This window comes from Agrobacterium tumefaciens (genome assembly GCA_025560025.1).
Classification (GTDB): Bacteria; Pseudomonadota; Alphaproteobacteria; order Rhizobiales; family Rhizobiaceae; genus Agrobacterium.
The window spans coordinates 799,213-856,883 of sequence record CP048485.1; the positions used below are offsets into that span (position 1 = coordinate 799,213).

Below are 57,671 nucleotides of genomic sequence, written 5' to 3' on the forward strand. Positions count from 1 at the left end.
CCCCGGAAAATGGACGACCTCATATCACCGTCGGCGACAAATCGGTCTTACATAAATTTGTGAACGGGGCAAACGGGCAATCTTCCATGAAAAGGTTGAAAGCTTCGCCGCATAACGAATAAAGTCAGACGAATCTTCCGCGAAAGACGGAAGTTGGGCTGGGGTGAAGCTGGGGGAAATAGGCGGGCATGGCCGCATGACATTGAAGAAATACATCTGGCCCGTCGTTGGTCTGGCGACAATCGGTTTTTCAGCCTGGCTGCTCTATCATGAGCTGCGCGGCCTCTCGCTTGATGACCTGTGGGAAAGCCTGATGGCAATTCGCGCGCGGGACTGGGTGTGTTCCGGCCTCTCGACGCTGGTGGCCTATGCCGCTCTTGCCGGTTACGACCGTATTGCGCTCCAGCATCTCGGCCGCAAGGTGAACTGGTTCTTCATCACGCTCACCTCTTTCACCACCTATGCGCTTTCCCACAATGTCGGTGCCTCAGTCTTTTCCGGTGCCGTGGTGCGATATCGCGCCTATACGTCCAAGGGGCTGAGCGTCGGGGAAGTTGGCGTGCTCGTCGCCCTTTGCTCTTTCACCTTCACCATCGGCACGATCATGCTTATCGGCATGGTGCTGGTCTATGAGCCTGACATTACCGAGCGCTTTACCGGTATCCTGCCCGTGGAGGCATCGACGACAACCGGTATCCTGCTGCTTGTCGTTGTCGGTCTTTATGTGCTCGGCAGTCTCCTGAAGCTGAAACCGCTGAAAATCCGCTCGTTTTTCCTGCCCTATCCCGCGCCCAGACTGGTGGCGCAACAGCTGGTCATCGGTCCGATCGAGCTGATCGGCGCGGCAGGCATCATCTATTTCGCCCTGCCGGAGGCGGGAAATCCGGGTTTCATGATCATCCTCGGCATATTCCTGATTTCATTCTCGGCGGCGCTGATTTCGCACGCGCCGGGTGGGCTCGGCGTGCTGGAGCTGGTCTTCGTCACCGGCCTGCCGGATATGAACCCGGCGGACGTGATTGCGGCGCTGCTGGTATTCCGGCTGTTCTACCTCATCATTCCCTTCATCATGGCCCTGTTCGTGATCCTGTTCTTCGAGCGATCACAGCTTGCGCAGGCGCAGAAACGGGAAGGGCTGAGGTAGTCTCAATCCTCCTCAGGTTTTTCTTCGCCGCGCAGCCAGAAGGCGCGGTGCGAAGCGTACCGGTCCTGCGCCATCACCGTTTTCAGGAATGGCAGCAGCGTGTGCAGCTCGTCCTTCAGCGTATAGGGCGGGTTGACGATGATGAGGCCGGAACCGCTTAAGCCATCCAGCCGGTCGCTTTTCACGGAAAGCTCGGCGCACAGCATCTTCGGAATCTCGAAGGATTGCAGCCGCTCGTGAAAATCCTTGATCGGCGCACCCTTTTTTAGCGGATACCACAGGCAATAGGTGCCGGTGGAAAAACGCCGATAGGCCTTGTTCAGGCCATCCGCGAGCCGCTGATATTCGTTCTCCAGCTCGAACGGCGGATCGACGAGGATAAGGCCGCGCTTCTCCTTCGGCGGCAGATGCGCGCCGAGCGACAGCCATCCATCCAGTTCGGTGACGCGCACCTGATAATCGCCCTCGAACAGGCGGGACAGGGCGCGTGCATCGTCCGGATGCAGTTCCATGGCCGAAAGCCGGTCCTGCGGGCGAAACAGCATGCGCGCGAGTTTCGGCGAACCCGGGTAGAACTGCACGCCGCCATCCGGATTGAGCTCCCTGACGGCGGAAAGATAGGGTTCCAGCAATTCGGCGATGGGAGCGGGCAGATCGGCCTCCATCAGCTTGCCGATACCGGTCTGCCATTCGCCCGTCTTTTGCGCCTCTTCCGAGGACAGGTCGTAAAGGCCGATGCCGGCATGGGTATCCAGCACGCGAAACGCCTTGTCCTTGTTCTGCAGGTAGCGAACGAGGCGCGCGAGAATAGCGTGCTTGAGAACATCCGCGAAATTGCCGGCGTGGTAGATGTGGCGGTAGTTCATGGATCTGTCTCGCTTGCCGATGGTGATGATGAATATTCTTGATGGACGTCACTTCGGCCTTTTTGCCGCATCGCTGATGCAATATAGAAAAGAGATGAACGTTGCGACCCCGATTTCCGCTAAAAACGCCACTCCGAAGGCCGAAACCCGCATCGGCCACACGGTCTGCCCGCACGACTGTCCGAGCGCCTGCGCGCTGGAAGTCGATATCAATGCCGAAGGCCGCATCGGCCGTGTGCGCGGCGCCAATGCCAATACGTACACCGCCGGCGTCATCTGCGCCAAGGTGGCGCGTTACTCCGAACGTATCTATCATCCCGGCCGTCTGCTGACCCCGAAGCGCCGCAAGGGCGCAAAGGGGGCGGGCGACTGGCAGGAGGTTTCCTGGGAAGCGGCGCTGGACGAGATCGCCGATGCCTTCGTCAAGGCTGAAGCCCGGCACGGCGCGGAGGCCATCTGGCCCTATTTCTACGCCGGAACCATGGGGCAGGTGCAGCGCGATTCCATCGAGCGCCTGCGCCATGCCAAGAAATATTCCGGCTTTTTCGGGTCGATCTGCACCAACATGGCCTGGACCGGTTATGTCATGGGCACGGGCGCGCTGCGCGGTCCCGATCCGCGCGAGATCGCCAAAGCCGATGTCGTCGTCATCTGGGGCACCAACGCGGTCGCCACCCAGGTCAATGTCATGACCCATGCGGTCAAGGCCCGCAAGGAACGCGGCGCGAAGATCGTCGTCGTCGATATCTACGACAATCCGACCATGAAACAGGCGGATATGCGCATCGTCGTGCGTCCGGGCACGGATGCCGCGCTCGCCTGCGCCATCATGCACATCGCCTTCCGCGACGGTTATGCCGACCGCGACTACATGGCGTGGTTTGCGGACGATCCGGCCGGGTTGGAGGCGCATCTGAAGACAAAGACGCCGCAATGGGCGTCTGAAATCACCGGTCTCTCCGTCGAGGAGATCGAGGATTTCGCAAGGCTCGTCGGCACGACAAAAAAGACCTTCTTCCGTCTGGGTTACGGTTTTGCCCGCCAGCGTAACGGTGCCGTCGCCATGCATGCTGCGCTGTCTATCGCGACGGTTCTCGGCTCCTGGCAATATGAGGGCGGCGGCGCCTTTCATAACAATGGTGATATCTTCCGGCTCAACAAGGCGGAGCTGATGGGCACGGCCTATGCCGACCCTGGCGTGCGCCAGCTCGACCAGTCGCAGATCGGCCGCGTGCTGACGGGTGATGCGCAAGCGCTGCGTCATGGCGGCCCGGTGACGGCGCTGCTCATCCAGAATACCAATCCCGTCAATGTCGCACCCGAGCAGCGGCTGGTGAAGCAGGGTTTCCTGCGCGACGATCTTTTCGTTGCCGTGCATGAGCAGTTCATGACGGAGACGGCTGAAGTTGCCGATATCGTGCTGCCCGCCACCATGTTCCTCGAACATGACGATATCTACCGCGCCGGCGGCCAGAACCACATTCTGCTCGGCCCCAAACTGGTGGAGCCGCCCGAAACGGTGCGCACCAATCTCTTCGTTATCGAAGAACTGGCGAAACGTCTCGGCATCGACCATATGCCGGGCTTCGGCCTTTCGGCCCGCGACCATGTCGACCGCATGTTGAAAGTCAGCGGCTGGGGCGATTTCGACACGCTGGCGGAAGAAAAATGGATCGATGCGCAGCCCTCTTTCGAGGTGGCGCATTATCTCGAGGGTTTCGGTTATGGCGACGGAAAATTCCGCTTCAGCCCCGAATGGGCGACAGGGCCGTCTCCCAACCGGCCGCCGAAAAATATCGGCGTGATGGGCCCCGTTTCGCAATTCCCAAAATTCCCGGATCAGGTGGACGTCATCGAAACGGCCGATCAGGATCATCCTTTCCGGCTGGCGACATCGCCAGCGCGCAACTTCCTGAACTCCACTTTCGCGGAAACGAAAACCTCCGTGCAGAAGGAAGGCCGTCCGGAACTGATGATCTGTCCCGAGGACGCCAGCCGCAACGATATTGCCGACGGTGACGTCGTGCGCATCGGCAATGGCCGCGGTGAAGTACGCCTCCATGCAAAAATCGTGGAGGGCGCCAGATCCGGCGTTCTGGTCGCTGAAGGGCTGTGGCCCAACAAGGCGCATCTGGACGGGGAGGGCATCAACGTGCTGACCGGCGCCGATGCCGTTGCCCCCTATGGCGGCGCGGCTTTCCACGACAACAAGGTGTGGCTGCGCCGGGAAGATCAGACCAGCGAGACTTGATATTGCGCCGCAACAGGGGCAGGTTCAGATAATTGCACGACAGGCAGGGACATATCCGGTGACACAGACGCAAGCGAAGAACATTCCGGCCGATACGGATGCGGGCAGAATTCGGCTGGTGGAAAAAGAAACCGTCTGGAAGGGCTTCGTGCATATGCAGAAGCTCGTTTTCGACCAGCGCATGCCGGATGGCAAAACGATCCGCATCGTGCGTGAAGTTCACGACCACGGCAGTGCCGCCGCCATCCTGCTTTACGATCAAAAACGCGACAGTGTGGTGATGGTGCGCCAGTTCCGCCCCGCCGCCTTCGTGAATGGCGATCAGAGCTTCATGATTGAAGTGCCGGCGGGACTTCTCGACGACGACAACGCCGCCGACGCCATTCGCCGCGAGGCGATGGAAGAATCCGGCTATGCGGTCGAGAAAGTCGACTACCTCTTCGACATGTATGCAAGCCCCGGAACGCTGACGGAAAAGGTCAGCCTCTTCGTCGCCCGCATCGATCTCGACGTACAGGCCGGCGAGGGCGGTGGTCTGGAAACCGAAGGCGAGGATCTGGAAGTTCTGACCTACGGGCTGGACGAAGCCTTTGCGATGATCGCATCGGGTGAAATCACCGATTCCAAGACGATTATTTTGCTGCAATGGGCGATGTTGAATCGCACCCGGCTTTGACTTCGGTTTGATATGCGTGAGGGTCGCAGCACTCGCGACGAAATCGGCTACTTGCGACCCTTGTTTTTCCAGGCATTGATCCGATCCAGGGCCGCTTGTTTTCGTTGCGCCCGTTCTGCCCTTATTGCGGCGATGAGAACTCGCCGGGCTTGGAGATCATTTGCCTTTACAAGCTGCACCACAACCTCGTTTGTATTTCTCGACGATAGGCGAGGAGCAGGCTTGGTCAAGTAAGCTTATGGGGGCGGGTGTCGCTGTCGGCTCAAAACCTTCCCTTGATGCCAGCCCCCACGAAAATCGACTGCAAGTCACCGCCGCCGGCATTTTTCTCCGATGACAGGTTTCCAGCGCCTGCGCCGCTATAGTGAGTGTCTCCGCGACCGAGGCTGGTGTAGTCATACGCGCCGTCGAGATAGATCGAGGCGTTCTCCGTCAGGTCATAGGCAACGCCCGCCTTTACCCCGAACATGCCGGCAACGTCGAATTTGTCGGTGAAGCGCATGTCGCGCATCCAGTGGTCGTCCGTGGCCTTGGCATAGACCATTGCGCCACCCTCCACACCGGCATTGAGCGACCAGTTGCCGAACCTTTGGCCGCCCGTCAGGTTGCCGTAGAAAACCGGGATTTGCTGGCGGTATGTGATCCCTTTCTCACCGTCGTTGAATTTGATGCTCAAATCCCTTCGCGAGAAAAGACTGTAAACGGCGCTGCCGCCATAGGCCGACCATTGCACATCCGTATAGCGAAAACCGACACCGGCGCTGAGATATTGCTGCGGATCGTCCAGCAACATGCGATTGAGTTCGAGGCTTCCCGAAAAATAATGGTCGAGCCGCGTATCGTCATGCTGGGAACGGTGGCTCCAATTGTCCTTGGAGCTATCTCTGGAAAAAGGCCAAACCCAGTCATAGTCGGTCATATAGCCGTCGCCTTCGAACCCGACGCGGCCTTCAGCCTTCACACGCCAGCCGGGCGCAAGCTCAAGCCCGAGCGAGCCTCGCAGCGCCATGGCGTTTTTGGTTTCCCATTCGAGTTCGCTTAGCTTGCTACCGCCGATATGGACGGTTTCCGTCGCTTTGAGATTGAGAACACCGGCATCGAGCGAAGCAGTGATGCCACCCTGTTCAGCGGCAAGCGGCAGGCTTGTGCCCATCAGCAAGAGGGCCGAAAGCGGCAGGGGAAATCTCAAAAACAGCATAATCGCTCCTGAATGACCGGAGGGCCTGAAATATGGGCCGTTGCGGGCATTAAAGGTGATTATGGTAAATGATTGGTTTATTTTGCCGAAAATACCATTTCAGGCATTTTTGTACTTTAGAAATACCTCTATCAAGACGCAGAAATCAGATTGGTATATTCAGATTTACTTGCGCCATCCGTAATGACGGCTCTGCCGCCCTCCATCCGCACCTTGCCTTCCGCAAGCCGCTTCAGGGCCAGCGGATAAAGCTGGTGCTCGACGGTCAGGATCCGAGCCGCGAGTGTGTCTGCCGTATCGCCGGACATGACCGGCACCGCGCCCTGTGCAATCGTCGGGCCTTCATCCATGCCTTCGGTGACGAAATGCACGGTGCAGCCGGAAATCTTCATGCCACTGTCGATGGCGCGCTGGTGGGTGTGCAGGCCGGGGAAAAGCGGCAGCAGGGAAGGGTGGATATTGATGATACGACCTTCATAGGGAGCGATGAAGTCTCCCGAGATCAGCCGCATGTAACCGGCAAGACAGATGATGTCAGGTGCAATCTCGCCAAGCGCAGCCAGGATGGCGCCCTCATGCTCGGCCTTGCTGGCATAGGTCTTGCGCTCGAAGACCAGCGTGGGAATGCCCAGCTCCCGTGCCTTTTCCAATCCGCCCGCCGAGGCCTTGTCCGATATCACGCAGACGATTTCCGCCGGGAAATCCACCGCCTGACAGGCCTTGGCCAGCGACACCATGTTGGAGCCGCCGCCGGAGATGAAAACGACGACACGTGCGCGGCTGGACGGGAGCGCGGCACTCATCATAGGCTGAGAGCGCCCTTGTAGATCGTGCCGTGCGCGCCCTCTTCGCGGGCCACCATGCGGCCGAGCGGGAAAACGGTCTCGCCTTCCGCTGTTAGGGCGTTCGTGACCTTCTCGGCATTTTCAGCCGAAACGACCACGATCATGCCGACGCCGCAATTGAAGGTTCGCAGCATTTCCTTGGCTTCGACGCCGCCGGTTTTTGCCAGCCACGAAAAGACGGCCGGAACCTTGATCGCGTCGAGATCGATTTCAGCTGCGAGATGCTTGGGCAGAACGCGCGGAATATTCTCCGGGAAACCGCCGCCGGTAATATGCGCCAGTGCCTTCAGCGCGCCGGTCTCGCGGATCGCCTTCAAAAGCGGCTTCACATAGATGCGGGTCGGCGTCAGCAGCGCTTCGCCGAGCTTCTTGCCGTCGGCGAAGGGGGCAGGGGCGTCCCAGGCGAGGCCGGAGATGGATACGATCTTGCGCACCAGCGAGAAACCGTTCGAGTGCACGCCGGAGGATGAAAGCCCGAGAATGACGTCGCCTTCGGAAATATCACCGGCCGGCAGAAGCTGGCCGCGTTCGGCAGCACCCACGGCAAAGCCTGCGAGATCGTAGTCGCCGTCGGAATACATGCCGGGCATTTCAGCGGTTTCGCCGCCGATCAGCGCACAGCCGGATTCGCGGCAGCCGGCGGCAATGCCGGAAACGATCGCCGCACCCTGGTCGGGGTCGAGCTTGCCGGTGGCGAAATAATCGAGGAAGAACAGCGGCTCCGCGCCCTGGACGACGAGATCGTTGACGCACATGGCGACGAGATCGATGCCGACGGTGTCATGATAGTCAGCATCGATGGCGATCTTCAGCTTGGTGCCGACGCCGTCATTGGCGGCCACCAGAACCGGATCGGTGAAGCCCGCGGCTTTCAAATCGAACAGGCCGCCGAAGCCGCCGATTTCGCCATCCGCACCGGGACGCCGCGTTGAACGCACCGCCGGTTTGATCTTTTCGACCATCAGGTTGCCGGCGTCGATATCCACACCTGCGTCACTATAGGTAAGACCGTTCTTGCCCGACTGGCTCATGGCTCTCGTCTCCGCTGGTTCCTTTGGCGTCGCCATTCGCACGGCACGGGGCCTGATGCAAGGGTTTGCGTGGCAAAAGCTCCGGTTTTTAACGGCTTTGCGAAGGTTTGACATTTTACCTGCCTCGGGTTTCTGGACCGGGAATGGTCCGTGCAGGCTTGAAAACGGGCCCTCGATGCACCTGTCCGGCGCCTGCCTGCCAGACGCTGCCGGATTGCCGGTCTTGACCATGTGCACATGCGCATCCTATCTCCATCATGGGCGGTTAAGGGACGGCGACAAGAGGATGAACGGATGCAACCCCATGTGAGTGGTACGAACCTGCGCCGACAGGTGTTTTTCTGGATCGGCGTGCTTGCCGTCTTTATCCTTTTCCTGATGGTCTTCAGCTCCATTCTCCTGCCTTTCGTGGCGGGCATGGCGCTTGCCTATTTTCTCGATCCGGTCGCCGACTGGCTGGAACGGCGCGGCCTTAGCCGGTTGATGGCAACCGTCGTCATCCTCGTTTCCTTCGTGCTGATCTTCGCGCTGTCGCTCATCATCATCATTCCGGTGATTGCCGCCCAGGCGTCGGAATTCATCACCCGCATCCCGCAATATATATCGTCCCTGCAGCAGCTGATCGCGGGTGCGGATACCAACCTCCTGCCTGATTGGGTGAGCAGCCAGATCAACTCGGTGAAGGAGAATTTTTCAAAGCTCCTGACGGAGGGCGCCGGCTTTATCGGCACCCTGCTGACGCAGATATGGAATTCCGGCAAATCGCTGGTCGACGTCGTGTCGCTGCTGGTCGTCACGCCCGTCGTCGCTTTCTATCTGCTGCTCGACTGGGACAGGATGATCGACAAGGTCGACAGCTGGATACCGCGCGACTACGTGCATACCGTCCGCCAGATCGCCCGCGACATGGACAATACGATTGCCGGTTTCGTGCGCGGGCAGGGGTCGCTCTGCCTTATCCTCGGCGTTTATTATGCTGTCGGCCTGTCGCTGGTGGGCCTCAATTTCGGCCTGCTGATCGGCCTTTTCTCCGGCCTCATCAGCTTTATCCCCTATATTGGTTCGATGGTCGGCCTCATCCTCGCCGTCGGCGTCGCCATCGTGCAGTTCTGGCCGGACTATATTTATGTCTTTCTGACGCTTGCCGTGTTCTTCTCCGGCCAGTTCATCGAGGGCAACATCCTCCAGCCGAAGCTCGTTGGCAAAAGCGTCGGCCTGCATCCGGTGTGGCTGATGTTTGCCCTGTTCGCTTTCGGCGCGCTTTTCGGCTTTGTCGGCCTTCTGGTTGCGGTGCCGGCCGCGGCGGCCGTCGGCGTGCTTGTCCGCTTCGCCTTGTCGCGGTATCTTGAAAGCGATCTTTACCACGGACACGCCGCCAACCTTCCGTGGGAGGCCAACCCTGCCTTGGAAGAAAGGGAAACGTCCTCCACCAAGGCGGACGGTCAGGGCTGACGATGACTGACCAGATCAAAACCGACAACGCCCGGTCGAAGGCCGAGCAGCTGCCGCTCGTATTCTCGCACCAGGCCGCCTCCGGCAGGGAAGACCTTCTCGTATCCGCTTCGCTCGAGGCTGCGGTCAGCCTCGTTGATGAATGGCCGAATTGGCCATCGCCCGTGGTTGTGCTCGCCGGGCCGCCGGGTTCGGGGAAGTCGCATCTCGCCAATATCTGGAAAAACATCAGCGGCGCCGTGGAAATCCACCCGCAGGCCGGTGCGGATGCCGCGCGAGCGGCCGAGAGCGCACCGGTGCTTTTCGAAGATGCCGATCGCCGCGGTTTCGACGACACCGAACTCTTCCACGTCATCAACAGCGTGCGCCAGCACGGCAAGACGCTTCTGATGACCAGCCGGCAATGGCCGGCCGCATGGCCGGTGACGCTGCCGGATCTGCGCTCGCGTCTCAAAGCCGTAACCGTGGTGGAGACCGGCGAGCCGGATGAGGGACTTCTGGCGCAGGTGCTGATGAAACTCTTTGCCGACCGTCAGCTTTACATGGATGACAAACTCATAGGTTACATCGTCAATAGAATGGAGCGTTCGCTCGATACGGCGCAGACGATCGTGGACCGGATCGACAGGCTGGCGCTCTCGCGTGGGACAAGGATTACCCGTCCGCTGGCGGCGGAAGTTCTCAACGCGATGGAGAGTGCAGCGGTGGGCGAGGGGCTGGACGGCGATTGACTGTCACAGTTCCGTCGTCAAACTGTTATACGGGCAAGAAGGACGATCACGCGATGCAGCAGGATCACGGGACGGAATTAGGTCAGGGGATGGAACAGGGCATGGACGCAGTAGCGCAGGACAATTTGGACAAGGTTCAGCCGGTGATCGAGGGCGAGAACCTCTGGGACAGCCCCGCCCGTTTCATCAACCGCGAATTCTCCTGGCTGCAGTTCAACCGCCGTGTTCTGGAAGAAACGCTGAATACGGATCACCCGCTTCTGGAGCGGCTGCGTTTTCTCTCCATCTCCGCCGCCAATCTTGACGAGTTCTTCATGGTTCGTGTCGCCGGCCTTGAAGGGCAGGTGCGCCAGAAGATCACGGTCAAGACGCCCGATGGCAAGACGCCGGCCGAGCAGCTGGAAGACATTCTGAAGGAAATCGACAATCTGCAGATGGAGCAGCAGGCCTCGCTTGCCGTTCTGCAGCAATATCTCGCCAAGGAAGACATCTTCGTCGTGCGCCCTGCGGCACTTTCCGATGCGGATCGGACCTGGCTGGGCACGGAATTCGAGGAACGCATTTTCCCGGTGCTGACGCCGCTGTCCATCGACCCTGCGCACCCGTTCCCGTTCATTCCGAACCTCGGCTTCTCCATGGGCCTGCAGCTCGACAGCGTCAATGGCCGCGAGCCGATGACCGCGCTTCTGCGCCTGCCGCCGGCGCTCGACCGTTTCGTGCGTCTGCCGGATGACAGGAACGCCATCCGCTACATCACGCTTGAAGATGTGGTGGGCCTGTTCATTCACCGGCTTTATCCCGGCTATACGGTGCGTGGTTTCGGCACCTTCCGCATCATCCGCGACAGCGATATCGAAGTGGAGGAAGAGGCGGAAGATCTGGTCCGTTTCTTTGAAAGCGCCCTGAAGCGCCGTCGCCGCGGCTCCGTTATCCGCATCGAGACTGACAGCGAAATGCCGCAGTCGCTGCGCCAGTTCGTGGTGCACGAACTTGGCGTGCCGGATAATCGCGTCGCCGTTCTGCCCGGCCTTCTCGCACTCAACACCATTTCGGAAATCGTGCGGGCGCCGCGCGACGACCTGAAATTCGAACCCTACAACGCCCGTTTCCCCGAGCGCGTGCGCGAACATGCCGGCGATTGCCTCGCCGCCATCCGCGAAAAGGACATGGTGGTTCACCACCCCTATGAAAGCTTCGACGTGGTTGTGCAGTTCCTGCTGCAGGCCGCACGCGACCCCGACGTGCTTGCCATCAAGCAGACGCTTTATCGCACCTCCAATGACAGCCCGATCGTTCGCGCGCTGATCGACGCGGCCGAAGCGGGTAAGTCCGTCACCGCGCTGGTGGAGCTGAAGGCACGTTTCGATGAAGAAGCCAATATCCGCTGGGCGCGCGACCTGGAGCGAGCCGGCGTGCAGGTGGTGTTCGGCTTCATCGAACTGAAGACCCATGCCAAGATGTCGATGGTGGTGCGCCGCGAAGACGGCAAGCTCCGGACCTATTGCCACCTCGGCACCGGCAACTATCACCCGATCACGGCCAAGATTTATACCGACCTTTCCTTCTTCACCTGCAACCCGAAGATCGCCCATGACATGGCGAATATCTTCAACTTCATCACCGGTTATGGCGAACCGGAAGAAGGCATGAAGCTCGCGATTTCGCCCTATACGCTGCGCTCGCGCATCGTGAAGCACATCAATGAAGAGATCGAACACGCCAAGCGCGGCGCGCCTGCGGCGATCTGGATGAAGATGAATTCGCTGGTCGATCCTGAAATCATCGATTCCCTTTACCGTGCCAGTGCAGCCGGTGTGGAAATCGATCTTGTGGTGCGCGGCATCTGCTGCCTGCGTCCGCAGGTGCCGGGCCTGTCGGACAATATCCGCGTTAAATCGATCGTCGGCCGCTTCCTGGAGCACAGCCGCATCTTCTGCTTCGGTAATGGTTTCGGCCTGCCTTCCGACAAGGCGCTGGTCTATATCGGCTCCGCCGACATGATGCCGCGCAACCTCGATCGCCGTGTGGAAACGCTGGTGCCGCTCACCAACCCCACCGTGCACGAGCAGGTTCTTTCACAGATTATGCTGGGCAATCTCATTGACAACCAGCAGAGCTACGAGATACTTGCGGACGGAACGTCGAGGCGCATCGAGGTGCGTAAAGGCGAAGAACCGTTCAACGCGCAGCACTATTTCATGACCAATCCCAGCCTTTCCGGACGTGGTGAAGCCTTGAAATCCAGTGCGCCCAAATTGATTGCCGGGTTGATTTCGTCCCGCAAGAAACAGGCTGAATGACTCGATCAGAAGCACAGGGGCGGCTGACCGGCCTTGCCCCCGTTTCCGTCATAGATATTGGTTCGAACTCCGTTCGTCTCGTCGTATATGAAGGCCTCTCCCGCGCGCCCGCCGTGCTGTTCAACGAAAAGGTCCTTTGCGGTCTCGGCAAGGGGCTGGCGCTGACGGGCCGCATGCATGAGGAAGGTGTTGGCCGGGCATTGATGGCCCTACGGCGCTTCCATGCGCTTTCCGAACAGGCGCAGGCGCAGCAGCTCTACGTGCTGGCAACGGCGGCAGCGCGTGAAGCGGAAAACGGGCCGGATTTCATCCGCGAAGCCGAAGCGATCCTCGGTTGCGAGATCGAGGTGCTGTCAGGCGAGAAGGAAGCGCTTTATTCCGCCTATGGCGTTATCAGCGGTTTCCACGAGCCGGATGGCATTGCCGGCGACCTGGGCGGTGGTTCGCTTGAACTCATCGACATCAAGGGCAAAAGCTGCGGCGAGGGCATCACCCTGCCGCTCGGCGGCCTGCGACTGTCGGAGCAATCGGACGGCTCGCTGGAAAAAGCCGCGACCATTGCCAGAAAACACGTCAAATCCTTCGCAAAACTTCTGTCCGCGGGCGAGGGGCGTACCTTTTATGCCGTGGGCGGCACATGGCGAAATATCGCCAAGCTGCACATGGAAATCACCGGCTATCCGCTGCACATGATGCAGGGTTACGAATTGCCGCTGGAAGAAATGCTGAATTTTCTGGAAGAGGTTATCGTCTCCAGGGACAGCAAGGACCCGGCCTGGCAGGCGGTATCCAAGAACCGCCGTTCGCTGCTGCCCTTCGGCGCCATCGCCATGCGTGAAGTTCTGAAGGTCATGAAACCGGCAAAGATCGCCTTCTCGGCGCAGGGCGTGCGCGAAGGTTATCTCTATTCGCTCCTGACGGAGACCGAGCGGGATTCCGATCCGCTGCTGGTCACCGCCGACGAACTTGCCATTCTGCGCGCCCGTTCGCCTGAACATGCACGTGAACTGGCGGACTGGAGCGGCCGCACTTTCCCGGTCTTCGGTATCGAAGAGACGGAAGAGGAAAGCCGTTACCGGCAGGCGGCCTGCCTTCTGGCCGATATCAGCTGGCGCGCCCATCCAGACTATCGTGGCCTGCAGGCATTGAACATCATCGCCCATTCCTCCTTCGTGGCGATCACCCATCCGGGCCGCGCCTATATCGCGCTTGCCAATTATTACCGTTTCGAGGGGCTGAACGACAACGGCACCACCCAACCGCTCGCAGCCATGGCTGGCGATCGCCTGCTGGAGCTGGGGAAACTTCTCGGCGGCCTGCTGCGCGTTGTCTACCTCTTCTCGGCCTCGATGCCTGGCGTCGTCGACCACCTGAAATTCCGCAAATCCACCAATCCGGATGTGGATCTGGAATTCGTCGTGCCGCATGATTATTGCGATTTCGCCGGCGAGCGACTGGATGGCCGCCTGCAGCAATTGGCGAAGCTGACGGGCAAGCGGCTGGCGTTCGTATTTGAGTAGCGAACGGATGTGCGTCTTTTTAGTATTTTATTCGGTGGTATAGGTTTCTAAATAGGCTGCGCCGTGAATCCAAAAAATGCTTGAGGACCACGCTGGGTGGAAAACGTCATCAAATTTGAGTATTCGTAGTTCATGCTCAAGTTCATAGAACTTCGACTCGGTGAAGATTGGGTCGCTGATCCAAATGCGCCAGAGCCTCAGGTTTCAGTTGCGGGCTCCTCGGTGAATGTCTGTTTCCGCTCGTATAGGCTCGTGCAAGACAAGAAAACCTCGGGGTTTTTGAGGGTTTTGAATCTATTTTCAAAAGCAGATCCGAAGTTTGATGAGACACATGGCACTTTAAGCTTCATTGATTGCAGCCGATGGCGCAGGGACGACACCAACGATCATGAATGGTATAAGGTAGACGGTCGTGGTCGCTATAGTGGCATAGCACCGCATTGGGGTAAGTTCTATGAGTTGGTTGGCCACGACCCGATCCGTGATGCCGTACCTTGGGAAACAATACGGGCAGACACCACTAACTCTCGCCACTTCCTCTATTATTTTCGCGACGAAACGCTTGAGTTTATGGCCGACGGCTGGTCGTTCAGCCCCAATTTTGGGGGTTAATTCCGCGTCTTACGACGCCGATTGGCACCGTAGAAAATTTGAAGACCGGAGGCTCTTGGGCAAATGTTTCACCAATATCTAACCGGAAGAAAATCCCGTAGTCGTATGGCGCACGGTGTTACTCACCAATATCCTATGGATGATGTCGATAATCGCTGCGGGTGCTTCGATTGGTTGGCCTCATTGTTGGCGATTTCCTGAGCTCGCCTGCTCAGCTTTTGAAGCTGTTCATTTAATATCTACCTTCGAAGTTATCGTTAGATGCGTCTCGAAGTGTGTGTCAGGCCCAGCGCTCGCAAAAGGCTTCAATATCGCTTGATTGAAAGTCGGTAAGCCGCGCGATGATCGTCTCGAACGGCCAGTCCCACCAGGCGATTGAAGTGAGCGTCTCCGCGATGCGCCGTGAAAATCGCTCGCGAATGATTTTTGCGGGAACGCCACCGACGATCGTGTAGGCCGGCACGTCCTTGGTGACGACAGCGCCGGCTGCCAGCACGGCGCCGTTCCCAATTTTCACGCCCGGCAACACAATGACCCCGTGACCAATCCACACATCGTGACCGATGATGGCGCGGTCCTGTTTGCGCTGATCGAAAAAGGCGTCGTCGCGGACAGCATCTGTTGCGTAATATTCCGGGCAGTAGCTGAAACGATGCATGGACGGTCTGTCCATCGGATGGTTTGGCGCTCCTATCCTCACGTCCGCAGCGATGGCGCAGAATTTTCCAATGGTCGCATCTCCAACCATGCAGCGGGGGCCAAGATAGGAGTAATCTCCGAGTTCCACATTGTGCAGGGAGGTATCCGCCAGAATTTCGCAACATCTTCCGATAGTTGCATCTCTGATGCTCGCGGTGGGATGGATGACGGTTTGTGCGATTTTTGGACGGTTGATTTTTGCGGTCGAATCCATTCCAGCCTCCGGATTTGCGCCTGCTTAGCCGGGGATGATGAAGGCTCTGTGACGTGAGACTGCCAGATAAGCCCGACCTTGCCGAGCTACTGCGTCTCGCCCGAAACTATGCTTTCAGGCAGAAGGGCAGCGCGTTCAGCCGCCTGAAACATCCGCAGCAGCGTCTTTCTTTTTCCAGTAGTGGTCGGATATGTTTTGAGCGTTCCTGATGAGGTGGGCTGCAACTTCGGGGTCCCCGCCCTGGAATGTTTCCCTGTTGGCGCCGCATAACAACAGGAAAAGCTGCTGATGTGCGACGGCGGCAAAATACTCATAGGCGGGCGGCTGTATTTCTGAGCCAATGCTCTGGAGTTCCTCGGCGGCCTGTTTGCTGGCGCGCTCAAGTGCTGCGTCAATTGCAGCCACCATAGCCTCTTCTGTCCGTTCCAATATATTCTGTGCCTGCCGCTCGGCGGGCGTCAGGACAGGACAGCTATCATTCATCGGACATATCTCCTCGCTGCGTCTCGTTTTGCGAGCTGATACTATCGCATGGATTGTGTCCGCTTTGCGGGGAAAGCCTCTAATAAGGCGTTCAAACCGCAACAAACTGTAGGCGACCGGCATCGATGTGTGAGCGTCAGCCGTGTCCCAGCGCCTTCCTGATGCAGGCGCTGAGATAGGCATATTGAAGCGGCGTGATCCTCGCCATCGCCTCGGTGCGGGTGGCTGGCCTGTCCTGATAACCGACGGGGACATCGAACTGGGCAAAGGTGAAATCCCAGCGAATGTCCTCGATGATATTGTAAAAATGGTCCGCGCCGCTGACGGCGGTTTTGGCGAGTTCGCCACCGAAAATATCCTGAACCACCAGCGCTGTGACGCCGCCCTGTCCCCTGGCGGGGTTTTCGCGCGACCAGAGGCTGCTGGTCTCGCCCGACCAGCTTTTCCTTAGGGCATAATAAAGTCGTTCGGCATGGTCCTGCATGTAAATCTTCCCTGTTTCGGAACCTGGTTCCGGGTCAGGCATGGTCAGAGGAGAAACGGAGCGCCGCGCAGCCTGGGAAGGCTGTGGGACGCTCCGACCGTTGAATTCGCACCAGGTGCGGACGGTGCCGGAATGGATTCCGGCGCCTTTTTTACTTCGCGTCGAGCAGGTCCTTGACCTCAAGCAGGACGAACTCGTTGTCATCGGCCTTGTCCAGCGCACGGCCGGCGGAGAAGGGCAGGTTGTTGTCGTTGCCGACGATGATATGCGTGGCGTCAACGCGATCGACATTCTCGATGGTGACGAAAGGCATGTCGTAGAAACCGTTGCTGCCGCCCTGACGCTTCTTGTTATCAGGATCGGAGATTTTCAGCAGATCGATATAGCCGATCTTGCGCGCGGCCTTGCCGACATTGGCGTCATTGAACTCGATCTTGTAGATGCGCTTGACCTTGGAGGGCACGGCAAAGCAGTTTGCTTCCGGCTTCTTCGGGTCGGCGCAGGCCTTGTCGGCGGTGCCGGCGCCATTGTCACGCTCGATCACCAGCGCCGTGCTGTCGTCCAGCATGTTGAAGTCGCCGATGGCTTCGCCGCCTTGGGCCAGCGGGTAAAGCCAGGTGCGGCCGGTCCATTCCTTCTTGGCGGTGTCGAGTTCGATGATGCGCAGTGCGGTCGAACCGTCTTCGGTTTTCTCCACCTGGCCGTCGGCGGTGTAGAGCGGGCCTTCGAGAAGGCCATAGAGCCTGGAGCCATCCTTGGAGAGCGCCATGCCTTCATAACCGCCTGAACGCTTCAGGTTGAAGGCCGGCATTTTCTGTGTCGGGTTGCCGGGCAGTGCCAGGGTCGGATGATCCGGGGACTTCACCTCGATGTCGCCGGCCTTGGTGGTGATGACGTCGGTCAACTTGCCGTCGCGGGTGAATTTCAGGATGTAAGGCCCGAATTCCTCGCCCACCCAGAAACCATCGGCAACCGGCTGAATGGATTCGACGTCGAAATCCGCACCCGTCAGGTAACGCTTGCTCGAGCCTTCCAGAACGATCGGGAAGGGCGCCTTCATATCAGGGTCGGAGAGGAAAACGGTTTCAAGCGCATTGACCTTGCCGGCGTCCCAGTCGAATTTCAGATGGTGAAGCATCAGCATGGCGTCGCTGGAATTGAGCTTGGAACCGAAACCATTGTCGGAAAGGCTCCAGAAGCTGCCATCGGCCATGGCCTTGATGCCGGAAAAGCCCTGCATCGGCTGGCCGTTGAACGGCATGGAAAGGCCGGTGAGGCGCACACCGTCCTTGCCAGGCACGGTGCCGAGACCTTCGGCGCGCTTGCGGTCGGCCGTCGTGAACTTGGCGGAGGTCTTGAGGTGCTCCGGCGCATCGGCGGGTGCTGCGATGATGGTATTGGCCGGCAGAATGGCGTGGGAGACCAGCTTTGCCGGAAACTCCTTCTCAGCCGCATGCGAAGCGGTGGCGAGCGCAAGAAGAGCGCAGGATGCGAAAAGAACGTGCTTCATGATGGAGACCCCTCATTTCCTGTTGAAGACAGGATTGAGGCGATATGGTCGTCGCATGACAGGCAGGTGATTGTCGTTTGAAGCTTTGATGAATTTTGATGACGATGCCCTAAAAAGCCAGTATCGCCCCGCGTCTTGGCTTAAGCAGCAGGGGCCTGATACTGGCTGAGCGTACACACGCCGAGCGTCTGGCCGCGGCCCTTGACCGCGTGTTCGCCGAGATATTCGCTGCGCACGCCCTTGGGAAGCACCAGCTGATGCGCAAGATCGGCGGAAATCAGCACGGGGTGTCCCAGCATCTTGCTCAGCGATTCGAGTCGCGAGGTCGTGTTCACCGTATCGCCGAAATAGGTGATCTTGTGATGGTCAACGCCGATTTCGGCGGTGATGACCGGTCCGCCATGGATGGCGAAGCGCAGGCGCGGCACTTCGCCGAAGCGGGCAAGCCACATGTCGCGATTGCTTTCTATGGTCGCCTGGACGTCGAAAACGCAGCGCACGCAGGCCGCTCGCCTTATCGCCATGTGATAGGGCCAGGTGATGATGGCGGCGTCGCCGATATAGTCGTCGATGACGCCGCCGTGTTTTCTGACTGGCGCGGCATAGCTTGCGAAGATTTCACCGAGAAACTCCTGCGCCTTCAGGTCGCCATGGGTTTCGGCGAAGGAGGTGGAGCCGACGAGATCGATGAAGATGAAGACCCGGTCTTCGCTCACCGGGCGTCTGTAGCGCCCGAGAATGAGGTCGATGAAGATATCGCGGCCCAGAAGCTCGCGCACCCGCATGATGAAAACGATGATGCCGCAGACGATGAGGGTAAAGACGAGGGTCTGCACCTCGGCGTGCACCGCCCGCTTCCAGGTGCCGGGAAATATCCCGCTCAGCCACAGGATCGTGCCGCCGAGCCCGAAACCGCAAAAGACGAGAATGGCATAGATGATGAGGCCAACGGCGATATAGGCCGGTGTCGGCAAAGCACTGACCTGCCGCGACAGGCCGGGCATGATGTAACCGCGCTCGAAAGCAAGGATGGGCGTGCAGGCGAACAGCGCATAGGTAGCACCGATCAGCGCGCCGCCGCCATATTCCAGAAGCGCATAGGCCACGCCGCTGCCGGCCACGGCAACGAAGAGCACCACGTAATCCAGAATGGGCAGCAATTTTCTCATATCGGTTCTTGATCTCGGGAAGGGAAGCCCGCCGTTCCCGCCGGGCGAAGCTTCTGTTCAGGTCATATGCGACATTAATGCGGAAAATGCGCTGCAAAAAGTGACCTTTCGGTAAGGTCACATGAAGGATTGGAAAGGTTGTTGCCCTGTTGCCGCAAAACGGGTGCTGATATCGCGCTACGTCTAATAGGATGTTCTGTAATAGACTGTTTCAAGCGGGGATTGCGGTCGGTCGTCCGGCGAGTGGTTCGACCATTTGACCGGAAAGGCGGCAAAGCGCAGCCGGTTGCCCTCTATCCATGCCCGGTCGAACAGGGTTTCTCCTCTGCCGGCGAAAGTGATTGCCGCGCAGGTTTTGCCGTCGACATCGAAAGGAATATTCTCTTTCCAGCCGCTCAGGCCACAACCGGTGCCTTTCGGGTCGCCATTATAATGGTCGACGACAGCGGGGTCGTTCGGCGTCAAGGTGATCGAGGTGACGGTATGGGCAAACAGCAGGCTGTCATGGTCTTTCAGCCCGCCATCCAGCGCGCCTTCGTAACGCACCTGTACAGTGGGCTGCTGGCAGCTGTTGCGGGCGTAAATCTGCGAGACGGCATGCATGCTTTCGCCGCGTATCGTGATGCGCGTAACGATGCCGTGCCGGTCATTCTTGCCGATCTTCAGACAGTCGGTCGTCCATTCTCCCTGAAGATCGACCTTGCCATCGTCGGCGTGGGTGCTTGCGGGGGCAGGGAGGATGCCTGCGACCGCCACGGAGGCGGCCACCAGAAGCGTGCTGGCAGGTTTCATGGCAATACCCTCAAAGCGCAACTATCGGCACAGAGATGGAATGCGATGCGGGCGAAATTACGGTCCGGCGTGCGGGCGATTACGGCTCGCTCGCTGCCACCTCAACCGCCTCGACCTTCTTGCCGGCGAAACGCAGCGCCACTTCGCCGTTGATGAGTTTCAGCGCCACATCACCGAAGAGTTCCCGCCGCCAGCCGGTCAATGCGGCCACGCTCGCCTTCTCGCCCTCCGAGGCGATCTTGTCCAGATCCTCGCTATTGGCGATGACCTTGGCGGCGACGCCATGCTTGTCGGCGGTCAGCTTCAGGAGGACCTTCAGCAGTTCCACGGCAGCACCCGAGCCTTCCGGCGCATGGCTGTGACGCGGTGCCTTCGGCATGTCTTCCTTGGGAAGCGCCAGCGCCGCATTCACGGTTTCGATGATGGCCGTGCCGGAAGCGGAACGCTCCCAGCCCTTCGGGATGGTGCGAAGCCGCGACAGGGCCTCGGCGTCTTTCGGCTGCTGCTGGGCGATTTCGAAGATCGCATCGTCCTTCAGCACGCGTGAACGCGGCACGTTGCGCGACCGCGCCTCACGCTCGCGCCAGGCGGCGACGAATTTGAGGATCGCAAGTTCCGTCGGCTTGCGCAGACGCGATTTCAGCCGCAGCCACGCATCGTCGGGATGCATGTCGTAGGTATCGCGCGATTCCAGAATATCCATCTCTTCTGTCAACCACAGCGAGCGGCCTTCGCGCTCCAGCTGCGCCTTCAGCGCCAGATAGACATCGCGCAGATGGGTCACGTCGGCCAGCGCGTAATCCAGCTGCTTGTCGGTCAGCGGGCGGCGGCTCCAGTCGGTGAAACGCGAGGATTTGTCGATCTGCACATTCTTGATCTTCTGCACTAGCTGATCGTAGGAGATCGAATCGCCGAAACCGCAGACCATGGCGGCGACCTGGGTGTCGAAGATCGGATGCGGAATAAGCCCGCCGAGATGGTAGATGATTTCGATATCCTGGCGCGCGGCGTGGAAAACCTTCACGACGGCAGGATTGGCCATGAGCTCGAAAAGCGGGGTCAGGTCGAGACCCTTGGCGAGCGGATCGACCAGCACCTCGAGCGTCGGGCTCGCCATCTGCACAAGGCAGAGTTCCGGCCAGAAGGTCGTTTCCCGCAGAAATTCGGTGTCGATGGTGATGAATTCCGATTTCGCCAGTTCCGTGCAGGCTTCGGCGAGGGCGGCAGTCGTTTCAATCATTGCAAATGGCCACTCGTGAAAATTATCCGTCTTACTTTCCCTTTGCCGGGCGCATGTCAATACAAAGCCCGCTTTTGAAGGCTTAAGGATCGTTTTTCTCGGGCGGATTTGGCTCCTGCCCGTCCTTTTTGGGCGGCGGGGGCGCTGCGAGCTTCTGGAAATAGGCGGATGTGCGCAAAAGCGAGCGGAACCGCCAGTTCCTCTCCTCCACGGGAACGCCCTCGCGCACCCGCAGCCGGTATATGGTGTAGGCGATGAAAACGATCTGGATCGCGGCCGTATAGCTGAACAGCGCTTTCGGACCGAACTGGTCGATCAGCACGGAGGCAAGCAGCGGCCCGACGGTTGCGCCCACCGACCAGAAGAACAGCAGCCCGGCGGAAACCATCGCATGTTCGCCCTCCTTGGCATGGTCGTTGCCGTGAGCGGAACTCAACGAATAGAGCGGCAGGGCGAAGGCGCCAAAGATGAAGACACCGATGATGTTGCTCCACTCATCCGTGCCGGCAAAGAAGGCGAGAAACAGGCCGACGATCACCGACCCGGCCGTGGTGGCGAGAATGATGATGCGCCGGTCGTAGCGGTCGGAATAGACGCCGAGCGGATATTGCAGCACCACGCCGCCGATGATGCCGGCGCTCATGAAGGTGGCGATGGCGGTGACGGAAAGCCCGATCTGTTCGGCATAGATCGGGCCGATATTGCGAAACGCCGCCATGCTGAGACCGACGGCCACGCAGCCGACCACGGCAAGCGGCGAGATGCGCCAGACCGCGAAGAGATTGAAGGGAATCTGTTTCGGCGGCGCGGGGTTGGATTTGTCGGCAAGCGAGATCGGCACCAGCGACAGCGTGAGCGCCATGGCGATCAGCGAAAATACCACCGGTCCGTCGATGCCGGCGACGGGAATCATATATTGTGCGAGCGTCACGGAGCCGAGATCGACGAAGCGATAGATGGAGAGCGTGCGCGCCCTGTTGGAATTCGTCACCTGCGCGTTGATCCAGCTTTCTATCGCCGCGAAAAGACAGGCGACAGCAATGCCGATGACGAAACGCATCAGCATCCAGAACAGCGGATGAATGACCAGCGGCATGGCGATCGACGCGGCCGACGCGACGGCCGCCATGGTGGCGAAGGTGCGGATATGGCCGATCTTGCGCAGAAGCCGCGTCACCGAAATGCAGCCAAGCGCAAATCCGATGCTGTAGGCGGCGCTGATGAGGCCGATGGTGCTGGCCGAAAATCCTTCGGAGAGGCCACGCAAGGCTATATAGGTTCCCTGCAGGCCGTTACCGCCGATCAGAATGCCGGCGGTGACGAGAAGCGGGATAAGAGGTCTGATCTGGCTCATTGCGGGCCGACTCGGTTTGGCGGGCTGATTAGGACTATCTAAAGCCAAGGAGGGGGAAAGGACAGCCAGAAGGCGACATTGTTGTGCTTTGCCTTGACAAATCAGGCTGGCCATGCGCTTTTCCGGCAAATTTCGACAGTGCCGCCCATCTGGCCTCCATCAGGCCCACGACACGTTCCAGGATAAAAAAATGCATCGTTACCGCAGCCACACCTGTGCCGCTCTCCGCAAGTCCGACGTCGGCGAAACCGTTCGCCTTTCCGGTTGGGTTCATCGCGTGCGAGATCATGGCGGCGTTCTCTTCATAGACCTTCGCGACCATTACGGCATCACCCAGGTGGTAGCCGATCCTGACAGCCCGGCCTTCAAGGTTGCCGAGACGGTTCGCGGTGAATGGGTCATCCGCATCGATGGCCTCGTCAAGGCGCGCTCGGAAGACACCGTCAACAAGGGCATGGCGACCGGCGAGATCGAGCTTTATGCGCAGGAAATCGAGGTTCTCGGCGTTGCCAAGGAACTGCCGCTGCCGGTCTTCGGCGAGCCTGACTATCCTGAAGACGTTCGCCTGAAATACCGCTTCCTCGATCTTCGTCGCGAAACGCTGCACAAGAACATCGTCAAGCGCACGCAGATCATCTCCGCGATGCGCACCGGCATGGCCGATGCCGGTTTCGCCGAATATACGACGCCGATCCTCACCGCTTCCTCGCCGGAAGGCGCGCGCGACTTCCTCGTGCCCTCGCGCATCCATGAAGGCAAGTTCTTCGCCCTGCCGCAGGCGCCGCAGCAGTACAAGCAGCTTCTGATGGTGGCCGGTTTCGACCGTTATTTCCAGATCGCGCCATGCTTCCGCGATGAAGACCCGCGCGCCGACCGCCTGCCGGGCGAGTTCTACCAGCTCGACGTCGAAATGAGCTTCGTGACCCAGGAAGATGTCTGGACCACGATGGAGCCGATGATGACGGCCGTGTTCGAGAAATTCGCCGAAGGCAAGCCGGTTACGAAACAGTGGCCGCGCATTCCCTATGACGAGGCGATCCGCAAATATGGCTCCGACAAGCCGGACCTGCGCAACCCGATCGTCATGGAAGCCGTGACCGAACATTTCGATGGTTCGGGCTTCAAGGTCTTCGCCAACATGATCGCTTCCAACCCCAAGGTTCAGGTCTGGGCCATCCCGGCCAAGACCGGTGGTTCGCGCGCTTTCTGCGACCGCATGAACGCATGGGCGCAGTCTCAGGGCCAGCCTGGCCTCGGCTATATCTTCTGGAAGGAAGAGGACGGCAAGGTCGGCGGTTCCGGTCCGCTCGCCAAGAATATCGGCGAAGAACGCACCGAGGCGCTGCGCCAGCAGCTCGGCCTTGAGGCAGGCGATGCCTGCTTCTTCGTCGCCGGCGATCCCGCCAAGTTCTACAAGTTCGCCGGCGAGGCGCGCACCCGCGCTGCCGACGAGCTGAACCTGATCGACCGCGACCGTTTCGAAATGTGCTGGATCGTCGATTTCCCCTTCTTCGAATATAACGAGGAAGAAAAGAAGATCGACTTCGCCCATAACCCCTTCTCCATGCCGCAGGGCGGTCTGGAAGCGCTGGAAGGACAGGATCCGCTCTCCATCAAGGCGTTCCAGTATGACGCGGTCTGCAACGGCTTCGAAATCGCCTCCGGCTCGATCCGTAACCAGTCGCCCGAGCTGATGGTCAAGGCCTTCGAAAAGGTGGGCCTGTCGCAGAGCGATGTGGAAGAGCGCTTCGGCGGTCTCTACCGTGCCTTCCAGTACGGCGCGCCTCCGCATGGCGGTTGCGCATTCGGCATCGACCGTGTCGTCATGCTGCTGGTTGGCGCGAAGAACCTGCGCGAAATCACGCTGTTCCCGATGAACCAGCAGGCACAGGACCTCCTGATGAACGCGCCGTCGCCGGCAACGCCGACCCAGCTTCGTGAGCTGGCGCTGCGCGTCGTTCCGTCCAAGAAGGACTGATATGGTGAAGACGCTGCTCGACCGCGTTCGTGCAGCCTTCACCCGTGCATTGGCGGCCGCACTTGCGGCCGCTTTTGCGTTCTGGGTCGCGCATCGGTGGCTGGGCCATCCGCAACCCGTCTTTGCCGCAATCAGCGCGCTTATCTGCCTTGCTCCGGGAATTCCAAGCCATGTTCGTCAGGGCCTTGGCCAGATGGTTGGTGTCACCATTGGTATTCTCGTCGGGGAGATTGCGCTCCTCGTCCCGCATGATGTCGCTGAAATCAGGCTGGCCTCGGCGACCTTCATCGCCATGATCCTCGCCTCCATGTTCGGCCTGCCGCCGGTCGTGCCGATACAGGCTGGCGCTTCGGCCATGCTGGTGCTCTTGATGGGGCCGCAGGCTGCCGGTTTTGTCCGTTTTGTCGATGTGATCGTGGGTGTGGCGACCGGTGTGGCCGTAGCCCTCATCTTCTTTCGCGAGCGGCTGAAGCTCTAGCGGTCTTGTCATAAAACCTTAATTAAACTGACAAATCCGGTAGAGGAGTTCTTAAGCCTTCTCAATCATTCATCCCATCGTGAAATCTGCAAACGAGGGTTGAATGTTTTCGCTGATCTCGACGTTTAAAATTGCGCATCGCGTATCCATGCTCGCACTGGCTGCGCTGTGCGGGATCGCCGTCATCGCGGGCATGCTGCTCTGGCAAAGACAGATGGAGGCGCGTTATCGCGTCGCCGAAGAGACGCTGATCGAGCGGGACGGGGTGCTGGCGGCGCTGGAGGACGGTTTGCATGAAAGCCGTCTTCACCAGAGAGATTTTCTGCTGACCCGCGATATGAAATCCGTTGCGCGGTTTGACCAGACCATGGATCAGGTCCGGCAATCTTTGAACCATCTCGCAGACGAGGCGACACCGCAGACCCGGACGCGGCTCGAAGCGCTCGCGCAGGGTGCTGCTGCCTATTCCGACCGCATGAAGGCGCTGGTCGCCAAGAATGCGGAACTGGGCCTCACGCCGACAGAGGGCCTTGAGGGCGCCATGCGCAATGGTGTGCATTCCATCGAAAAGCTCATCGATGCCGTCGCCAATGCCGAAATCCGTGCCAGCATGCTGATGATGCGCCGGCATGAAAAGGATTTCATTTTGCGGCGCGATGAAGCCTACACGGGCAAACATGCCGCCGAGGTGGAAACCTTCAAGGCGCTGGTGAAGCAGGAATACCGGCCGGGCGCGGAGCGCCAGCGCATCATGGATGCTCTGGAAATTTACACTGCCTCCTTCCGCTTTTATGCGCAGGCCGTGCTGGAGGAGCAGAAGGCGCGCGAAACGGTCGCCACTGCGTATAATGCGCTGCTGCCCGTTGTCGCGGATATTTCCACGGCCTATCAGCAGGAGCGGGAAGCCAGCGCGCTGAAAAATCAGACTGCGGCGGAAACAACCGTTTCCATCGTTGTCGCGCTTATCGCGCTCGCCGTTATCAGCCTTTTTGCCGGAGTTTATCTCATTGGCCGTTCGATAACCCGTCCAGCCACCGCCATTACCGGCGCGATGCGTCGTCTGGCGGGAGGTGAGACGGAGCTCGACGTCCCCGGCCTTCGCCGCAGGGACGAGTTTGGCGCCATGGCGCAGGCGCTTGAGGTTTTTCGGCAGGCGGCCATCGCCAAGATAGAGCTGGAGACCGAAGCCCTTGTCGCCCGCCGGCAGGCCGAAGAGGAAAAAGCGCGGTTCCAGCGCGAGGCGGAGGCCGAGGCGAAGACGCGGCTGATGCAGGCGACGACGGGACTTGCGGCGGCGCTGCATCGCCTTGCCGCCGGTGACCTCTCCTTCGAACTCCACGAGCCTTTCGCCCCGGATTTCGAAGCCCTGCGCCACGATCTCAACCGGACGATCCGCCAGCTCGATGCCGCCATGTCCGGTGTCGTGCAGTCGAGCGTGGCGATTGATGGCGGCAGCCAGGAGATCAGCCAGAGCGCTGCCGATCTCGCCCGCCGCACCGAGCAGCAGGCCGCCTCGCTGGAGGAAACCGCCGCCGCGCTGGATGAATTGACGACGAATATCCGCATTTCGGCGGAGCGTGCGGTGGAAGCCCGCGCGGTCGCCCATTCGGCAGACGAGGACGCCAGCCGCACGGCCGATCTCGTTGTCGATACGATCATGGCGATGGAAAAGATCGAACAGTCATCGGGCAAGATTGGCAGCATCATCAGCGTCATTGATGAGATTGCCTTTCAGACCAATCTTCTTGCACTCAATGCCGGTGTCGAGGCGGCACGTGCGGGCGAGGCGGGACGCGGTTTCGCCGTCGTTGCCCAGGAAGTGCGTGAACTGGCGCAACGCTCCGCAAAGGCGGCCGCCGAGATCAAGGTGCTCATTCGCAACTCCGGTACGGAGGTGAAGGACGGTGCGCGTTTCGTGCGCGAAACAGGTGCCGCCCTGTCGCGTATCGGCGGCTCGGTCAAGACAATCAACGATCATATCGAGGCGATCGCCGTCGCCACGAAGGAGCAGTCGCTCGGCCTTTCCGAAATCAACGCCACCGTCAACCATCTGGATCAGGGCACGCAGCAGAACGCCGCCATGGTCGAGGAAAACAATGCCGCCAGCGCCATGCTGGCCGGCGAGACGGCGCGGCTGAAGGAACTGGTCTATCAATTTCAGCTGAGCGAGACGGACATGCAGATGCAGAGGATGAGCCAGCGCGAAGCGGCCTGATATAGGTCCAGCCATCGAAAAGCGGGTGCGCAACTTGCCGCCCGCTTTTTTGCTGTTTATAGATGGGTTACTCACCACGGACCCGGTGAAACCCCGGGTGGCTCTTCTGGCCGCCGATCCGCCAGACAACGCAAAGCACCGACATTCCTTTTCAATCTACCGGACATGGCTCCGGCCGGTGCGTCATTCTTTGCGAAAAAATCAAATGAACAGATTTCAGACTTACAGACGTGAGTGGTTTTCCAATATTCGCGGCGATCTCCTTTCCGGCATCGTCGTGGCACTCGCCCTCATTCCCGAAGCCATCGGCTTTTCCGTCATCGCCGGGGTCGATCCGAAGGTGGGATTGTTCGCCTCCTTTGCGATTGCCTGCGTTTCCGCCTTTACCGGCGGCAGACCGGGCATGATCTCGGCGGCAACCGCCGCCACCGCCGTCCTGATGGTTACGCTCGTCAAGGAACACGGGCTGCAATATCTCTTCGCCGCCACCATCCTCATGGGCGTGCTGCAAATTCTGGCGGGCCTTGTAAAACTCGGCAGGGTGATGCGCTTCGTCTCGCGTTCGGTCATGACCGGCTTCGTCAATGCGCTGGCGATCCTGATTTTCATGGCGCAATTACCCGAGCTGATCGGCGTGCCGGTCGAAACCTACGTCATGATCATGGCCGGTCTTGCGATCATCTATCTCTTCCCGCTGGTCACCAAAATAGTGCCGTCGCCGCTGGTCGCCATCATCGTTCTCACCTGTGTCGCCGTCTTCTCCGGCATGGATATCCGCACGGTCGGCGATCTCGGTGAGTTGCCCTCGACGCTGCCGATATTCGCCCTGCCGCAGGTGCCGCTGACCTTCGAGACGCTGCAGATTATCTTTCCCTATTCCGTCGCGCTCGCCGCCGTCGGTCTTCTGGAATCGCTGCTGACGGCGCAGATCGTCGACGACATGACGGATACGGGCAGCAACAAGAGCCAGGAATGCATCGGGCAGGGGACGAGCAATATTGCGTCTGCCCTCATCGGCGGCATGGGCGGCTGCGCCATGATCGGCCAGTCCGTCATCAATGTCAGCTCCGGCGGTCGGGGCCGCTTGTCCACCTTCGTCGCGGGCGCGTTTCTGCTGTTCCTCATATTGGTGCTGGATGATCTTGTACGCATCATTCCCATGGCCGCGCTGGTGGCGGTGATGATCATGGTCTCCATCGGCACCTTCTCGTGGCGCTCCATCCTTGATCTGCGCCGCAACCCGCCATCGTCAAGCATCGTCATGCTGGTGACGGTCGGCACGGTGCTTGCGACTCATGATCTTGCAAAGGGCGTGTTGGCCGGCGTCCTTCTCTCCGGCGTGTTTTTCGCGGGCAAGGTGTCGAAACTTTTCCATGTCCGGCCGGAGCTTTCAGCCGATGGCCGGGAGCGGGTCTATCGCGTGGATGGCCAGATTTTCTTTGCCTCGACGGAAAGCTTCATTACCGCCTTCGATTTTGCCGAGGATGTTGAGGCGGTGACAATCGATGTCACCCAGGCGCATCTGTGGGATATTTCCGCGGTTGGCGCTCTGGACAAGGTGGTCCTGAAATTCCGCAAGGCCGGCAGGCGGGTTGAGGTGATCGGCGTCAATGAGGCGAGCGCCCACATGATCGACCGCTTCGCCCTGCACGATAAACAGGATGGCGCTGTCGCGCCGCTGCACTAAGTGCAAAAGAAAAGCCCCGGCATGACCGGGGCTTTTTGGTTCTATTCGTTTGCAGTTACCGTCACGCCGAGCATTTTCGGCAGGGTATTCGGCGCGCCCATGGCAGCGCCCATGATCATCGGGAACGGAACCGGCTTTTCCGGCTCTGCCGTGATCGAGAAGTTCTTCGGATTGTCGATATAGGTGTTGATCGCCGCCGACACCATATTCTGCAATTCCGGAACGTTGAGCGAGGCCATCATGATCGGCGCCATGCCCTTGATGGTCTGGGAGAGCTGCTCGCCCGTCATGCCCTGCTGGCTTGCCGCATAGTCGATGGCGCGCTTGGTGATGCTGGCGTCTTCGAAGCTGATTTCAGCGTTGACGAAGGAGAGCTGCTGCATCAGGCCGAGCATGGCGAGGCTTGCTGCCTGGTCCGCCTGTTCCTTGTTCGGATTGGCGGCCTGCGCCTTCACCGTCTCCTGCATCGACTTGATGAAGTCGAGCGTGTAGCCGGAGAAGCCGAACGACATGTTGAGACGGCCGACATTGTCGAGGTCGATGGCATATTCTTCGACGTCGATGGTGCCGGAGGCCACTTCCCAGCTGCCGCTCATGGTCATGTCGCCGGAAAGCGCCTGCAGATTGAGCTTTTCAATCGCGTCCTTCGTGCCGGGATCGGTCACTTCGCTGAGATCGGCCTTGAAGCCGGATGCGTCGAGTTCGAAACCGATAGAAGCCTTGTCGTCGCTGACGGACATGGTTGCGGTGCTCTCTTCGAGCGAGAAAGCCGGCTTGCCGTCGATGGAAACGGAAACCGGACCGCTATGCGCTTCGTCGTAGAACATCAGCGCGTCGATGGTGCCGGTGGTCGCATCGCCCGGAATGACGAGGCCGGACATGTAGATGTCGCTTGCCTTGATCTCTACATTTTCCTGCTTGTAGTCGATATTGTCGAAGCGGGCGTTCTTGATCTTGTAGCCGCCGTTGTTTTCCTCGACGCCTTCGAGCGTCACATTGCCGACCGGGATCTTCTTGGCCGGATCGGCGGCCGCGTTGAAGGTCACGCTGTTCAGGGTCACCGTCGAGCCGTTGACGGCGACGGAACCGGCAGCGATCTCGCCGCCCTGCGCGGCATAGGCCGCATTGATCTTCTTCAGCACATCCCCGCCATCCAGCGCGAAGGCCGGTGCCGAAAGCGTAAGAAGCGCGGCACTCGCGAAAAGAACCTGCCGGGTGGATTTCAGTCTCATGATGTTTCTTCCCTCAACGTACGGCTGTGCACCGTGTCCGAATTCGAATGGTGATACTTATATTCGCGATTATTCAAAGGTCTATAGGATTTAGATCGATTCCCATGACGGCGGCATTGCGGCATTTGCAACGCGGTTAACAAAAAACAGCATGAAAGAGTTGCTTTCATCCACAGGGCAGACCCCCGAATTTCTTGCCGGGAATCGGCATTTCCGCTAGTCAAGCACCATGGGAAAAAATCTTGTACCTCCGTCAGGCGGAGACGATAACATTCATCCGGTCGATTTGAAGGCGGCGCTTGAAGAGCGCTACCTCGCTTACGCCTTGTCCACGATCATGCATCGTGCGCTGCCGGATGTGCGCGACGGCCTGAAGCCGGTTCACCGCCGCATCATTCATGCCATGAGTGAAATGGGCATTCGCCCCAACTCGGCCTTCAAGAAATGCGCCCGTATCGTCGGTGACGTGATCGGTAAATTCCACCCGCATGGCGACCAGTCTGTCTATGATGCGCTGGTGCGTCTCGCGCAGGATTTCTCGCAGCGTTATCCGATCGTCGACGGGCAGGGTAATTTCGGCAATATCGATGGCGACGGCGCCGCCGCCTATCGTTACACCGAAGCGCGCATGACCGAGGTTGCGGCGCTGCTGCTCGAGGGCATCGGCGAGGATGCGGTGGATTTCCGCGCCACCTATAACGAAGAAGACGAGGAACCGGTCGTCCTTCCGGGCGCTTTCCCCAATCTGCTCGCCAACGGCGCCTCCGGCATCGCGGTGGGCATGGCGACGTCGATCCCGCCGCATAACGCCCATGAACTTTGCGACGCGGCGCTTCATCTCATCAAGCATCCCGATGCGACGGTTGAAAAGCTGGTGGAATTCATTCCCGGCCCCGACCTGCCGACCGGTGGTGTGATCGTTGAGAGCCGTGAGAATATTCTCGATGCCTATAAGACCGGTCGTGGCGGTTTCCGCGTGCGCGCCAAATGGGAAACGGAAGATCTCGGCCGCGGCGGTTACCAGATCGTCATCACCGAAATCCCCTTCCAGGTGCAGAAATCGCGCCTGATCGAGAAGATCGCCGAGCTGCTGATTGCCCGCAAGCTGCCGCTGCTCGAGGATATTCGCGATGAATCGGCCGAAGACGTGCGCATCGTGCTTGTGCCGAAGAGCCGCACCGTCGATGCGACGCTGCTGATGGAATCGCTGTTCCGCCTGTCCGACCTCGAAAGCCGCCTGCCGCTCAACATGAACGTGCTGTCGCTCGGCAAGGTGCCGAAGGTGATGGCGCTGAACGAGGTGCTGAGCGAGTGGCTGGCGCATCGCAAGGACGTGCTGGTCCGTCGTTCCCGCCACCGTCTGGCGGCCATCGACCGCAGGCTCGAAATTCTGGGCGGCCTGCTCGTCGCTTATCTCAATCTCGATGAGGTCATCCGCATCATCCGCGAAGAGGATGAGCCGAAACAGGTGATGATGGCCAAGTGGTCGCTCACCGACAATCAGGCCGAAGCCATCCTCAACATGCGGCTGCGCAACCTGCGCAAGCTCGAGGAATTCGAAATCCGCAAGGAGTTCGATGAACTCAGCAGCGAGAAGGCCGAAATCGAAGGTCTGCTCGCCTCCGACGACAAGCAGTGGCAGACCGTCGCCTGGGAAATAGGCGAGGTCAAAAAGAAATATGCCAAGGCAACCGAAATCGGTCGCCGCCGCACCCAGTTCGCGGATGCGCCGGATGCCGATATCGAGGCCATCCAGCAGGCGATGATCGAAAAGGAGCCGGTCACTATCGTCATTTCGCAGAAGGGCTGGATCCGGGCGCTGAAGGGGCACATGTCCGATACCTCGTCGCTCACCTTCAAGGAAGGCGATGGCCCGAAGCTGGCCTTCCCGGCGCAGACGACGGACAAGCTGCTGCTGCTGACGACAGGCGGCAAGGCCTATACGCTCGGCGCCGACAAGCTGCCGGGCGGTCGCGGCCATGGCGAGCCGATCCGCATCATGGTCGACATGGAGAACGATCAGGACATCCTGACCGCCTTCGTCCACGATCCATCGCGCAAGCTGCTGCTCGTCTCCACGGCGGGCAACGGTTTCATCGTACCCGAGAGCGAAATGGTCGCGAATACCCGCAAGGGCAAGCAGATCATGAATGTCTCGATGCCGGATGAAGCCAAGCTCGCCGTGCCGGTCACGGGCGACCATGTCGCCGTTGTCGGCGAAAACCGCAAGCTCCTGGCCTTCCCGCTTTCGCAGGTGCCGGAAATGTCGCGCGGCAAGGGCGTGCGCCTGCAGCGTTACAAGGATGGCGGCGTCGTTGACGTGAAATGTTTCGCGCTCGCTGACGGCTTGTCATGGTCCGACACGGCCGGCCGTCTGTTCAACAAGGTGGGTGAGGAATTGCGCGAATGGCTGGCCGACCGTGCCACTGTTGGCCGCACCGTGCCGAAGGGCTTTCCGCGCAGCGGGAAATTTGGCGGGTAACACGTAAATGACGTTCCCGGTTGCAAAGCCGGGACGTCTTTCCTGCCTTACTTACAAGAACTCGGCATTCGCTGAGGCTTTAACGACAGTTCATTTTTCTTCAGGGTGGTAAACCTCCCACCCGCGCGGCGTCAGATGCTCCTGCGGATGGTAGCGGGTCTTGTAGCCCATCTTTTCCGAACCATCGACCCAGTAGCCGAGATAGACATGCGGCAGGCCAAGCGCGCGGGTGCGGGTGATGTGATCGATGATCATGAAGGTGCCGAGCGAGCGTTTTTCGAGATCGGGATTGAAGAAGGAATAGACCATCGACAGGCCGTCGCTCATCACGTCGCTGAGCGCCACGGCCAGAAGTTCGCCGCGCTTGCTGGAATCGATGCCGGAGCCGGGTTCGCGCACGCGATATTCGATGATGCGGGTGTTCACATGCGTGTCTTCCACCATGATCGCATAGTCCAGCGCCGACATGTCGGACATGCCGCCCGACTGGTGGCGGTGGTCGAGATAGCGGCGAAACAGGGCGAATTGTTCGGTGGAAGGCTCGGCGGCATGAACCGTGGCGACGACATCCCTGTTGGCGGCCAGAACACGCCGCATCGATTTCGTCGGCTGGAACTGTTCGGTCAGGATACGCACGGAGACGCAGGCACGGCAGTTTTCGCAGGCCGGGCGATAGGCGATGTTCTGCGAGCGCCTGAAACCGCCCTGGGTCAGAAGATCGTTCATTTCCGAAGCGCGCGGGCCGACCAGATGGGTGAAGACCTTCCGCTCCATCTGGTTCGGCAGATAGGGGCAGGTGGCCGGTGCCGTAAGATAGAATTGGGGAGAGGGCGTCGCCTGCGTGTTCATCGAACCGTGATCGCCTCCTGCGTCTGTTATGAAAGCGCGCCGCGATTTCACGGGGTTGGCGGCGGCGCTTCAAGCGACATGCATAATGTCACAGAATGGCAAAATGCCGGAAAACGTCAACTGCGAGATGCGGCATTTGCGGGGTTTGAAAGCCACGTTTGCGTGGCTTTCCTCGATATCAGCGCGTTCTGACGATGACGGTGCCGAGCAGGAAGTCGTGAACGAGGCGTGAGCGCTCGGTAAACAGGCCTGCAAGCAGGATCAGCGGCGTCAAAACCGAGTTAATGACCCAGAAAAGCACGATGTGAACGGTCGACAGCAGGAAATCGATTCGCCGCCCGTCCATCCGCGCCATCGCGATCCCCATCGCCCGCATGCCGGGGGTCGCCTGCGAGGGGCCGCCAAGCGTCATGCCGAAATAAAGCACCGCAACGATGACGAACAGCGCCGGATAGAGGAAGAAGCCGAGGCCGAGGGTAATCACGCCAAGAAAGAAGACGATGACCGCGGCCGGAATGCACAGCAGGAGAACGATCGCATAATCGATCAGGAACGCGAAGACCCGCCGGCTCAGGACGCCGCTATAGGCGCGCCAGTCATCCGGTGCGGCATAGGTGGGGTTCTGGTCGAGGCTCATCGGTCGTTTTCTCCTGAGAAGGCATGACAGCGCGGCATGAGTGCCGTGTCAGCAGACAATATGGGAAGAAAACGACCGAATACAATAAGTGCGGGGCTTCAGCCCTTTGCGAGTTTGCGTGCGGCCTCGATGGCGAAATAGGTCAGAACGCCATCGCAACCCGCGCGCTTGAAACAGAGAAGCGTTTCCATCATCACGCGCTCGCCATCGATCCAGCCGTTCATCGCGGCTGCCTTGATCTGGGTATATTCGCCGGACACCTGATAGGCGAAGGTCGGCAGGCCGAAATTTTCCTTCAGCCGCCAGCAAATGTCGAGATAGGGCAGGCCGGGCTTGACCATCAGCATATCCGCACCTTCCTCCACGTCGAGGGCGGCATCGCGGATCGCCTCCATGCCATTTGCGGGGCTGATGTAATAGCTGTTCTTGTCGCCCTTCAGCAGGCCGGCCGTGGAGATGGCCTCGCGATAGGGACCGTAATAACCGGAAGCGAATTTCGTCGCATAGGACATGATGCCGACATTCTGGTGTCCGGCGGCATCGAGACCGCGACGGATGGCGCCGATACGGCCATCCATCATCTCCGATGGAGAAATAATGTCCGATCCCGCTTCCGCCTGCAGGATCGCCGCCTTGACGACCTGTTCCACGGTCTCGTCATTGACGATCTCGTCGCCGCGCAGAATGCCGTCATGGCCGTGGCTGGTGAAGGGGTCGAGCGCAACATCGGTGATCATGCCGATATTGGGAACGGCTTTCTTGACGGCGATGGTTGCCTGATTGATGAGATTATTCGCCTCGAGCGCGTTGGAACCGGTCTCGTCGCGCAGCTCCATTTCGATGTTCGGGAAGGTCGCGATTGCCGGAATGCCGAGATCGGCGGCCTCTTTCGCGGCTTCGACCAGCTTGTCAACGCTCATCCGGTTGACGCCCGGCATCGCCGGAATGGGATCGAGAATATTGCTGCCCGGCACGATGAAGACCGGCCAGATGAGATCGTCGACGGTGAGGCGGCTTTCCTGCACCAGACGGCGCGTCCAATCCGCCTTGCGATTGCGCCGCATACGACGATGGCCGGTGATCTCGTCGACCAGATGCGTTTTGTCCTGCATGTAAGAATGTCCTTCGATCAAATTTGGAAAGCTGCATAACATGAAGCGTGGCCCATGCGAATGCGACAATCTTCCCTCATCGGCGTCCCGCACCGGCGTGATGTTTTGACAAGGCAGGCCGTGGAATTCAATATGGGCTGGTCGCCCGTTCGTCGAGACCGTATCTTCCGGCCATGGAACCTGATTCTCAACCTCTGCCGAAGCGTCCGCTTACGGAAATCCTCTTTCTGGTCTTCATGAGGCTGGTCGCGGTCTCCTGTTTCTGGTTTGGCCTGCAATATTGGGCGATGCTGACAGGATATTCGCTGGGCGGGCAGGGCCGGTTCGACATGCTGAACCTGCCCTGGCGGGTGGCGGGCAGTGCGCTGGCGGTGATTTTCCCGGTTGCCGCACTCGGCCTCTGGCTCGGCGCCTCCTGGGGGGCGGTCATCTGGGTCATGGGCGCGGGCGCGCAGATCGCCATGTACAAGGTGTGGCCGCATATCTTCGGCGCCAACACGCTGGTGCCCGTCATGCACGGTCTGGTGGCAACCATTTATATACTATTTCTGGTCGCTTTCTGGCTGGATCAGCGCCAAAATGAAGAGCGCGCAAGAATTGATTTACCATAAGAATAAAGCAATTCGGCCTGATTTTGGGCTGTATTTCAAGGATAAGCTATTGATTTATAATGGATTGGCCTGAGGCATTCCCGCTTCGCCACAAGTTGGGCCCTCCGGGGAAAATGCAGGTAACCATTTGTTAATCGTAGCTTTTAAGTAGAATTTTATGCGCATTGATTAGGTTCTCACTCAAGGCGGGAGACAAACAAACACACCGCCAAACAAAACAGTGAGGCAGTCATGATCAATAGCAAAGTTAAGCCGCAGGCCGTTGTTGCCGATGCACATGAAGATACCATCCGCTCGCTCTACATGGAGTCGCTGCACCTGGTGGAACGTCTCCACCGCCGCCTCCTCGATGTCATCAAGGATGAGTTCGACCGTCAGGGTCGCGATGACGTCAACGCCGTTCAGGCCCTGCTGCTGTTCAACATCGGCAATTCCGAACTGACGGCCGGCGAGCTTCGTTCGCGTGGTTATTACCTCGGCTCGAACGTCTCCTACAACGTCAAGAAGCTGGTCGACCTCGGTCTCATCAACCACCAGCGCTCGCGTGTCGACCGTCGCTCGGTCCGCATCAGCCTGACGGAAAAGGGCCAGGAAATCGCCGAAACGGTTGCCCGCCTTTATGAACGCCACGTCGGCTCGATCGAAAAGGTCGGCGGCATCGGCACCGGCGAGTTCTCCGAAATGAACAAGCTGCTGCAGCGCCTCGATCGCTTCTGGAACGACTCGATCGCTTACCGCCTGTAATACCGCGACGGTTTCACTGTTTAAGCCGGGGGCATCCTTTTGCTCCCGGCTTGCGGATTCCGCACGTCACCGCCACGCGCCTTTGCCTGTCAAGCCCATGCCTTTATTGCGCCTTCGCCCTGTTTTTCAGGCGAACAAAGCTTCGTGAGAATAGGGCCGTGACACGAATCGGCCATATTGATATGGGACCGGCAAGGGCGAAGGAGCCGGCTGTTTCTCCTGCTGTCGCGGCAAGTCCCGACTGTTCTGCCAGACAATAGCGCCCAGCGGATGGGTGTTGAGTATCACCAGCCGGCAGGCACGTTATACGTGTTTGTTAATCATATTGATTTAGGCATTGTTGAGAATGCCGAACAAAGTGGCTGGTAGGTAGAATGACAAAGAAATCCGTTTCCGATTCCGTATCGCGCCGCGCGCTTCTGCGCTCGGCCGTGTCCGTTGGTGCCGCCGCGCTTGCCGCGCCGGCCTTCGCGCAGAACGCGCTCAACGATCTCATGGGCTCTTCGCGCCGCGGCAACTGGGATGACCAGTTCGACGCCAATACGTCGCGTTCCGCCGTGGGCGTTGTTTCCAACAATCCGGTTCTCGGACGCGAAGCGCCTGTCTATATGCAGCAGGCGATCATGCAATATCAGCAGATCGTGCAGAATGGTGGCTGGCCGGAAGTGCCCGCCACCCAGCAACGCCTTCAGATCGGCGTTTCGGACCCGTCCGTGCAGGCACTCCGCCAGCGCCTGATGGTTTCGGGTGATCTGCCGCGCGAAGCCGGCATTTCCAGCGCTTTCGATTCCTATGTCGACGGTGCGCTGAAGCGCTTCCAGGCTCGCCACGGTCTTCCGGCCGATGGCGTCAGCGGCGAATACACCACGAAGGCGCTCAATGTTTCCGCGCAGATCCGTCTGGCGCAGCTGCAGACCAACCTCGTGCGCATCCAGTCCATGTCGGGCGATCTCGGCCAGCGTCACCTGATGGTGAACATTCCTGCCGCTGCCATCGAAGCCGTTGAAAATGAGCGCGTCGTGCTGCGCAACACGGCCGTTGTCGGCCGCGCCAGCCGCCCGACGCATGTCATCAACTCCAAGATCTACGAGGTCATCCTCAACCCCTACTGGACAGCGCCGCGCTCGATCGTCGAAAAGGACATCGTGCCGCTGATGCAGAAGGACCCGACATATCTGGAGCGGAACAATATCCGCCTTATCGACGGCAAGGGACAGGAAGTTTCGCCGACCGCGGTCGACTGGTTCGCGCCCAAGGCGCCGAACCTGATGTTCCGCCAAGACCCCGGCAAGATCAACGCCATGTCCTCGACGAAGATCAACTTCCACAATCCGAACAACGAATATATGCACGACACGCCGCAGCAGGGCCTGTTCAACAAGCTGATGCGGTTTGAATCCTCCGGCTGCGTGCGCGTGCAGAACGTGCGCGACCTCACAAGCTGGCTGCTGCGCGACACGCCCGGCTGGTCGCGTCAGGAAATGGAGCGCGTCATCGCCACCCGCGTCAACACGCCGATCAAGCTGGCGCAGGAAGTTCCCGTTTATTTCGTCTACATCACCGCATGGTCGGCGAAGGACGGCGTGGTGCAGTTCCGTGATGACATCTATGAGAAGGATGGCAACGCCGAACTGGCGCTGAACACCACGAGCGGCATGGAGCAGCCGGCCGGCGCTGTGGACGACGACCTGTTGCCGCGCAATTGATCTCTGCCGTTGGGTTTTATCTCTAAATGAAAGGCCGCGCCCTGCCGGGTGCGGCTTTTCCTCTTTTTACTGCTGCTTTTGAAAAAACAACTGTCGTTTTTTGTCGCAACGTCGCAGTTTGACGGGCAAATCTCGCAGCCCGTATTGCTCTTGTCCGGGCAGGGCGCTAAGACGCCATCGCATTACTGTTTCAGGAGCCTTCACCATGTCGAACACAGATGCTTTCTTCTCCCGTCCGCTTGCCGAAGTCGATCCGGATATTTTCGGCGCGATCGAGAAGGAACTGGGTCGCCAGCGCCACGAGATCGAATTGATCGCCTCGGAAAACATCGTTTCCCGCGCCGTGCTCGAAGCGCAGGGTTCGATCATGACCAACAAATATGCGGAAGGTTATCCGGGCAAGCGTTATTACGGCGGCTGCCAGTTCGTCGACATCGCTGAAGAACTCGCCATCGAGCGCGCCAAGAAGCTGTTCGGCGTCAACTTCGCCAACGTGCAGCCGAATTCCGGTTCGCAGATGAACCAGGCCGTGTTCCTCGCGCTCCTGCAGCCGGGCGATACCTTCATGGGTCTCGACCTGAACTCGGGAGGCCATCTGACGCATGGTTCGCCGGTCAACATGTCCGGCAAGTGGTTCAACGTCGTCTCCTACGGCGTGCGCGAAGGCGACAACCTGCTCGACATGGACGAAGTGGAGCGCAAGGCCAAGGAAACCCGGCCGAAGCTGATCCTCGCCGGCGGCACCGCCTATTCCCGTATCTGGGACTGGAAGCGCTTCCGCGAAATCGCCGATGAAGTCGGTGCTTACCTCATGGTCGACATGGCCCACATCGCCGGTCTCGTTGCCGGTGGCCAGCATCCGTCGCCGTTCCCGCACTGCCATGTCGCCACCACGACGACGCATAAGTCTCTGCGCGGCCCGCGCGGCGGCATGATCCTCACCAACGAAGAGGATCTGGCCAAGAAGTTCAATTCGGCTGTATTCCCCGGCCTGCAGGGCGGCCCGCTGATGCACGTCATCGCCGCAAAGGCCGTCGCCTTCGGTGAAGCGTTGCAGCCGGAATTCAAGGACTACGCCGCACAGGTCGTCAAGAACGCCAAGGCGCTGGCCGAAACGCTGATCGAAGGCGGTCTGGATGTCGTCTCCGGCGGCACCGACAACCACCTGATGCTGGTCGATCTTCGCAAGAAGAACGCCACCGGTAAGCGCGCGGAAGCAGCTCTTGGCCGCGCCTACGTCACCTGCAACAAGAACGGCATTCCTTTCGATCCGGAAAAGCCTTTCGTCACCTCTGGTGTTCGCCTCGGCACGCCGGCCGGCACGACGCGCGGTTTCAAGGAAGCGGAATTCCGCGAAATCGGCAAGCTGATCGTCGAGGTTCTCGATGGTCTGAAGGTTGCCAATTCGGATGAGGGCAACGCCGCCGTCGAGGCTGCGGTGCGTGAAAAGGTCGTCGGCCTGACGGACCGTTTCCCGATGTACCCCTACATGTAAGAGAGGAAGACGATGCGCTGCCCATTTTGCGGTTCCGAAGACACACAGGTCAAGGACTCGCGTCCGGCGGAGGACAATACCTCCATCCGCCGGCGGCGCATCTGCCCCGATTGCGGCGGCCGCTTCACGACCTATGAGCGCGTGCAACTGCGCGAGCTGATGGTCATCAAGAAAAGCGGCCGCAAGCTGCCCTTCGACCGGGAAAAGCTGGTGCGATCCTTCGAGATCGCGCTGCGCAAGCGCCCGGTCGACCGCGACCGGATCGAGCGCGCCGTCTCCGGCATCGTTCGCCGCCTGGAAAGCTCCGGCGAGACGGAAATCCCCTCGGAAGAAATCGGCCTGCAGGTTCTCGAAGCACTGAAGAGCCTCGATGACGTGGCCTTCGTGCGTTACGCATCGGTCTATCGCGATTTCAGCCATGCCGAGGATTTCGAGAACGTGATTGCCGAAATCAACGCCAAGATCGCCCGCGATACGGACGCCGGAGTCTAGCCGTGACCACCCGTGCCGATGACGAAAGATTCATGGCCCGGGCAATCGAGGTTTCGCTTCGCCATCAGGGCCAGACGCTGACCAATCCATCGGTGGGCTGCGTTCTCGTAAAAGACGGAAAAATCATTGCCGAAGCGGTCACCGCCATCGGTGGCCGCCCGCATGCCGAGCGGCAGGCGCTGGAAATCGCCGGCGAGGCGGCGCGTGGCGCGACAGCTTATGTGACGCTCGAACCCTGCTCACACTGGGGCAAGACGCCCCCCTGCGCCAATGCGCTGGTGGAATTCGGCGTCGCCCGTGTGGTCGTGGCGGTAGACGATCCGGATGAGCGCGTTTCCGGCCGCGGCTATACGATTTTACGGGATGCCGGCATTGTCGTTGAAACCGGCCTGTTGCGGGATGAGGGTAAGAGGGCGCTTGCCGGTTACCTCACGCGTCAGGTGAAAAAACGCCCGCATGTGATTCTGAAGCTTGCCGTTTCTGCCGATGGCATGATCGGCAGGAAAGGCGAGGGGCAGGTGGCGATTACCGGTCCCGAGGCGCGCCATGCCGTACATGAATTGCGCGCGCGTTGTGATTGCATTCTTGTGGGGATTGGCACGGCGATTGCCGACGATCCTGAATTGACGGTGCGAATAGCCGGTCTCGAGGGTCGCTCGCCGGTTCGCATCGTGCTGGCCCGGCATTTTGAATTGCCGCTGACATCGAAGCTGGTGAAGACAGCGCGGGAGGTGCCGGTGATCGTTGCGGCGATACCTCCCTCTGCCCTGCCGGGCATCTCCCCCTCAAGGGGGGAGATCGATGGAGCGCCGCTTCGCCCTGCATCGGCAGCTGGAGAGGGTGAGCCGGAGGCACAATTTACACGAGCGGCTAGACCCTTGCCGATCTCCCCCCTTGAGGGGGAGATGCCCGGCAGGGCAGAGGGGGGTAGCCGCGAGTCAAAGCGCCAACTCCTCACCGAGGCCGGCGTCCAGATCCTCGAAGCCCCAACCCTCGAAAACCTCCTGCGCATTCTCGCCGAAAGCGGCATGTCGGAACTTCTGGTCGAAGGTGGCGCCTTTGCCGCAAAATCATTCCTTGAAGCAGAATTGGTGGACCGTATCATGCTGTTCGAAAGCCCGGTCGTGATCGGCGAAGGTGGCATTGAAACGCCGCTCAACCGTGCCGATATCACGGGCGACTATGCACTGATCAGCGAAACCGCCTATGGGCCGGATCGCTGCTTCGATTATGAAAGGCCGATTTGATGTTTACCGGAATTGTCACCGACGTTGGAACCGTGTCCGAGCTGGAAGCCCTGGCGGAAGGCGTGCGTCTGCGGGTGGCGACCAATTACGATCCCAAGACCATCGATATGGGCGCATCGATCTCCCATGGCGGCATTTGCCTGACGGTGACGAGATTGCCGGAAGACGGCAGCAATGAGCGCTGGTACGAGGTCGAGGCCTGGGAAGAGGCGCTGCGCCTGACGACGATTGCCGGCTGGCAAAAGGGCACCCACGTCAATCTGGAGCGGGCGCTCAAGATCGGCGATGAGCTTGGCGGCCACATCGTTTCCGGCCATGTCGATGGCAGAGCGGAAATCCTTTCGGTGGAATCGGAAGGCGAGGCGGTACGCATTCGCCTGCGCGCACCGGAGCATCTGGCGAAATTCGTTGCGCCCAAGGGTTCCGTGGCGCTCGACGGCACTTCGCTGACCGTCAACGCCGTCGAAGGTACGGATTTCGACGTGCTGCTGATCCGCCATACGCTGACCGTCACCACATGGGGTGAACGCCAACCGGGTGATTTCGTCAATTTCGAAGTCGATACCATGGCGCGTTATGCCGCAAGGCTTGCGGAATTTCCCTCAGCGTAATGTGACGATGCTTTGGAGAGGAGGACGCACCGACGCCTCCTCCGTCATTCCGGCCTTGAGCCGGAATCCAGCCAGCCCAAGTCTTTGGGCTGAAAGAATTTTTCCCGCCGCGCAGACGCGCGTCGACTGGATTCCGGCTCAAGGCCGGAATGACGGAAAGGGGAGTGCCAACACCTGAAATCGCGGCATATGCAATTGTTCTCAAGCACCCCGCTTCCGATGAAGCCGGAAACGCTATAAGACCTTTTAGCCGTTTGATATCGACCGCAAGCCAAACGGGTAGGGAAATACATCATGCCGTCCTTCGAACTGCTGACAGCCTTTTTCATGACCACCGCCTTGTTCGCCTATATCCCCGGTCCGGCCATGCTTTATGCGGCGGCGCAGACCATGGCGCGCGGCCGGTTTGCCGGGCTGATGGCGGTGCTTGGTATCCATGTCGGCTGCTATTTCCACATTTTTGCCTCTGCGGCAGGGCTTTCGGTGCTGTTTCAGGCCGTTCCATGGCTTTATCTGGCGGTAAAGCTGTGCGGTGCGCTGTATCTCATCTGGCTCGGCTTCTCGATGCTGCGCAGCAAGCTTGAGGGCGAGGCGGTCAATCTGGCCATCGAGCCGAAATCGGCGCGCCGCGCCTTCATCGACAGCATCATCGTCGATGTGCTCAATCCGAAGACCGCGCTGTTCTTTCTGGCCTTCCTGCCGCAATTCGTGGACCCTGCGGCGGCCTTTCCGGTCTGGCTGCAATTGCTGATCCTCGGCATCGCCGTCAATTTCATTTTTTCCTCGGCCGATCTTGTCGGCGTGCTTCTCGCGGGTGCCATGGTCGGGCGTCTGAAGCGTTCCGGGGCGGTGCAGGTGCTTGCCCGGCGCGCGGCCGGGACGGTGCTGATGGGGCTTGGCGTCCATCTCGCCTTCCAGAAAACCTGATTGTCGCGAAGCCTCGCCGGAAGGCGTGAAACCCGGCCAAATGCCCCGCAAACGTGGCCTCTTACGCCGCTGACACATGAAATTACTTGCCAAAAATGGCCAGCCGTGGTTTGACCGCCGCAAAAGCCGGTATGATCCGGCATCAAGCTTTTCAGGAAAATATCATGTCCAAACCCCATCTTCTTATCGTGGAAGCACGTTTTTACGACGATATGGCGGATGCCCTTCTTGAAGGCGCGAAATTCGCGCTCGATGAGGCCGGCGCCACCTATGACGTTATTACCGTTCCGGGCGCGCTGGAAATCCCTGCCGCCATCGCCATGGCGCTTGACGGTGCTGACAATGACGGCACGGAATATGACGGTTTCGTCGCACTCGGCATGGTAATCCGTGGCGAGACCTATCACTTCGACATCGTTTCCAACGAATCCTCCCGCGCGCTGATGGATCTTGCCGTCAGCGAATCGCTGCCGATCGGCAACGGCATCCTCACCGTTGAGAATGACGAGCAGGCATGGGCACGCGTGCGTCGTTCCGACAAGGACAAGGGCGGTTTCGCGGCGCGTGCGGCGCTGACGATGATCGAGCTGAAGAAAAAACTGGGTGGCTGAACGCATGTCGAATGTTGAAAATGGCGGTGAACCGCGCCAGCCTTCGGTAAAGCCAGCCAACCAGCGCGGCGCGGCCCGCCTTGCGGCCGTGCAGGCGCTTTACCAGATGGATGTCGGCGGAACCGGCGTTATGGAAGTGGTGGCCGAATATGAGGCGCACCGTCTTGGCCAGGAAGTCGATGGCGACACCTATCTGAAAGCTGACCCGTCCTGGTTCCGTTCCATCGTTTCCGGCGTTGTCCGCGATCAGACCAAGATCGATCCGCTGGTCCGCTCGGCCCTTCTGGAAGACTGGCCGCTTTCGCGCCTCGATGCCACCGTGCGCGCCATCCTGCGTGCCGGCACTTTCGAGATTCTGGAGCGCAAGGACGTGCCGGTCGCCGTCATCGTCACGGAATATGTCGAGATCGCCCGTGCTTTCTTCGAGCATGATGAGCCGAAGCTCGTGAATGCGGTGCTTGACCGCATTGCCAAGCAGGTGCGCGGCGAGGCAAAACGCTGAAGTAAAACAGGTGAGGAAGAGATGAGCGCCGTTTCCGTCCCCGGACTAGAAGTTCAACTGGACGAGGCGAAGCGCAACGTCTTCCTCCTCACCATCGCGCAGGCGATCATGGGATCGGCTGCGCCCCTGAGCTTTTCGGTTGGCGCACTTGCCGGCTATCAGCTGCTCGGCGCGGACAAGTCGCTGGCGACCGCACCTCTCACCGGCTTCAATATCGGCGTTGCGCTCGGCGCCATCTGCGTGGCAGCCGCATCCCGCTTTCTCGGCCGCAAGGCAGGCTTCATGGTCGGCGCGCTGATGTGCTCGATTGGCGGCGGCATTGCTGCCGTAGCGCTTTTCCGTGCGGATTTCTGGCTGTTTGCCGTCGGCCTGCTGCTGATCGGTATTTCCGGCGGTTTCACGCAGAAAATACGCTTCGCCGCCGCCGATGCCTCGCCATCTTTTTACAAGCCGAAAGCCATTTCCTGGATCCTGGCGGGTGGAATCATCTCGGCCATCGTCGGCCCGCAGCTTGCCATTTTCGGTAAGGACGTGTTCGCGCCGGTCACCTTTGCCGGCGCCTTTATCGCGCTGGTGCCGCTTGGCATCATCTCGATTGCGATTCTGGCATTCCTGAAATTACCGGATCCAAAGGTCGCCTCTACTCATGCGCATGCGGTACGGCCCCTGTCGGAGATCGTCCGCACGCACCGTTTCGTCACCGGCATGGTCTGCGGCATCGGTTCTTACGCATTGATGACCTTCATGATGACCGGCGCACCGCTCGCCATGGTCGTCGGTTGCGGTTTCCCCTCCGAACTCGCGACCCTCGGCATTCAGTGGCATGTTCTGGCCATGTTCGGCCCGAGCTTCTTCACCGGCATGCTGATCTCCCGATTCGGGGCGGAGAAAATCGTCGCGACCGGCCTCGTTGTGCTGATGGCCTGCGCCGTCGTCGCCCATATGGGCATCGAATTGTGGAATTTCTGGGCGGCGCTCATTCTTCTTGGGCTCGGCTGGAATTTCGGTTTTATCGGCGCGACCGCCATCATCACCTCCAGCTACCGCCCGCATGAGGCGGATAAGGTGCAGGGTTTCCACGATATCGTGCTTTTCGGCACGGTGGCGCTTTCATCCTTCTCTTCCGGCAAGGTGTTCACGGCCTGGGGCTGGTCGGTAATGAACCTCGTCATCTGGCCGGTGGCCGGCCTTTGCCTGCTGCTCGTGCTGTCGCTGCTGCTGACCCCGCGCAAAAACGCCGCCTGAGATTGCGTCAGCGCTCTACCCCTTTCATGTTTCAGGCAAAATTGTGGGCTTGACGCCACGCCTTTCGCCAACGCAATCTTGCCGCGCAGGTCATTCTTCCTTGGGAGGGGAACAAATGGCCACGACAGGACCCGGAGCGCTTGCGATCATCCGGTCCTTGCACAAGGTTTCGCCACGCCGGGGAGGGAGTGAGACCCGGCTTTTTGGGAGGTAAGTGCGCATGACCGTAATACCCATAGTGATTTTATGCGGTATCCTGTCCGTGGTTTACGCGGTATGGGCGACCAAGAGTGTTCTCGATGCCGATCAGGGCAACGAGCGTATGCGTGAAATAGCAGGTTATATCCGTGAAGGCGCACAGGCTTATCTCACCCGTCAATATCTCACCATCGCCATCGTCGGACTGATCGTCGCCGTTCTCGCCTGGTATCTGCTGTCGGCCATGGCGGCCATTGGTTTCCTCATCGGCGCGGTGCTTTCGGGCGCCGCCGGTTTCGTCGGCATGCATGTGTCCGTGCGCGCCAATCTGCGCACCGCGCAGGCCGCCTCGCACAGCCTTTCCGCCGGTCTCGACATCGCCTTCAAGTCGGGCGCGATCACCGGCATGCTGGTGGCCGGTCTCGCGCTGCTCGGCGTCTCCATTTATTATTTCATCCTGACCTCGGTGATGGGCCATGCGGCCGGTTCACGTGAGGTGATCGATGCGCTGGTGTCGCTTGGCTTCGGCGCATCGCTGATTTCCATCTTCGCCCGCCTCGGCGGCGGCATCTTCACCAAGGGTGCCGATGTCGGCGGCGATCTCGTCGGCAAGGTCGAAGCTGGAATTCCCGAAGACGATCCGCGCAACCCGGCAACCATTGCCGACAATGTCGGCGACAATGTCGGCGATTGCGCCGGCATGGCCGCTGACCTCTTCGAGACCTATGCCGTCTCTGTCGTCGCGACCATGGTTCTTGCGGCAATCTTTTTTGCCGGAACGCCGATACTGGAAAGCGCCATGGTCTATCCGCTGGCGATTTGCGGCGCCTGCATCCTGACGTCGATTGCCGGCACCTTCTTCGTCAAGCTTGGCACCAACAATTCCATCATGGGCGCACTCTACAAGGGCCTGATCGCCACCGGCATCTTCTCCGTTGCCGGTCTTGCGGTTGCCACCCATGCGACGGTGGGCTGGGGCACGGTCGGCACGGTGGCCGGTATGGAGATCACCGGCACCAACCTCTTCCTGTGCGGCATTGTCGGCCTTGTCGTGACGGCGCTGATCGTTGTCATTACCGAATATTACACCGGCACCAACAAGCGCCCGGTCAATTCCATCGCGCAGGCGTCGGTCACCGGTCACGGCACCAATGTCATCCAGGGTCTTGCTGTCTCGCTGGAATCGACGGCGCTGCCGGCCATCGTCATTGTCGGCGGCATCATCGGCACCTATCAGCTCGGCGGCCTGTTCGGCACCGGCATCGCGGTCACCGCCATGCTGGGTCTGGCAGGCATGATCGTGGCGCTCGACGCCTTCGGCCCGGTGACGGATAATGCCGGTGGTATCGCTGAAATGGCCGGTCTCGATCCTGACGTGCGCAAGGCGACCGACGCGCTGGATGCCGTCGGCAACACCACCAAGGCCGTCACAAAGGGTTACGCCATCGGTTCTGCCGGTCTCGGCGCGCTGGTGCTGTTTGCGGCCTATTCCAACGACCTGTCCTATTTCGCCGCCAATGGCGATACCTATCCCTACTTCAAGGATATTGGCGAGATTTCCTTCAGCCTTGCCAATCCTTACGTCGTGGCGGGCCTGCTGTTCGGCGGCCTCATTCCGTATCTGTTCGGCGGCATTGCGATGACGGCGGTAGGTAAGGCGGCAAGCTCGATCGTCGAAGAAGTCCGCCGCCAGTTCCGGGAAAAGCCGGGCATCATGGCTGGAACGGAAAAGCCGGACTATGGCAAGGCGGTCGATCTTCTGACCAAGGCGGCGATCAAGGAAATGGTCATTCCGTCGCTCCTGCCGGTTCTGGCGCCGCTCGTCGTTTATTTCGGCGTCCTGCTGATTTCCGGTTCCAAGGCGTCGGCCTTCGCGGCACTGGGCGCATCGCTGCTCGGCGTCATCATCAACGGCCTGTTCGTGGCGATTTCCATGACCTCCGGTGGCGGCGCGTGGGATAATGCCAAGAAGAGCTTCGAGGACGGTTTCATCGACAAGGACGGCGTGCGCCACGTCAAGGGTTCCGATGCCCACAAGGCCTCGGTGACGGGCGATACGGTCGGCGACCCCTACAAGGACACCGCCGGTCCGGCCGTCAACCCGGCCATCAAGATCACCAATATCGTGGCGCTGCTGCTGCTTGCGGTTCTTGCCCACTGAGGGCTTAGGTCCGACAAATGAAAAAGGCCCGGGGAGCGATCCCCGGGCCTTTGAATTTTCCGTTTCTTCTTCCGATCAGGGGGTGTTGTTGCCCTGACCGAGAATGCTCTTGGCGATATTGGCGCCCGAGGTGCCGCCGGAGAGCAGCTGCTGCAGGAACGTCAGATCCTTGCCGCCTGTCGGGGTGGTGCGGGAAATCGTGTCGAAGACCTTGCCGTCCTGCAGCGCGTAATTGGCCTTGCGTTCGATCACGCCGTCCTTGTTGAAATAGATCGCGAGAATATTCTGCTCGACCAGCGTCGGCTTCATGAAGGCGGCGCGGCGCACACGCTTCTGCGAGATGTAGTAGAAAACTTCGTTGCCGAAGGTCGCCGTGGTCGAGGGCGTACCCATGGTCAGCAGAACCTGCTCGCGGCTGGAACCTTCGGGGATCAGCTGGAGCGCCTGGTCGTCCATGACATAACCATTGTGGAACACATCGGTCGTGCTGGTGCAGGCGGAAAGCAGGCCGGACGCGAGGACGATTGCGATGGCCGTTTTGCTCAGAATTTTGCCCTGACTTGCGGATTTCTGCTTGCTCAACTGCGTTTTCCCGACTGCGATCATGAATGGCACCTTCCGGCATTGCGTGGTGCACAGTGTCTGTGCACATGATTGTGTCAATCCGGGGACGGAAAATCCCGATCACCCCCCAAATTCAATGCTTTCCCGGCCTTCTGGAACTCCTCCGGTTCTCTTCGACTGTTTCAGCGCAAAGACGAACGTGACCGCGACAGCATTGCAATTCGTGGATGCTTCGGTAAACCAGCTTTGACAATCATGCAACAAGTGCGATGGGCGGTAAGCGAATTCACCGGTCACGTTCGGAAAAAAACAATGATATTCGGGCTGTTCAGGAAGAAAAACAACAATCGCGCCATAGTCGACCGCCAATATGCGACCTTGACGGCTGCTGCCCGCACGCCTGAATTTTATCTCGATCTGGGTGTTCCCGACACGGTGATGGGCCGTTTCGAAATGCTGTCGATCATCATGATTCTCTATTTCCGCCGCACCAAATCATCAGGTGTAAGCGGGCAGGAGATCGCTCAGGAGATCGTCGACGCCTTTTTTCAGGATATCGATCATTCCATCCGTGAACTTGGCATCGGCGACCAGGGCGTGCCGAAACGGATGAAGAAATTTGCCGGCATGTTTTACGGGCGGCTGGAATCCTACGCGGCGGCGCTGGATGCATCCGACCCCGTTGCCCTTGCCGCGGCGCTTGCGCGCAATATATATCCGCAGACAGACGATAAGGCGCCGCAGCTGGAGGGGCTGGCGGGTTGGATGATGGAAACGTCTTCCGCCCTTTCCGCATGCTCCGAGGAAACGATAGCGACCGGAAGCCTGATGCTGCCCCTGCCTGGACAATGAGGTTTACGATGAACGCGCGACACGCCGCAAATGACGACCTGCCTTTTTCCTATCCCGTAAAGGTAGGCCATATTTCCGCCAATCCCGTCAGGATTGGTCTCGAAGCCAATGCCGAAGAGCTGAAGGCGCTGGCGAAATTCTGGGATGTGGTGTCCGTCGACTATCTGAAGGCGGAGCTGCAGGTTACCCGCTGGAAGAAGGATGGCATCAAGATCAAGGGCGAAGTGCATGCGGCCGTGACCCAGTCCTGCGTGGTGACGCTGGAGCCGGTCACGAGCAAGATCGACGAGGCGGTGGAGCACATCTTCGTTCCCGAAGGGTCGAAGCTCGCGCGCATGGTCACCAATGAGGAGGGCGAGATCGTGCTCGACCCCGATGGTCCCGATATTCCCGACCAGTTCACCGGCGACAGCATCGATGTGGGCGCCGTGGTGGCGGAATTCGCGGCCCTTGCGATCGATCCCTATCCACGCAAATCGGATGCCGAATTCGCCGATACGGCCGACAAGGAGCCCGAAGCAGAGAAGCGTCCGTCGCCCTTTGCCGTGCTGAAAGACTGGAAAAAAGACTGAATGGCCCCGACAGGCTGAAATAAATATATTGTATCAGGAGCCGGAAAAGGTATTTTCGCGCGAAATCCGCTTGAGTGGCGGCAAGAAGGATAAGGGACGAGTGATCAGAATAGCGATTGACGTCATGGGTGGCGATTTCGGCCCTGATGTTGCCATACCCGGTGCTGCCAAGGCGCTTGAACGGCATAATGATGTAACTTTTCTGCTCTACGGGCAGAAGAGCAAATGCGACCCCATTCTGGCACAATATCCCGCCCTTCGGGAAAAGTCGGTCTTTCACGATTGTGAAGTCTCGGTCGGCATGGATGAAAAGCCGAGCCAGGCGCTTCGTCGCGGCCGTTACGTCTCCAGCATGTGGCGCGCCATCGAGGCCGTGAAGCTGGGTGAAGCCGACGTCGTCGTTTCCGCCGGCAATACCGGCGCGCTGATGGCCATGGCCAAATTCTGTTTGCGCACCATGGCGCGGGTGGAACGCCCGGCAATCGCCGGCATCTGGCCGACCCTGAAAGGTGAAAGCATCGTTCTCGATGTCGGCGCGACGATTGGCGCCGATTCCCAGCAATTGCTCGATTTCGCCCTGATGGGTGGCGCCATGGCGCGCGCGCTGTTCGATATCGACCGTCCCACTGTCGGCCTGCTCAATGTCGGCGTCGAGGAGGTCAAGGGTCAGGAAGAGGTGCGTGAGGCAGGACGTCTCATTCGCGAGGCCGATCTCGGCACCATCGACTATCGCGGTTTTGTCGAGGGCGACGATATCGGCAAGGGTACGGTGGATGTGGTGGTGACCGAAGGTTTCACCGGCAACATCGCGCTGAAAGCCGCCGAAGGCACCGCGCGCCAGATCACCACACTTCTGCGTGAGGCGATCTCCCGCAGCTTCTTTGCCAAGATCGGTTATATCCTGGCGAAAAGCGCCTTTGATGTGCTCAGGGAAAAAATGGACCCGCGCAAGGTCAATGGCGGCGTGTTTCTCGGCCTGAACGGCATTGTCATCAAAAGCCATGGCGGCACGGATGCCATCGGTTTTGCTTCCGCCGTCGATGTCGGCTACGACATGGTCCATAACGGACTGACGGCGAAAATTGAAAACGATCTGAAGATTTACCACGCAAGACGGCTTCCGCCCCCGGCGCCCGAAGCTCTCGTGGCTGACGAGGAATAAGGGAATGATCCGTTCTATAGTCCGTGGTTTCGGGGCAGCGCTTCCGAAGCGTGTCATGACCAACAGTGAAATCGAAGGTGTCGTCGAGACCTCCGACGAGTGGATCGTTCAGCGCACGGGCATCCGGCAGCGCTATATCGCCGGCGAAGGTGAAACGACTGCGTCGCTTGGCGAGGCGGCGGCCCGCGCCGCCCTCGACAATGCCGGCCTGACGCCTGACGATATCGATCTCATTATTCTGGCCACATCGACCCCGGACAACACCTTTCCGGCAACGGCGGTGAACATCCAGAACCGCCTCGGCATGACCCACGGTTTCGCCTTCGACATGCAGGCGGTCTGCTCCGGCTTCGTTTATGCCGTATCGACCGCCGATCTCTATATTCGCGGCGGCATGGCCAAGCGTGTTCTGGTGATCGGTTCGGAAACATTCTCGCGCATTCTCGACTGGAAGGACCGCACCACCTGCGTTCTGTTCGGTGACGGCGCCGGCGCGCTTGTGCTTGAAGCCGGTGAAGGCGAGGGCACCTCTGACGATCGCGGTATTCTCACCGCGCAGCTGCGCTCCGATGGTTCGCACAAGGAAAAGCTCTATGTTGACGGCGGACCTTCCACGACAGGTACGGTCGGTCATCTGCGCATGGAAGGCCGGGAAGTATTCAAACACGCCGTCGGCATGATCACCGACGTCATCGAGCAGGCCTTCGAGGCGACGGGCACGACGTCCGACGATCTCGACTGGCTCGTTCCGCATCAGGCGAACAAGCGCATCATCGACGGTTCCGCGAAGAAGCTCAACATCGACCCGGAAAAGGTCGTCATCACCGTCGATCAGCACGGCAATACCTCGGCGGCGTCCATTCCGCTGGCGCTGGCCGTTGCAGCCGGTGACGGACGCATCAAGAAGGGCGATCTGGTCATGCTGGAAGCCATGGGCGGCGGCTTTACCTGGGGCGCAGTGCTGCTGCGTTGGTAAGGCGCAATTTGCGCGTTTGCCGGGGTGATGGCGCGAAATCGGTTGTAATTTTCGCGCTCATGCCCCGATCAGATGCGCTGGAGCGGCCCGAGCCTGTGTCAAAACCGTATCAGTCGCTCTAAGCCCTTGCACTGATTGCCGAAAGCCTCAAATGAATCTGGAACAATCGCTTGACCGGTCGCCACAAGGGAAATAATCTCGGCGGCTCCTAGAGAAAAATTCAGACACGGTTTGTGGGGAAAAATGGCCGGGAAGACAGTGACACGCGCAGATCTTGCAGAATCTGTGTTTCGTAAAGTCGGGCTGTCCCGCACCGAATCCGCCGAACTGGTCGAAACGATCATCGACGAAATTTGCAACGCGATCACCCGTGGCGAGGTCGTCAAGCTGTCGTCCTTCGCGACATTCCAAATCAGGGAAAAGAACGAGCGCATCGGCCGCAACCCGAAAACGGGTGAGGAAGTTCCGATTTCACCGCGCCGCGTCATGACCTTCAAGGCATCGAACGTGCTGAAACAGCGAATCCTCAAGGCGCATACGGCCCGCAAGGCAAAACAGAAGGGCCAGAAGGCTGGCTCCTGAGCCGGCTGTCCCAAAGCCTTTTTTGCCCCCTGGCAGGCCTTTTCGCCATTCTTCCTGTGAACATACTTGAATTTCACCGTGCAAGCCGTTGAAATCCGGTCGACTCGCATCATAATCAATTTTACTAAATGGCATCTTGCCGCTTCGGGCATCGATGCGGGGATCGCTTGAGGTCTTCGCGATTTGTGATGCACGGATCGGCGGTTGAGAAGCGTTCTTGTTCAGTGCCCGGCTTTATGCAAGGCGCTCCGGGTCCGGATGGGAGTGGAAATTTGGACAAAAGCCCCGACGCGTTTCGGACGATCAGTGAAGTGGCGGATGAGCTGAACCTGCCGCAGCACGTGCTGCGCTTCTGGGAAACACGCTTTCCGCAGATCAAGCCGATGAAACGGGGCGGGGGCCGCCGTTATTACCGCCCTGATGATATCGATCTCCTGAAGGGCATTCGTCACCTTCTTTATGACCATGGCTACACCATCAAGGGTGTCCAGAAGCTGCTGAAAGCCAATGGCAACCGCTTCGTGGCGGCCATCGCCTCCGGCGATCTCGCCACCATGGAAGCCATCATGGCGGCGAGCGGTGAAAAGGAAGTCGCCGAACCGCGCGTCATCGATACCGATGGGGACGAGGTCGTCGGCCGTCCGAAGGCGAAGCCGAGCGGCCGTTTTTTCGGCTTCGGCGGTGGCGGCGGCGATGCCGAAATATCGGTCGGCAAGTCAGGTATCGGCAAGGATGATCAGGCGCTTTTGCAGGAAGCCCTGTTCGACCTCCTCGAATGCAAGCGGCTGCTCGATCAGGTTCGCTGACGGTTTTCCACAGCTCTCTTGAGGCACTTCCACCAAAAAGGTGGACCGCGGATTTTCGCCCGGGAATACGCAAAAACAAGGCGTTAGATCGTTTTCGCGATTTGGGGAAAACGCAAACTCTCTAAAATGCCAACCTTTCGGAAACTCCTTTGGCCGATAATGCGGCTCCGTAAAAAGGAGTCCGATCGTGAGCAACCGAAAATCGACAGCACGGCGCCGCACGGCGAAGAAATCGGGCGGCGGCAGCGTGTGGCCCTGGGTGCTGATGCTGGGCGTGGTTGCCGGCGGCATTCAGGCTTATGAACATCGCGACAGCCTTCTGCCACAGCGCCTTGCCGCGAGGTCCACGCAGACGACGACAAATTCACCCAAGGTTGCCGTTGCCGCGAAACGCGAGGCCGCCGCGCCGGAGAGGGTGGCGGCCATTCGGCCAGCATCGCCGGTCTTGCCGGGCAGCGGGCCGGTGCCGCCACGCTCAATCGCCATGCCGCCGGCGCAGGTCGCTGCTATCCTGCCGGAAACACGTCCATCGGTCGAAAAAATCTCGCTTGGAGAAAAAACCGGCGCCTTTGCCTTTTGCGGCCGCTCGGGGCTTAACAACTGCGTGGCTGATGGCAACACCTTCTGGATGAAGGGCGTGAAAATGCAGCTTGCCGGTATCGAGGTTCCGCAGATCGACCGGGCGCGATGCATGGAAGAGCGCCAGCGCGGTTTCGTTGCGAAGGTCAGGCTTCGGGATATGCTGAATGCCGGCGCCTTCGATGTGGCCTCTTCCGGGGCCGCGGGCGAGCAAACCATGGAACGTAAACGGCTTTCGCGTTCGGGCGTGTCCTTTGCCGATCAACTCGTGCGGGAAGGTCTGGCACATCCGGCCTCGGCAAAAAATCAGTCCTGGTGTGGCTAAGGCCCCGTTGACCGAAACGGTCCCTCCTGTGTAGATGAGGCACTGTGGAGGCTTGGGGCTGGACGCTGTTTGTCCAAGGCCCGAACAATGACGAAACAGTTTTGCAGCGCCAGAGCCGGATCGGCAAGCGGCGCGGCATTGCGGACGTGGCGAAATCGGTAGACGCAGCAGACTTAAAATCTGCCGACCATTGGTCTTGCGGGTTCAAGTCCCGCCGTCCGCACCAACTGTTTATGAAATATATATATATATCAACTATTTGGCGTATTTCGATGGTTTCAAGTCCACCTTTCCGTCCACCTTTTGCGCGTCGGTAAGCGAACGTTCACAATCCCGTGATGCGAAGTCTTTCCGACCTCCCTCTGTATAGGGAGGAAAAAGCGCCGCACTTTGCCTTCCGCAAACTGGCAGAAATTGCTGACTTCTTCGGTTTATACGTCCGCACCATCCATCGCTGGAAAATTGATCACGAGGAGTTTTGTCATAAGCCGGGAAGGATAAAGCAAACGAAGTGACTTGCCCTCTTACCCATGCCGAGCGAGAATATACGGTATGGGTAGCCTTGGGGATGGGGATGGATCAAAACTCGATATTGGAAGTTGCTCAGCAACTGAACGCGATGGATCTACCATTTGGTTCTGCTTTTATTGTTGCTGCATTGGCCATCTACATTTTCAAACAGTATCTCGAACTTAAGAAACAACACCTTGAGATTAGAGCAAAACTGATGGAGATGAGCACGACCACAAGTGGTGCGGCGATTGCTGGTCCCCCTCCGCAACCAACACCTTTGGCAGAAATTTCACGCGACAAACGCGCAGGCACCTACATCGCAGGTTTTGGAATTGGTGTACTAGCTACCTTGTTCAGATATTTCTTGTCGGAAGCGTTTGATTTTCTGGCCTCAATGGGAGACACATTTCAGGTGCTTCTATGGGGGTCTCATGGAAGGCAATTTGGTGTTTGGGCGTATCCTACAATGGCGCTACTTGCCACAAAAATAGTCTTCAGTGACCACATCACGAAGCGAGACTTCTTTATCGCTGTTGTGTTGTTCACGACTATTTTGCCAGTATTCCTAAGCACCATAGCAGTTTTGGTTGATTCCATTTTTTGAACGGATGACACCGAGTTTCGCGGCGCAGGCCGTAGCGATCGACTTACGACTTCAATTTTTTTTGGATGTTTCGCGGGCAATACCTTATCCGCTACTTGTAGTGGTGGTCGTTTACGTTATCCAATTTCTGATGGGTCGTAATTGGAGGCAGTCAGTGAAGAGCGTCGTGCTGAAATGGACGACCAACTCCCTCAATGGCAAAGGCGCGTGAGAAACTGTTGATTACCCAATCGTTGCAACTAGCATCTGGATTATTGGCATTTGTTGCTGCCGTCCTCTGGTACGCATCTTCTCGGGTGAAAATTCCGAAACACATCGCCTATGTCGATTTGGGCCGCGTGACCGGCGACGATGACACCGAAGATGACCTTGATCGTTTGATGAGCGGTCTTCACCGGCAAGGCGTACTCAGCGCGTATGGAGCAACAGCGGCAGCCGCCGCCGCTTTCCTCCAAGGCTTATCTTTGCTCTTAACTGCAATATGTTAAAGCTGATTCATACGCCTCGTTGCCGTTCTCGCCCGTTTCATCCGATCTAGCGTTTAAGCTTGGAAAGTGGTCGACTCAATGTAGCAGATTAATCGTCCGCCGGATCGGCCTTTTCATCTGAGCTATTCTGTCGTGAGAGCTTCCATCGATCGATCTCAGAGCCGATTTTGTTGCCTGCAGCAACGCCAACGGCGCCGACAGCCAGTGCTCCGGCTACTGGAACCGCTGTCCCTAGAGCAGCTAGTCCCATGCCGCCGATCAGGGTAGCGCCTCCCACGGCGCCAATTATACCTCCGGCGGTGGTGATTCTAATTTCGTTGGCTCTAGTCTTAGGCAACGCCCGGTTAGCCTTGATCGCTAAATCAGTAACCTTCGCCGCTGTGACCTTTGACGCCTTCACGGCGCTCCGTAGTTTATCTTTCATCTGCCCTAGCCCCCAAGCCAAACTGTCTGGATAGGACATAACAGGATTTATCAAGGTGGCGTAGCCGGAAAAGAAAAGGCCGCATCCCTGAAGGCCGACCAATCCTGTTGCGCCAATTCATCCGTGGTCGCTGCGCTCTCATAACGCATGATGATTTTTGTGGGCTTTCCGATGCAGCCCCAATGGGGTTCGATGTCTACATTTGACAGCTTGGCAGCACGAAACGGAAGTGGGCTTCCGTTATGCCTTCTATGTCATTTCCCCCAATCTCGGTGAAAACTCGGCCCGTGTCCGGAATGCTTGCGACTTCAGGTTTCTTCAGGTTCTAGACTGACTGGAAAAAAGCCGGAAGCGACATTTTACAATCCTGCATACTGAGTCAAAAAAAGCGGGAGCCGGTATTTTCAGCCCCATAGACTGACGCAAAAAAAGCCGGCACGTGGTCTTGGGACGCTTGACAGGTGGTCGCCTGAACCATGTGAAAAATAGTTTGCCTTCACCCGCGCAAAACGCGACTTACCGATTGCCTGAAGAAAAACAAATGAACGGTCAAATTGAGGAGCCTCTCGCACAAAAGACTTGAGGCTCCTCGTCATCACGTGGAAGCGCTATTTCCGGTATGCGAGGCCGCCCCAGATCCGCCCTTCATCCCGATGTCGGCCGCCATGAACGGCACCGATATAGGCCGCGGCAGATGCCACAATGGCTGAAGCTGCCAGCAGGAATGCCGTGAGGATGCCTGCAACGCGCGCTTTCTCAGCCGCATCAGCCGCCTTTGTCTTGGCGTCGTCCAGTGCCTTCTGAGCCTGGGCCTTCATGTCATCAATCTGCTTTTGAGCTTCATCGACCTTCTTCTGCGCTTCGGTTCGCACGGCCTGAACACGTTCAACCGTCTCGTTTACCCTTGCCTGCGCATCGGTCTGGCTGATGCCGGTACGAGCCACGATCTGATTTGTGAGCCAGGTTCTGTCTGCATCAGAAATCTCACCGGTCGTGAGCAGATTGCCGAGAATGCCGCTAATCTGCCGCTGATAATCGCCAGCGGTCTGATCACCCTGCGGCTGGGTCGCCTGCGCATCCGTCCGCAACAATGTGTCGGTGAAGTAGTCGATGGGATTTGCCCTCATGCCCTGCGGAAGCATTTGCTCGATGCTGGGCGCTGCAGCCTGACCGGCACCTTGCGCCATGCCGCCTGCCGCACTGCCAGCTCCCGAAATCAACCCGCCTGCGACCTGACCGGCGCCTTGCACCACTCCGCCAACCGCCGATCCGGTTGCTTCAACTGCGGTTTGCGCCACACTTCCCACGGCTTTCGCCCCGCCGGACAACACGCCGAGAGCAAGGAACGCGGAGACGACCGTGCCTATCCCCCAGACCACCAGGCCATTGAGACCGTCACGAACAGTCTGTTCGTTTCGATCAGCCTGACCGGC

General features: G+C 59.2%; 53 protein-coding genes and 1 tRNA gene (1 of these 54 running past the window's edge). 35 read left to right on the forward strand and 19 right to left on the reverse strand.

Annotation, left to right across the window (positions count from 1 at the left end; genetic code table 11):
- Positions 1–196 precede the first annotated feature (196 nt).
- Positions 197–1,144 carry a UPF0104 family protein gene (locus FY152_03920; protein UXS31283.1) on the forward strand — a complete coding sequence of 316 codons (948 nt, stop codon included), beginning with the start codon at positions 197–199 and terminating at the stop codon, positions 1,142–1,144.
- A gap of 2 nt (positions 1,145–1,146) precedes the next feature.
- Here the strand turns inward: FY152_03920 and FY152_03925 are convergent, their stop codons facing one another.
- Complete coding sequence (locus FY152_03925) at positions 1,147–2,010, reverse strand: 23S rRNA (adenine(2030)-N(6))-methyltransferase RlmJ (protein UXS31284.1); 864 nt, start codon at positions 2,008–2,010, stop codon at positions 1,147–1,149.
- 28 nt (positions 2,011–2,038) lie between these two features.
- Here FY152_03925 and FY152_03930 point away from each other — a divergent pair, with 28 nt between their 5' ends.
- Complete coding sequence (locus tag FY152_03930) at positions 2,039–4,261, forward strand: molybdopterin oxidoreductase family protein (protein UXS33200.1); 2,223 nt, start codon at positions 2,039–2,041, stop codon at positions 4,259–4,261.
- A gap of 58 nt (positions 4,262–4,319) precedes the next feature.
- On the forward strand, positions 4,320–4,937 hold the full coding sequence (locus FY152_03935) for an NUDIX domain-containing protein (protein UXS31285.1): 618 nt from the start codon (positions 4,320–4,322) through the stop codon (positions 4,935–4,937).
- A gap of 262 nt (positions 4,938–5,199) precedes the next feature.
- Here FY152_03935 and FY152_03940 read toward each other — a convergent pair whose 3' ends face one another.
- The 3 genes from FY152_03940 to FY152_03950 all read right to left on the reverse strand — a co-directional run bounded on the left by FY152_03940 (position 5,200) and on the right by FY152_03950 (position 8,011).
- Positions 5,200–6,135, reverse strand: a complete 936-nt coding sequence (locus tag FY152_03940) for an omptin family outer membrane protease (GenBank protein ID UXS31286.1) — start codon at positions 6,133–6,135, stop codon at positions 5,200–5,202.
- A gap of 131 nt (positions 6,136–6,266) precedes the next feature.
- Positions 6,267–6,941 carry a phosphoribosylglycinamide formyltransferase gene (locus FY152_03945; protein ID UXS31287.1) on the reverse strand — a complete coding sequence of 225 codons (675 nt, stop codon included), beginning with the start codon at positions 6,939–6,941 and terminating at the stop codon, positions 6,267–6,269.
- Positions 6,938–8,011 (reverse strand): phosphoribosylformylglycinamidine cyclo-ligase, encoded by a 1,074-nt coding sequence (locus FY152_03950; GenBank protein UXS31288.1) that lies wholly within the window; start codon positions 8,009–8,011, stop codon positions 6,938–6,940. Before FY152_03950 ends, FY152_03945 begins: the two co-directional genes overlap by 4 nt.
- Before the next feature lie 294 nt (positions 8,012–8,305).
- Between FY152_03950 and FY152_03955 the strand changes: the two genes are divergently transcribed.
- The 5 genes from FY152_03955 (at position 8,306) to FY152_03975 (ending at position 14,626) form a co-directional block, all read left to right on the forward strand.
- The gene (locus tag FY152_03955) at positions 8,306–9,463 is read left to right on the forward strand and encodes an AI-2E family transporter (protein ID UXS31289.1); all 1,158 of its coding nucleotides are present in this window, start codon (positions 8,306–8,308) and stop codon (positions 9,461–9,463) included.
- Positions 9,464–9,465: 2 nt separating this feature from the next.
- Positions 9,466–10,194, forward strand: a complete 729-nt coding sequence (locus tag FY152_03960) for a hypothetical protein (GenBank protein ID UXS31290.1) — start codon at positions 9,466–9,468, stop codon at positions 10,192–10,194.
- Between the two features lie 53 nt (positions 10,195–10,247).
- Positions 10,248–12,494 carry an RNA degradosome polyphosphate kinase gene (locus FY152_03965; protein UXS33201.1) on the forward strand — a complete coding sequence of 749 codons (2,247 nt, stop codon included), beginning with the start codon at positions 10,248–10,250 and terminating at the stop codon, positions 12,492–12,494.
- Positions 12,491–14,014, forward strand: coding sequence for an exopolyphosphatase (ppx, locus tag FY152_03970; GenBank protein ID UXS31291.1), 1,524 nt, complete (start codon positions 12,491–12,493; stop codon positions 14,012–14,014). Before FY152_03965 ends, ppx begins: the two co-directional genes overlap by 4 nt.
- Positions 14,015–14,146: 132 nt before the next feature.
- Entirely contained in the window at positions 14,147–14,626 is a 480-nt protein-coding gene (locus FY152_03975; protein UXS31292.1) for a hypothetical protein, read from the forward strand.
- Positions 14,627–14,906: 280 nt separating this feature from the next.
- On the opposite strand, the gene FY152_03980 is transcribed toward FY152_03975, so the two are convergent.
- The 8 genes from FY152_03980 to FY152_04015 all read right to left on the reverse strand — a co-directional run bounded on the left by FY152_03980 (position 14,907) and on the right by FY152_04015 (position 22,571).
- Positions 14,907–15,539, reverse strand: coding sequence for an acetyltransferase (locus tag FY152_03980; protein ID UXS31293.1), 633 nt, complete (start codon positions 15,537–15,539; stop codon positions 14,907–14,909).
- A gap of 135 nt (positions 15,540–15,674) precedes the next feature.
- Entirely contained in the window at positions 15,675–16,022 is a 348-nt protein-coding gene (locus FY152_03985; protein UXS31294.1) for a hypothetical protein, read from the reverse strand.
- Between the two features lie 136 nt (positions 16,023–16,158).
- Positions 16,159–16,506: a hypothetical protein gene (locus FY152_03990; GenBank protein ID UXS31295.1), complete on the reverse strand. Its 348-nt coding sequence runs from the start codon at positions 16,504–16,506 to the stop codon at positions 16,159–16,161.
- A gap of 151 nt (positions 16,507–16,657) precedes the next feature.
- On the reverse strand, positions 16,658–18,016 hold the full coding sequence (locus tag FY152_03995) for an esterase-like activity of phytase family protein (GenBank protein UXS31296.1): 1,359 nt from the start codon (positions 18,014–18,016) through the stop codon (positions 16,658–16,660).
- Between the two features lie 140 nt (positions 18,017–18,156).
- Positions 18,157–19,185, reverse strand: coding sequence for an adenylate/guanylate cyclase domain-containing protein (locus FY152_04000; protein UXS31297.1), 1,029 nt, complete (start codon positions 19,183–19,185; stop codon positions 18,157–18,159).
- A 183-nt stretch (positions 19,186–19,368) separates the two neighbouring features.
- Positions 19,369–19,977, reverse strand: coding sequence for a hypothetical protein (locus FY152_04005; protein ID UXS31298.1), 609 nt, complete (start codon positions 19,975–19,977; stop codon positions 19,369–19,371).
- 79 nt (positions 19,978–20,056) lie between these two features.
- A complete protein-coding gene (gene rnd, locus FY152_04010) occupies positions 20,057–21,217 on the reverse strand; it encodes a ribonuclease D (protein ID UXS31299.1) in 1,161 nt (386 codons plus the stop codon).
- An 82-nt stretch (positions 21,218–21,299) separates the two neighbouring features.
- Positions 21,300–22,571 (reverse strand): MFS transporter, encoded by a 1,272-nt coding sequence (locus FY152_04015; protein ID UXS31300.1) that lies wholly within the window; start codon positions 22,569–22,571, stop codon positions 21,300–21,302.
- Positions 22,572–22,761: 190 nt separating this feature from the next.
- Here FY152_04015 and aspS point away from each other — a divergent pair, with 190 nt between their 5' ends.
- From aspS to FY152_04035, 4 genes are all read left to right on the forward strand, one after another.
- Entirely contained in the window at positions 22,762–24,549 is a 1,788-nt protein-coding gene (gene aspS / locus FY152_04020) for an aspartate--tRNA ligase (protein ID UXS31301.1), read from the forward strand.
- Position 24,550: 1 nt separating this feature from the next.
- Positions 24,551–25,027, forward strand: a complete 477-nt coding sequence (locus tag FY152_04025; protein UXS31302.1) for an aromatic acid exporter family protein — start codon at positions 24,551–24,553, stop codon at positions 25,025–25,027.
- Between the two features lie 103 nt (positions 25,028–25,130).
- Positions 25,131–27,242 (forward strand): HAMP domain-containing protein, encoded by a 2,112-nt coding sequence (locus tag FY152_04030; GenBank protein UXS31303.1) that lies wholly within the window; start codon positions 25,131–25,133, stop codon positions 27,240–27,242.
- 205 nt (positions 27,243–27,447) lie between these two features.
- A complete protein-coding gene (locus FY152_04035) occupies positions 27,448–28,929 on the forward strand; it encodes a SulP family inorganic anion transporter (protein UXS31304.1) in 1,482 nt (493 codons plus the stop codon).
- Positions 28,930–28,970: 41 nt separating this feature from the next.
- On the opposite strand, the gene FY152_04040 is transcribed toward FY152_04035, so the two are convergent.
- Positions 28,971–30,161 carry a hypothetical protein gene (locus tag FY152_04040; GenBank protein UXS31305.1) on the reverse strand — a complete coding sequence of 397 codons (1,191 nt, stop codon included), beginning with the start codon at positions 30,159–30,161 and terminating at the stop codon, positions 28,971–28,973.
- Positions 30,162–30,390: 229 nt separating this feature from the next.
- On the opposite strand from FY152_04040, the gene parC reads away from it, so the two are divergent.
- Positions 30,391–32,643, forward strand: coding sequence for a DNA topoisomerase IV subunit A (gene parC / locus FY152_04045; protein UXS31306.1), 2,253 nt, complete (start codon positions 30,391–30,393; stop codon positions 32,641–32,643).
- Between the two features lie 90 nt (positions 32,644–32,733).
- Here parC and FY152_04050 read toward each other — a convergent pair whose 3' ends face one another.
- The 3 genes from FY152_04050 to hemB all read right to left on the reverse strand — a co-directional run bounded on the left by FY152_04050 (position 32,734) and on the right by hemB (position 35,241).
- A complete protein-coding gene (locus FY152_04050) occupies positions 32,734–33,492 on the reverse strand; it encodes an arginyltransferase (GenBank protein UXS31307.1) in 759 nt (252 codons plus the stop codon).
- Between the two features lie 178 nt (positions 33,493–33,670).
- A complete protein-coding gene (locus FY152_04055) occupies positions 33,671–34,129 on the reverse strand; it encodes an RDD family protein (GenBank protein ID UXS31308.1) in 459 nt (152 codons plus the stop codon).
- A gap of 98 nt (positions 34,130–34,227) precedes the next feature.
- Entirely contained in the window at positions 34,228–35,241 is a 1,014-nt protein-coding gene (gene hemB / locus FY152_04060) for a porphobilinogen synthase (GenBank protein ID UXS31309.1), read from the reverse strand.
- A gap of 173 nt (positions 35,242–35,414) precedes the next feature.
- Between hemB and FY152_04065 the strand changes: the two genes are divergently transcribed.
- The 12 genes from FY152_04065 (at position 35,415) to FY152_04120 (ending at position 47,791) form a co-directional block, all read left to right on the forward strand.
- Positions 35,415–35,852 (forward strand): hypothetical protein, encoded by a 438-nt coding sequence (locus FY152_04065; GenBank protein UXS31310.1) that lies wholly within the window; start codon positions 35,415–35,417, stop codon positions 35,850–35,852.
- Between the two features lie 231 nt (positions 35,853–36,083).
- Entirely contained in the window at positions 36,084–36,596 is a 513-nt protein-coding gene (locus FY152_04070) for a winged helix-turn-helix transcriptional regulator (protein ID UXS31311.1), read from the forward strand.
- Positions 36,597–36,970: 374 nt separating this feature from the next.
- Positions 36,971–38,302 carry a murein L,D-transpeptidase gene (locus FY152_04075; protein ID UXS31312.1) on the forward strand — a complete coding sequence of 444 codons (1,332 nt, stop codon included), beginning with the start codon at positions 36,971–36,973 and terminating at the stop codon, positions 38,300–38,302.
- 205 nt (positions 38,303–38,507) lie between these two features.
- On the forward strand, positions 38,508–39,797 hold the full coding sequence (locus tag FY152_04080) for a serine hydroxymethyltransferase (GenBank protein ID UXS31313.1): 1,290 nt from the start codon (positions 38,508–38,510) through the stop codon (positions 39,795–39,797).
- A 12-nt stretch (positions 39,798–39,809) separates the two neighbouring features.
- Complete coding sequence (nrdR, locus tag FY152_04085; protein ID UXS31314.1) at positions 39,810–40,289, forward strand: transcriptional repressor NrdR; 480 nt, start codon at positions 39,810–39,812, stop codon at positions 40,287–40,289.
- 2 nt (positions 40,290–40,291) lie between these two features.
- A complete protein-coding gene (gene ribD / locus FY152_04090) occupies positions 40,292–41,536 on the forward strand; it encodes a bifunctional diaminohydroxyphosphoribosylaminopyrimidine deaminase/5-amino-6-(5-phosphoribosylamino)uracil reductase RibD (protein ID UXS31315.1) in 1,245 nt (414 codons plus the stop codon).
- Positions 41,536–42,147, forward strand: a complete 612-nt coding sequence (locus FY152_04095; GenBank protein UXS31316.1) for a riboflavin synthase — start codon at positions 41,536–41,538, stop codon at positions 42,145–42,147. Before ribD ends, FY152_04095 begins: the two co-directional genes overlap by 1 nt.
- A 294-nt stretch (positions 42,148–42,441) precedes the next feature.
- Positions 42,442–43,074 (forward strand): LysE family translocator, encoded by a 633-nt coding sequence (locus FY152_04100; GenBank protein UXS31317.1) that lies wholly within the window; start codon positions 42,442–42,444, stop codon positions 43,072–43,074.
- A gap of 131 nt (positions 43,075–43,205) precedes the next feature.
- Positions 43,206–43,685: a 6,7-dimethyl-8-ribityllumazine synthase gene (locus tag FY152_04105; GenBank protein ID UXS31318.1), complete on the forward strand. Its 480-nt coding sequence runs from the start codon at positions 43,206–43,208 to the stop codon at positions 43,683–43,685.
- A gap of 4 nt (positions 43,686–43,689) precedes the next feature.
- The gene (nusB, locus tag FY152_04110) at positions 43,690–44,187 is read left to right on the forward strand and encodes a transcription antitermination factor NusB (protein UXS31319.1); all 498 of its coding nucleotides are present in this window, start codon (positions 43,690–43,692) and stop codon (positions 44,185–44,187) included.
- Positions 44,188–44,208: 21 nt separating this feature from the next.
- Positions 44,209–45,432, forward strand: a complete 1,224-nt coding sequence (locus FY152_04115) for an MFS transporter (protein ID UXS31320.1) — start codon at positions 44,209–44,211, stop codon at positions 45,430–45,432.
- 220 nt (positions 45,433–45,652) lie between these two features.
- Positions 45,653–47,791, forward strand: a complete 2,139-nt coding sequence (locus FY152_04120) for a sodium-translocating pyrophosphatase (GenBank protein UXS31321.1) — start codon at positions 45,653–45,655, stop codon at positions 47,789–47,791.
- 75 nt (positions 47,792–47,866) lie between these two features.
- On the opposite strand, the gene FY152_04125 is transcribed toward FY152_04120, so the two are convergent.
- The gene (locus tag FY152_04125) at positions 47,867–48,397 is read right to left on the reverse strand and encodes an outer membrane protein assembly factor BamE (GenBank protein ID UXS31322.1); all 531 of its coding nucleotides are present in this window, start codon (positions 48,395–48,397) and stop codon (positions 47,867–47,869) included.
- 270 nt (positions 48,398–48,667) lie between these two features.
- Here FY152_04125 and FY152_04130 point away from each other — a divergent pair, with 270 nt between their 5' ends.
- From FY152_04130 to FY152_04175, 10 genes are all read left to right on the forward strand, one after another.
- Complete coding sequence (locus FY152_04130) at positions 48,668–49,207, forward strand: ubiquinol-cytochrome C chaperone (GenBank protein UXS31323.1); 540 nt, start codon at positions 48,668–48,670, stop codon at positions 49,205–49,207.
- Positions 49,208–49,215: 8 nt separating this feature from the next.
- The gene (locus FY152_04135; protein UXS31324.1) at positions 49,216–49,779 is read left to right on the forward strand and encodes a DUF177 domain-containing protein; all 564 of its coding nucleotides are present in this window, start codon (positions 49,216–49,218) and stop codon (positions 49,777–49,779) included.
- A 100-nt stretch (positions 49,780–49,879) separates the two neighbouring features.
- The gene (gene plsX, locus FY152_04140; protein UXS31325.1) at positions 49,880–50,941 is read left to right on the forward strand and encodes a phosphate acyltransferase PlsX; all 1,062 of its coding nucleotides are present in this window, start codon (positions 49,880–49,882) and stop codon (positions 50,939–50,941) included.
- Positions 50,942–50,945: 4 nt separating this feature from the next.
- Positions 50,946–51,917 carry a ketoacyl-ACP synthase III gene (locus tag FY152_04145; protein UXS31326.1) on the forward strand — a complete coding sequence of 324 codons (972 nt, stop codon included), beginning with the start codon at positions 50,946–50,948 and terminating at the stop codon, positions 51,915–51,917.
- Positions 51,918–52,160: 243 nt separating this feature from the next.
- A complete protein-coding gene (locus FY152_04150) occupies positions 52,161–52,499 on the forward strand; it encodes an integration host factor subunit alpha (GenBank protein ID UXS31327.1) in 339 nt (112 codons plus the stop codon).
- Positions 52,500–52,771: 272 nt separating this feature from the next.
- A complete protein-coding gene (locus FY152_04155; GenBank protein ID UXS31328.1) occupies positions 52,772–53,305 on the forward strand; it encodes a MerR family transcriptional regulator in 534 nt (177 codons plus the stop codon).
- A gap of 187 nt (positions 53,306–53,492) precedes the next feature.
- A complete protein-coding gene (locus FY152_04160; GenBank protein ID UXS31329.1) occupies positions 53,493–54,209 on the forward strand; it encodes a nuclease in 717 nt (238 codons plus the stop codon).
- 140 nt (positions 54,210–54,349) lie between these two features.
- Positions 54,350–54,435, forward strand: a tRNA-Leu gene (locus FY152_04165).
- A gap of 348 nt (positions 54,436–54,783) precedes the next feature.
- A complete protein-coding gene (locus FY152_04170) occupies positions 54,784–55,326 on the forward strand; it encodes a hypothetical protein (protein UXS31330.1) in 543 nt (180 codons plus the stop codon).
- A gap of 194 nt (positions 55,327–55,520) precedes the next feature.
- A complete protein-coding gene (locus FY152_04175; protein ID UXS31331.1) occupies positions 55,521–55,814 on the forward strand; it encodes a hypothetical protein in 294 nt (97 codons plus the stop codon).
- Between the two features lie 88 nt (positions 55,815–55,902).
- On the opposite strand, the gene FY152_04180 is transcribed toward FY152_04175, so the two are convergent.
- Together FY152_04180 and FY152_04185 are read right to left on the reverse strand one after the other, a co-directional pair.
- On the reverse strand, positions 55,903–56,238 hold the full coding sequence (locus FY152_04180) for a hypothetical protein (protein UXS31332.1): 336 nt from the start codon (positions 56,236–56,238) through the stop codon (positions 55,903–55,905).
- Between the two features lie 608 nt (positions 56,239–56,846).
- Positions 56,847–57,671, reverse strand: the 3' portion of a protein-coding gene (locus FY152_04185) for a hypothetical protein (protein UXS31333.1). The gene runs 258 nt beyond the window's last position; 825 of the gene's 1,083 nt are visible here — the last part of the coding sequence; its start codon lies beyond the right edge, outside the window; its stop codon occupies positions 56,847–56,849.

What these genes read in the sequence shown, in the direction of transcription:
- FY152_03920 (UXS31283.1), top strand. Translation starts at nt 197, where the DNA reads ATGACATTGAAGAAATACATCTGGCCCGTCGTTGGTCTGGCGACAATC.
- FY152_03925 (UXS31284.1), bottom strand. Translation starts at nt 2,010, where the DNA reads ATGAACTACCGCCACATCTACCACGCCGGCAATTTCGCGGATGTTCTC.
- FY152_03930 (UXS33200.1), top strand. Translation starts at nt 2,039, where the DNA reads ATGAATATTCTTGATGGACGTCACTTCGGCCTTTTTGCCGCATCGCTG.
- FY152_03940 (UXS31286.1), bottom strand. Translation starts at nt 6,135, where the DNA reads ATGCTGTTTTTGAGATTTCCCCTGCCGCTTTCGGCCCTCTTGCTGATG.
- FY152_03945 (UXS31287.1), bottom strand. Translation starts at nt 6,941, where the DNA reads ATGATGAGTGCCGCGCTCCCGTCCAGCCGCGCACGTGTCGTCGTTTTC.
- FY152_03950 (UXS31288.1), bottom strand. Translation starts at nt 8,011, where the DNA reads ATGAGCCAGTCGGGCAAGAACGGTCTTACCTATAGTGACGCAGGTGTG.
- FY152_03955 (UXS31289.1), top strand. Translation starts at nt 8,306, where the DNA reads ATGCAACCCCATGTGAGTGGTACGAACCTGCGCCGACAGGTGTTTTTC.
- FY152_03960 (UXS31290.1), top strand. Translation starts at nt 9,466, where the DNA reads ATGACTGACCAGATCAAAACCGACAACGCCCGGTCGAAGGCCGAGCAG.
- FY152_03965 (UXS33201.1), top strand. Translation starts at nt 10,248, where the DNA reads ATGCAGCAGGATCACGGGACGGAATTAGGTCAGGGGATGGAACAGGGC.
- ppx (UXS31291.1), top strand. Translation starts at nt 12,491, where the DNA reads ATGACTCGATCAGAAGCACAGGGGCGGCTGACCGGCCTTGCCCCCGTT.
- FY152_03975 (UXS31292.1), top strand. Translation starts at nt 14,147, where the DNA reads ATGCTCAAGTTCATAGAACTTCGACTCGGTGAAGATTGGGTCGCTGAT.
- FY152_03980 (UXS31293.1), bottom strand. Translation starts at nt 15,539, where the DNA reads ATGGATTCGACCGCAAAAATCAACCGTCCAAAAATCGCACAAACCGTC.
- FY152_03985 (UXS31294.1), bottom strand. Translation starts at nt 16,022, where the DNA reads ATGAATGATAGCTGTCCTGTCCTGACGCCCGCCGAGCGGCAGGCACAG.
- FY152_03990 (UXS31295.1), bottom strand. Translation starts at nt 16,506, where the DNA reads ATGCAGGACCATGCCGAACGACTTTATTATGCCCTAAGGAAAAGCTGG.
- FY152_03995 (UXS31296.1), bottom strand. Translation starts at nt 18,016, where the DNA reads ATGAAGCACGTTCTTTTCGCATCCTGCGCTCTTCTTGCGCTCGCCACC.
- FY152_04000 (UXS31297.1), bottom strand. Translation starts at nt 19,185, where the DNA reads ATGAGAAAATTGCTGCCCATTCTGGATTACGTGGTGCTCTTCGTTGCC.
- FY152_04005 (UXS31298.1), bottom strand. Translation starts at nt 19,977, where the DNA reads ATGAAACCTGCCAGCACGCTTCTGGTGGCCGCCTCCGTGGCGGTCGCA.
- rnd (UXS31299.1), bottom strand. Translation starts at nt 21,217, where the DNA reads ATGATTGAAACGACTGCCGCCCTCGCCGAAGCCTGCACGGAACTGGCG.
- FY152_04015 (UXS31300.1), bottom strand. Translation starts at nt 22,571, where the DNA reads ATGAGCCAGATCAGACCTCTTATCCCGCTTCTCGTCACCGCCGGCATT.
- aspS (UXS31301.1), top strand. Translation starts at nt 22,762, where the DNA reads ATGCATCGTTACCGCAGCCACACCTGTGCCGCTCTCCGCAAGTCCGAC.
- FY152_04025 (UXS31302.1), top strand. Translation starts at nt 24,551, where the DNA reads ATGGTGAAGACGCTGCTCGACCGCGTTCGTGCAGCCTTCACCCGTGCA.
- FY152_04030 (UXS31303.1), top strand. Translation starts at nt 25,131, where the DNA reads ATGTTTTCGCTGATCTCGACGTTTAAAATTGCGCATCGCGTATCCATG.
- FY152_04035 (UXS31304.1), top strand. Translation starts at nt 27,448, where the DNA reads ATGAACAGATTTCAGACTTACAGACGTGAGTGGTTTTCCAATATTCGC.
- FY152_04040 (UXS31305.1), bottom strand. Translation starts at nt 30,161, where the DNA reads ATGAGACTGAAATCCACCCGGCAGGTTCTTTTCGCGAGTGCCGCGCTT.
- parC (UXS31306.1), top strand. Translation starts at nt 30,391, where the DNA reads ATGGGAAAAAATCTTGTACCTCCGTCAGGCGGAGACGATAACATTCAT.
- FY152_04050 (UXS31307.1), bottom strand. Translation starts at nt 33,492, where the DNA reads ATGAACACGCAGGCGACGCCCTCTCCCCAATTCTATCTTACGGCACCG.
- FY152_04055 (UXS31308.1), bottom strand. Translation starts at nt 34,129, where the DNA reads ATGAGCCTCGACCAGAACCCCACCTATGCCGCACCGGATGACTGGCGC.
- hemB (UXS31309.1), bottom strand. Translation starts at nt 35,241, where the DNA reads ATGCAGGACAAAACGCATCTGGTCGACGAGATCACCGGCCATCGTCGT.
- FY152_04065 (UXS31310.1), top strand. Translation starts at nt 35,415, where the DNA reads ATGGAACCTGATTCTCAACCTCTGCCGAAGCGTCCGCTTACGGAAATC.
- FY152_04070 (UXS31311.1), top strand. Translation starts at nt 36,084, where the DNA reads ATGATCAATAGCAAAGTTAAGCCGCAGGCCGTTGTTGCCGATGCACAT.
- FY152_04075 (UXS31312.1), top strand. Translation starts at nt 36,971, where the DNA reads ATGACAAAGAAATCCGTTTCCGATTCCGTATCGCGCCGCGCGCTTCTG.
- FY152_04080 (UXS31313.1), top strand. Translation starts at nt 38,508, where the DNA reads ATGTCGAACACAGATGCTTTCTTCTCCCGTCCGCTTGCCGAAGTCGAT.
- nrdR (UXS31314.1), top strand. Translation starts at nt 39,810, where the DNA reads ATGCGCTGCCCATTTTGCGGTTCCGAAGACACACAGGTCAAGGACTCG.
- FY152_04095 (UXS31316.1), top strand. Translation starts at nt 41,536, where the DNA reads ATGTTTACCGGAATTGTCACCGACGTTGGAACCGTGTCCGAGCTGGAA.
- FY152_04100 (UXS31317.1), top strand. Translation starts at nt 42,442, where the DNA reads ATGCCGTCCTTCGAACTGCTGACAGCCTTTTTCATGACCACCGCCTTG.
- FY152_04105 (UXS31318.1), top strand. Translation starts at nt 43,206, where the DNA reads ATGATCCGGCATCAAGCTTTTCAGGAAAATATCATGTCCAAACCCCAT.
- nusB (UXS31319.1), top strand. Translation starts at nt 43,690, where the DNA reads ATGTCGAATGTTGAAAATGGCGGTGAACCGCGCCAGCCTTCGGTAAAG.
- FY152_04115 (UXS31320.1), top strand. Translation starts at nt 44,209, where the DNA reads ATGAGCGCCGTTTCCGTCCCCGGACTAGAAGTTCAACTGGACGAGGCG.
- FY152_04120 (UXS31321.1), top strand. Translation starts at nt 45,653, where the DNA reads ATGACCGTAATACCCATAGTGATTTTATGCGGTATCCTGTCCGTGGTT.
- FY152_04125 (UXS31322.1), bottom strand. Translation starts at nt 48,397, where the DNA reads ATGATCGCAGTCGGGAAAACGCAGTTGAGCAAGCAGAAATCCGCAAGT.
- FY152_04130 (UXS31323.1), top strand. Translation starts at nt 48,668, where the DNA reads ATGATATTCGGGCTGTTCAGGAAGAAAAACAACAATCGCGCCATAGTC.
- FY152_04135 (UXS31324.1), top strand. Translation starts at nt 49,216, where the DNA reads ATGAACGCGCGACACGCCGCAAATGACGACCTGCCTTTTTCCTATCCC.
- FY152_04145 (UXS31326.1), top strand. Translation starts at nt 50,946, where the DNA reads ATGATCCGTTCTATAGTCCGTGGTTTCGGGGCAGCGCTTCCGAAGCGT.
- FY152_04150 (UXS31327.1), top strand. Translation starts at nt 52,161, where the DNA reads ATGGCCGGGAAGACAGTGACACGCGCAGATCTTGCAGAATCTGTGTTT.
- FY152_04170 (UXS31330.1), top strand. Translation starts at nt 54,784, where the DNA reads ATGGATCAAAACTCGATATTGGAAGTTGCTCAGCAACTGAACGCGATG.
- FY152_04175 (UXS31331.1), top strand. Translation starts at nt 55,521, where the DNA reads ATGGCAAAGGCGCGTGAGAAACTGTTGATTACCCAATCGTTGCAACTA.
- FY152_04180 (UXS31332.1), bottom strand. Translation starts at nt 56,238, where the DNA reads ATGAAAGATAAACTACGGAGCGCCGTGAAGGCGTCAAAGGTCACAGCG.